General features: G+C 71.7%; 54 protein-coding genes, 1 tRNA gene and 1 pseudogene (2 of these 56 running past the window's edge). 20 read left to right on the top strand and 36 right to left on the bottom strand.

The genetic code is table 11. The features are described from left to right. The 3 genes in view from ODJ79_RS05720 to ODJ79_RS05710 are tightly spaced (at most 53 nt apart) and all read right to left on the bottom strand, a layout consistent with a single transcriptional unit that may run on beyond the window. Positions 1-278, bottom strand: the beginning of a protein-coding gene (locus tag ODJ79_RS05720; protein ID WP_263022259.1) for a LysE family translocator. The gene continues 358 nt to the left of window position 1, outside the view; 278 of the gene's 636 nt are visible here — the first part of the coding sequence; it begins with the start codon at positions 276-278; its stop codon lies off the left edge, out of view. Between the two features lie 9 nt (positions 279-287). Then, positions 288-620: a hypothetical protein gene (locus ODJ79_RS05715; protein ID WP_263022258.1), complete on the bottom strand. Its 333-nt coding sequence runs from the start codon at positions 618-620 to the stop codon at positions 288-290. A 53-nt stretch (positions 621-673) separates the two neighbouring features. Continuing rightward, the gene (locus ODJ79_RS05710) at positions 674-1,168 is read right to left on the bottom strand and encodes a YajQ family cyclic di-GMP-binding protein (protein ID WP_263022257.1); all 495 of its coding nucleotides are present in this window, start codon (positions 1,166-1,168) and stop codon (positions 674-676) included. A gap of 149 nt (positions 1,169-1,317) precedes the next feature. Between ODJ79_RS05710 and ODJ79_RS05705 the strand changes: the two genes are divergently transcribed. Beyond that, positions 1,318-1,401 (top strand) — tRNA-Tyr (locus ODJ79_RS05705). Between the two features lie 229 nt (positions 1,402-1,630). Here ODJ79_RS05705 and ODJ79_RS05700 read toward each other — a convergent pair. After that, positions 1,631-1,936, bottom strand: coding sequence for a hypothetical protein (locus ODJ79_RS05700; protein ID WP_263022256.1), 306 nt, complete (start codon positions 1,934-1,936; stop codon positions 1,631-1,633). Positions 1,937-2,144: 208 nt separating this feature from the next. Beyond that, on the bottom strand, positions 2,145-3,011 hold the full coding sequence (locus ODJ79_RS05695) for a hypothetical protein (RefSeq protein ID WP_263022255.1): 867 nt from the start codon (positions 3,009-3,011) through the stop codon (positions 2,145-2,147). Positions 3,012-3,040: 29 nt separating this feature from the next. On the opposite strand from ODJ79_RS05695, the gene ODJ79_RS05690 reads away from it, so the two are divergent. The 8 genes from ODJ79_RS05690 to ODJ79_RS05655 all read left to right on the top strand — a co-directional run bounded on the left by ODJ79_RS05690 (position 3,041) and on the right by ODJ79_RS05655 (position 10,765). After that, positions 3,041-3,637 carry an HAD family hydrolase gene (locus ODJ79_RS05690; RefSeq protein ID WP_411267264.1) on the top strand — a complete coding sequence of 199 codons (597 nt, stop codon included), beginning with the start codon at positions 3,041-3,043 and terminating at the stop codon, positions 3,635-3,637. Between the two features lie 364 nt (positions 3,638-4,001). Then, positions 4,002-5,237: a hypothetical protein gene (locus tag ODJ79_RS05685; protein WP_263022254.1), complete on the top strand. Its 1,236-nt coding sequence runs from the start codon at positions 4,002-4,004 to the stop codon at positions 5,235-5,237. Positions 5,238-5,565: 328 nt separating this feature from the next. Next, positions 5,566-7,179, top strand: a complete 1,614-nt coding sequence (locus ODJ79_RS05680) for a sensor histidine kinase (RefSeq protein ID WP_263022253.1) — start codon at positions 5,566-5,568, stop codon at positions 7,177-7,179. A 135-nt stretch (positions 7,180-7,314) separates the two neighbouring features. Further along, a complete protein-coding gene (gene htpX / locus ODJ79_RS05675) occupies positions 7,315-8,187 on the top strand; it encodes a zinc metalloprotease HtpX (protein ID WP_263022252.1) in 873 nt (290 codons plus the stop codon). A 104-nt stretch (positions 8,188-8,291) separates the two neighbouring features. Continuing rightward, positions 8,292-8,750: a DUF1707 domain-containing protein gene (locus ODJ79_RS05670; protein WP_263022251.1), complete on the top strand. Its 459-nt coding sequence runs from the start codon at positions 8,292-8,294 to the stop codon at positions 8,748-8,750. Positions 8,751-8,759: 9 nt separating this feature from the next. Next, entirely contained in the window at positions 8,760-9,779 is a 1,020-nt protein-coding gene (locus ODJ79_RS05665) for an LLM class flavin-dependent oxidoreductase (protein ID WP_263022250.1), read from the top strand. Positions 9,780-9,818: 39 nt separating this feature from the next. Beyond that, positions 9,819-10,103 (top strand): GNAT family N-acetyltransferase, encoded by a 285-nt coding sequence (locus ODJ79_RS05660; protein ID WP_263022249.1) that lies wholly within the window; start codon positions 9,819-9,821, stop codon positions 10,101-10,103. Further along, positions 10,100-10,765: an MOSC domain-containing protein gene (locus ODJ79_RS05655; protein ID WP_263022248.1), complete on the top strand. Its 666-nt coding sequence runs from the start codon at positions 10,100-10,102 to the stop codon at positions 10,763-10,765. The genes ODJ79_RS05660 and ODJ79_RS05655 overlap by 4 nt, the downstream gene beginning before the upstream one ends. A gap of 225 nt (positions 10,766-10,990) precedes the next feature. Here ODJ79_RS05655 and ODJ79_RS05645 read toward each other — a convergent pair whose 3' ends face one another. The 6 genes and pseudogenes from ODJ79_RS05645 to ODJ79_RS05620 form a co-directional block, all read right to left on the bottom strand. Next, positions 10,991-12,442 carry an NADH-quinone oxidoreductase subunit N gene (locus ODJ79_RS05645; protein WP_263022247.1) on the bottom strand — a complete coding sequence of 484 codons (1,452 nt, stop codon included), beginning with the start codon at positions 12,440-12,442 and terminating at the stop codon, positions 10,991-10,993. Then, positions 12,439-13,947 carry a NuoM family protein gene (locus ODJ79_RS05640; RefSeq protein ID WP_263022246.1) on the bottom strand — a complete coding sequence of 503 codons (1,509 nt, stop codon included), beginning with the start codon at positions 13,945-13,947 and terminating at the stop codon, positions 12,439-12,441. The genes ODJ79_RS05645 and ODJ79_RS05640 overlap by 4 nt, the downstream gene beginning before the upstream one ends. Before the next feature lie 85 nt (positions 13,948-14,032). After that, positions 14,033-15,952 (bottom strand): NADH-quinone oxidoreductase subunit L, encoded by a 1,920-nt coding sequence (locus ODJ79_RS05635; RefSeq protein ID WP_263022245.1) that lies wholly within the window; start codon positions 15,950-15,952, stop codon positions 14,033-14,035. Then, positions 15,949-16,356, bottom strand: coding sequence for an NADH-quinone oxidoreductase subunit NuoK (locus ODJ79_RS05630; protein WP_263022244.1), 408 nt, complete (start codon positions 16,354-16,356; stop codon positions 15,949-15,951). The genes ODJ79_RS05635 and ODJ79_RS05630 overlap by 4 nt, the downstream gene beginning before the upstream one ends. A 404-nt stretch (positions 16,357-16,760) precedes the next feature. Next, a pseudogene (locus ODJ79_RS05625) lies at positions 16,761-17,261 on the bottom strand (NADH-quinone oxidoreductase subunit J); the annotation flags it as partial. Continuing rightward, on the bottom strand, positions 17,258-17,926 hold the full coding sequence (locus ODJ79_RS05620; protein ID WP_263022243.1) for a 4Fe-4S binding protein: 669 nt from the start codon (positions 17,924-17,926) through the stop codon (positions 17,258-17,260). The gene ODJ79_RS05620 and the pseudogene ODJ79_RS05625, both read right to left, overlap by 4 nt. A 90-nt stretch (positions 17,927-18,016) precedes the next feature. Here ODJ79_RS05620 and ODJ79_RS05615 point away from each other — a divergent pair, with 90 nt between their 5' ends. Further along, a complete protein-coding gene (locus ODJ79_RS05615; protein WP_263022242.1) occupies positions 18,017-18,601 on the top strand; it encodes a Uma2 family endonuclease in 585 nt (194 codons plus the stop codon). Here the strand turns inward: ODJ79_RS05615 and ODJ79_RS05610 are convergent, their stop codons facing one another. From ODJ79_RS05610 to ODJ79_RS05590, 5 genes are read right to left on the bottom strand one after another with little or no spacing between them, the layout of a single operon-like run. After that, complete coding sequence (locus ODJ79_RS05610; RefSeq protein ID WP_263022241.1) at positions 18,602-19,561, bottom strand: complex I subunit 1/NuoH family protein; 960 nt, start codon at positions 19,559-19,561, stop codon at positions 18,602-18,604. Next, positions 19,561-20,160, bottom strand: coding sequence for an NADH-quinone oxidoreductase subunit C (locus ODJ79_RS05605; RefSeq protein ID WP_263022240.1), 600 nt, complete (start codon positions 20,158-20,160; stop codon positions 19,561-19,563). Before ODJ79_RS05605 ends, ODJ79_RS05610 begins: the two co-directional genes overlap by 1 nt. Positions 20,161-20,214: 54 nt before the next feature. Then, positions 20,215-20,784, bottom strand: a complete 570-nt coding sequence (locus ODJ79_RS05600; RefSeq protein WP_317620636.1) for an NADH-quinone oxidoreductase subunit B family protein — start codon at positions 20,782-20,784, stop codon at positions 20,215-20,217. Between the two features lie 9 nt (positions 20,785-20,793). Continuing rightward, on the bottom strand, positions 20,794-22,254 hold the full coding sequence (locus tag ODJ79_RS05595; RefSeq protein ID WP_263022239.1) for a pyridoxal phosphate-dependent decarboxylase family protein: 1,461 nt from the start codon (positions 22,252-22,254) through the stop codon (positions 20,794-20,796). Positions 22,255-22,263: 9 nt separating this feature from the next. Continuing rightward, positions 22,264-23,610 carry an MFS transporter gene (locus tag ODJ79_RS05590; RefSeq protein ID WP_263022238.1) on the bottom strand — a complete coding sequence of 449 codons (1,347 nt, stop codon included), beginning with the start codon at positions 23,608-23,610 and terminating at the stop codon, positions 22,264-22,266. 49 nt (positions 23,611-23,659) lie between these two features. Here ODJ79_RS05590 and ODJ79_RS05585 point away from each other — a divergent pair, with 49 nt between their 5' ends. After that, positions 23,660-25,051, top strand: coding sequence for a gamma-glutamyltransferase family protein (locus ODJ79_RS05585; protein WP_263022237.1), 1,392 nt, complete (start codon positions 23,660-23,662; stop codon positions 25,049-25,051). A gap of 7 nt (positions 25,052-25,058) precedes the next feature. Here ODJ79_RS05585 and ODJ79_RS05580 read toward each other — a convergent pair whose 3' ends face one another. After that, entirely contained in the window at positions 25,059-25,991 is a 933-nt protein-coding gene (locus tag ODJ79_RS05580; protein ID WP_263022236.1) for an NAD-dependent epimerase/dehydratase family protein, read from the bottom strand. A 101-nt stretch (positions 25,992-26,092) separates the two neighbouring features. Between ODJ79_RS05580 and ODJ79_RS05575 the strand changes: the two genes are divergently transcribed. Continuing rightward, entirely contained in the window at positions 26,093-26,785 is a 693-nt protein-coding gene (locus tag ODJ79_RS05575) for a TetR/AcrR family transcriptional regulator (RefSeq protein WP_263022235.1), read from the top strand. Positions 26,786-26,791: 6 nt separating this feature from the next. Here ODJ79_RS05575 and ODJ79_RS05570 read toward each other — a convergent pair whose 3' ends face one another. Both ODJ79_RS05570 and ODJ79_RS05565 read right to left on the bottom strand, forming a co-directional pair. Further along, complete coding sequence (locus ODJ79_RS05570; RefSeq protein ID WP_263022234.1) at positions 26,792-27,601, bottom strand: class I SAM-dependent methyltransferase; 810 nt, start codon at positions 27,599-27,601, stop codon at positions 26,792-26,794. Continuing rightward, positions 27,601-27,903 (bottom strand): MGMT family protein, encoded by a 303-nt coding sequence (locus ODJ79_RS05565; protein WP_263022233.1) that lies wholly within the window; start codon positions 27,901-27,903, stop codon positions 27,601-27,603. The genes ODJ79_RS05570 and ODJ79_RS05565 overlap by 1 nt, the downstream gene beginning before the upstream one ends. A 44-nt stretch (positions 27,904-27,947) precedes the next feature. On the opposite strand from ODJ79_RS05565, the gene proB reads away from it, so the two are divergent. Continuing rightward, positions 27,948-29,105, top strand: coding sequence for a glutamate 5-kinase (gene proB / locus ODJ79_RS05560; RefSeq protein ID WP_263022232.1), 1,158 nt, complete (start codon positions 27,948-27,950; stop codon positions 29,103-29,105). A gap of 16 nt (positions 29,106-29,121) precedes the next feature. Further along, the gene (locus ODJ79_RS05555) at positions 29,122-30,366 is read left to right on the top strand and encodes a glutamate-5-semialdehyde dehydrogenase (protein ID WP_263022231.1); all 1,245 of its coding nucleotides are present in this window, start codon (positions 29,122-29,124) and stop codon (positions 30,364-30,366) included. 262 nt (positions 30,367-30,628) lie between these two features. Here ODJ79_RS05555 and ODJ79_RS05550 read toward each other — a convergent pair whose 3' ends face one another. The 6 genes from ODJ79_RS05550 to ODJ79_RS05525 form a co-directional block, all read right to left on the bottom strand. Then, positions 30,629-31,435, bottom strand: a complete 807-nt coding sequence (locus ODJ79_RS05550) for a prenyltransferase/squalene oxidase repeat-containing protein (protein WP_263022230.1) — start codon at positions 31,433-31,435, stop codon at positions 30,629-30,631. Positions 31,436-31,516: 81 nt separating this feature from the next. Further along, positions 31,517-32,698 carry an adenylyltransferase/sulfurtransferase MoeZ gene (gene moeZ / locus ODJ79_RS05545; RefSeq protein WP_263022229.1) on the bottom strand — a complete coding sequence of 394 codons (1,182 nt, stop codon included), beginning with the start codon at positions 32,696-32,698 and terminating at the stop codon, positions 31,517-31,519. Between the two features lie 110 nt (positions 32,699-32,808). Then, the gene (locus ODJ79_RS05540; RefSeq protein WP_263022228.1) at positions 32,809-33,642 is read right to left on the bottom strand and encodes a DUF3152 domain-containing protein; all 834 of its coding nucleotides are present in this window, start codon (positions 33,640-33,642) and stop codon (positions 32,809-32,811) included. A 156-nt stretch (positions 33,643-33,798) separates the two neighbouring features. Next, complete coding sequence (locus ODJ79_RS05535; RefSeq protein WP_317620635.1) at positions 33,799-34,662, bottom strand: DUF3152 domain-containing protein; 864 nt, start codon at positions 34,660-34,662, stop codon at positions 33,799-33,801. 70 nt (positions 34,663-34,732) lie between these two features. After that, complete coding sequence (locus ODJ79_RS05530; protein WP_263022226.1) at positions 34,733-35,686, bottom strand: alpha/beta fold hydrolase; 954 nt, start codon at positions 35,684-35,686, stop codon at positions 34,733-34,735. Continuing rightward, positions 35,683-37,899, bottom strand: coding sequence for a Daple (locus tag ODJ79_RS05525; protein WP_263022225.1), 2,217 nt, complete (start codon positions 37,897-37,899; stop codon positions 35,683-35,685). Before ODJ79_RS05525 ends, ODJ79_RS05530 begins: the two co-directional genes overlap by 4 nt. A 237-nt stretch (positions 37,900-38,136) precedes the next feature. Here ODJ79_RS05525 and ODJ79_RS05520 point away from each other — a divergent pair, with 237 nt between their 5' ends. The 3 genes from ODJ79_RS05520 to ODJ79_RS05510 all read left to right on the top strand — a co-directional run bounded on the left by ODJ79_RS05520 (position 38,137) and on the right by ODJ79_RS05510 (position 41,274). Further along, a complete protein-coding gene (locus ODJ79_RS05520) occupies positions 38,137-38,796 on the top strand; it encodes a TetR/AcrR family transcriptional regulator (RefSeq protein ID WP_263022224.1) in 660 nt (219 codons plus the stop codon). Positions 38,797-38,834: 38 nt separating this feature from the next. After that, positions 38,835-39,059, top strand: a complete 225-nt coding sequence (locus ODJ79_RS05515; RefSeq protein ID WP_263022223.1) for a DUF3107 domain-containing protein — start codon at positions 38,835-38,837, stop codon at positions 39,057-39,059. 259 nt (positions 39,060-39,318) lie between these two features. Further along, a complete protein-coding gene (locus ODJ79_RS05510) occupies positions 39,319-41,274 on the top strand; it encodes a DEAD/DEAH box helicase (protein WP_263022222.1) in 1,956 nt (651 codons plus the stop codon). A 66-nt stretch (positions 41,275-41,340) separates the two neighbouring features. On the opposite strand, the gene ODJ79_RS05505 is transcribed toward ODJ79_RS05510, so the two are convergent. Further along, on the bottom strand, positions 41,341-41,997 hold the full coding sequence (locus ODJ79_RS05505) for a heme oxygenase (biliverdin-producing) (protein WP_263022221.1): 657 nt from the start codon (positions 41,995-41,997) through the stop codon (positions 41,341-41,343). A 137-nt stretch (positions 41,998-42,134) separates the two neighbouring features. On the opposite strand from ODJ79_RS05505, the gene ODJ79_RS05500 reads away from it, so the two are divergent. Then, on the top strand, positions 42,135-43,301 hold the full coding sequence (locus tag ODJ79_RS05500) for a class I SAM-dependent methyltransferase (RefSeq protein WP_263022220.1): 1,167 nt from the start codon (positions 42,135-42,137) through the stop codon (positions 43,299-43,301). On the opposite strand, the gene ODJ79_RS05495 is transcribed toward ODJ79_RS05500, so the two are convergent. The 3 genes from ODJ79_RS05495 to ODJ79_RS05485 all read right to left on the bottom strand — a co-directional run bounded on the left by ODJ79_RS05495 (position 43,265) and on the right by ODJ79_RS05485 (position 45,069). Continuing rightward, complete coding sequence (locus ODJ79_RS05495; RefSeq protein ID WP_263022219.1) at positions 43,265-44,029, bottom strand: hypothetical protein; 765 nt, start codon at positions 44,027-44,029, stop codon at positions 43,265-43,267. The two genes, ODJ79_RS05500 and ODJ79_RS05495, sit on opposite strands and share 37 nt — an antisense overlap. Before the next feature lie 490 nt (positions 44,030-44,519). Next, positions 44,520-44,732, bottom strand: coding sequence for a heavy-metal-associated domain-containing protein (locus tag ODJ79_RS05490; RefSeq protein WP_263022218.1), 213 nt, complete (start codon positions 44,730-44,732; stop codon positions 44,520-44,522). 28 nt (positions 44,733-44,760) lie between these two features. After that, positions 44,761-45,069 carry a metal-sensitive transcriptional regulator gene (locus ODJ79_RS05485; RefSeq protein ID WP_263022217.1) on the bottom strand — a complete coding sequence of 103 codons (309 nt, stop codon included), beginning with the start codon at positions 45,067-45,069 and terminating at the stop codon, positions 44,761-44,763. Positions 45,070-45,364: 295 nt separating this feature from the next. Between ODJ79_RS05485 and ODJ79_RS05480 the strand changes: the two genes are divergently transcribed. Beyond that, positions 45,365-46,015 (top strand): maleylpyruvate isomerase N-terminal domain-containing protein, encoded by a 651-nt coding sequence (locus tag ODJ79_RS05480; RefSeq protein ID WP_263022216.1) that lies wholly within the window; start codon positions 45,365-45,367, stop codon positions 46,013-46,015. 334 nt (positions 46,016-46,349) lie between these two features. On the opposite strand, the gene ODJ79_RS05475 is transcribed toward ODJ79_RS05480, so the two are convergent. Beyond that, positions 46,350-48,506 carry a RecQ family ATP-dependent DNA helicase gene (locus ODJ79_RS05475; RefSeq protein ID WP_263022215.1) on the bottom strand — a complete coding sequence of 719 codons (2,157 nt, stop codon included), beginning with the start codon at positions 48,504-48,506 and terminating at the stop codon, positions 46,350-46,352. A gap of 116 nt (positions 48,507-48,622) precedes the next feature. On the opposite strand from ODJ79_RS05475, the gene ODJ79_RS05470 reads away from it, so the two are divergent. After that, complete coding sequence (locus ODJ79_RS05470; RefSeq protein WP_263022214.1) at positions 48,623-49,021, top strand: hypothetical protein; 399 nt, start codon at positions 48,623-48,625, stop codon at positions 49,019-49,021. 115 nt (positions 49,022-49,136) lie between these two features. On the opposite strand, the gene ODJ79_RS05465 is transcribed toward ODJ79_RS05470, so the two are convergent. The 6 genes from ODJ79_RS05465 to ODJ79_RS05440 form a co-directional block, all read right to left on the bottom strand. Continuing rightward, complete coding sequence (locus tag ODJ79_RS05465) at positions 49,137-51,023, bottom strand: serine/threonine-protein kinase (RefSeq protein WP_263022213.1); 1,887 nt, start codon at positions 51,021-51,023, stop codon at positions 49,137-49,139. Positions 51,024-51,107: 84 nt separating this feature from the next. Continuing rightward, positions 51,108-52,118 carry a coiled-coil domain-containing protein gene (locus ODJ79_RS05460; protein ID WP_263022212.1) on the bottom strand — a complete coding sequence of 337 codons (1,011 nt, stop codon included), beginning with the start codon at positions 52,116-52,118 and terminating at the stop codon, positions 51,108-51,110. A 62-nt stretch (positions 52,119-52,180) separates the two neighbouring features. Further along, complete coding sequence (locus ODJ79_RS05455) at positions 52,181-52,951, bottom strand: SDR family NAD(P)-dependent oxidoreductase (protein WP_263022211.1); 771 nt, start codon at positions 52,949-52,951, stop codon at positions 52,181-52,183. Between the two features lie 9 nt (positions 52,952-52,960). After that, positions 52,961-53,770, bottom strand: coding sequence for an inositol monophosphatase family protein (locus ODJ79_RS05450; RefSeq protein ID WP_263022210.1), 810 nt, complete (start codon positions 53,768-53,770; stop codon positions 52,961-52,963). Then, positions 53,763-54,218, bottom strand: a complete 456-nt coding sequence (locus tag ODJ79_RS05445) for a response regulator (protein ID WP_263022209.1) — start codon at positions 54,216-54,218, stop codon at positions 53,763-53,765. Before ODJ79_RS05445 ends, ODJ79_RS05450 begins: the two co-directional genes overlap by 8 nt. Next, positions 54,215-55,752, bottom strand: partial view of a sensor histidine kinase gene (locus ODJ79_RS05440; RefSeq protein ID WP_263022208.1) — the 3' portion only. 49 nt of this gene lie beyond the right edge of the window; the window shows 1,538 of its 1,587 coding nt (coding positions 50-1,587); its start codon lies off the right edge, out of view; its stop codon occupies positions 54,215-54,217. The genes ODJ79_RS05445 and ODJ79_RS05440 overlap by 4 nt, the downstream gene beginning before the upstream one ends.

Below are 55,752 nucleotides of genomic sequence, written 5' to 3'. Positions count from 1 at the left end.
CGGACCATCCGCACGCCCAGATAGATCATGTACGCGGCGCCGGCCACCCGCAGCGCCGTGTACGCCACCTCGGAGGCGGTGAGCAGCGCCGAGACGCCGACGGCGGCGGACGCACCCCAGATCAGCGCGCCGGTGCCGACGCCCAGCGCGGTCGCGAAGGCCGGACCGCGGCCCATGCTCACGGCCGACCGCAGGACCAGCGCCGTATCCAGCCCCGGGGTGATCGTCAGCAGGGCGCCGAGCAGGGCGAACGAGAGAACCGCGTGCGTCAGATCCACGCGTCGTTCTTAGCCGCTCCCCCGGTTGCCGTGCCGCCGGTTTCCCATCCAGCGGTCACCGTGCCCGCGCGGCCGGAAACGGACGACCGCCACCGCGACCAGGGCGATCGCCACCAGGGAGATGAGCAGCGTCACCAGGCCGCCGTTCAACGCCGTGCCGAACACGATCAGCGAGAGGCCCACCCCAAACAGCAGGTGATACCAGCCGGCGTCGCGCACGCTGCGGAACGCGCGCTTGGTGGCGTCCGGCGCGCGCCCGGTGACCAGCATGCCCGCTCCGAACACCGCCAGGCCGACCCCCGCCACCCCGCCGACCACCAAGGTCCAGGTACTGGCGTTCATGGCCTCAGTCTGCCGCCGGGGACGCCCCCGGCGGCGGGAAATCACGAGGCCGGTCAGCGATAGTTGGTGAACTGCAGGGCGACGCCGAAGTCCTCGGACTTGAGCAACGTGATGACGGCCTGCAGATCGTCCTTCTTCTTGCCGGTGACCCGCAGCTGGTCGCCCTGGATCTGGGCCTGCACGCCCTTCGGACCCTCGTCGCGGATCTTCTTGCTGATCGCCTTGGCCTTGTCGGTCTCGATCCCCTCGACCACCTTGCAGTCGATCTTGTAGGTCTTCCCCGACTGCCGCGGCTCGCCGGCCTCCAGCGACTTCAGCGAGATGTTGCGCTTGACCAGCTTCTCCTTGAAGACGTCGAGGGCGGCGCTCGCCCGCTCCTCGGTCTCGGAGGTGATGGTCACGCCCTCCTCCCCCGACTTGGCGATGCTGGTGCCGGTACCCCGGAAGTCGAACCGGGTGCCGAGCTCCTTCTCCGCCTGGTGGAACGCGTTGTCGACCTCCTGCCTGTCGACCTTGCTGACGATGTCGAAGGACGGGCTGGCTGCCATGATCAGACTCCTGCGGGCTGGCGTACGTCGATGTATGCGGAGGACCACATCCGGGCCCTCGACATGCCGACCGTACCCGGTTGCAATCCCGGGCGGCGGTACGGCTATCCTGTTGTCCGCTGCTGCGCCAAGGTGCAGGGGCGTTCCCAGGCGGGTTGCCCGAGCGGCCAATGGGAGCGGACTGTAAATCCGTCGCGAAAGCTACGAAGGTTCGAATCCTTCACCCGCCACCACAGGGACAAAGAGGCCCCCTACCTGCTGAAATAGCCGGGTAGGGGGCCTTCTTCGTGGTCTCACTCGGTCTCGCTCGGAACCACTCGATCTCGCTGGTTGTGTCGTATACGTGTCGGCGTTCAGGTCGCAAGATCACCCGGTTCGAGGAACGCTTTGCCCCATCGTCAATCCGGCGCACACCCTTGCCCGACGGTCCAGCCTTGCGTAGATCGCCAACGGGACTGATGACTAGACGTCGGTCCACGCAGTGAAGCCCACCGACATCTGACCCCGACCTTGACGCGGAGGCGCCTTCTTGCTGGAGCGCTCCATGTGCACACCGCCGCACATGCCGTTCGCTCCGGCCAAAAGGGCGATCTGATACTTCGGCGACGTCCAGAGCATGATCCGGGTGTCGTCGGAATACCGCGTAATCTCGTCCGGTTCGCCAAGGGTCGCGATGATCGACGCCATCGTCCGGCCCCGCAGTTCGCCCAGTCCGTCGACGCGAGCCTTCAAGGATTGGCGCGTCGCGGCTCGCACCACGACAAACATGAGTCCAACAAGCAACAGGACAACTAGCAGGTTAAACGGCGTCATCTTACGTACGTCTCCCATTCAGCAAGAGGGCTCGCGACACGGTGCCAGCGTTCTCATCGACAGCTGGCCGAGCGAGGTGAGATTCGCCAACCACCCCCTCTTCGCGGTGTAGGGGTCTCGCACGGAACCGGCTTGAATTCGCCGGCGGCGTCGTTTGGGTGCATCAGGCCGCAAGATCACCCGGTTCGGGGAACGCTTCGTAGCCGTCCTCAATCCGGCGCATCGCCGCTTCCTCCTCGCCGAAGATCCAGCTCGCGTAGATCGCCAACAGGACCTTGATGCTGTGCCCGGCCCACCGGGCAACCAGGGCCGGGGACACGCCACAGGCCAACCAGTAGGAGACGCAGGCGTGTCGCAGGTCGTGAGGCCGGCGAGCCAGCGGCGAGGCGTGCTCGGCCGGGGTGAGCCCGATGGCACGGGCACGCTGCCACGCGGTGCCGATCGCGTTGCGGGTCACCGGCCGGCCGCTGGCCGTTACGTACATCCCGCCGGGGCCGCGCCGGGTGACGAACAGTCGGCCGTTCGGCGCGGGTGGCCACGCCTCGATGTGCCGGTCCAGCAGCGCGCACAGCGGCGGCGCGGCGGGCACGTCCCGCACGGCGGTCCCCGGCCGGTGCTTGAGGCCCCGCTGCTCGATCACGTCTCCGCTGTCGGTCCAGCGCGCCCCGGCCTCGACGACGGCACCGGTCAGGTGCAGCCAGCCCCAGCCACCCTTCCTCTTGGGCCGCTCGTACTCGGAGTCCAGCAGGTTCAGGCTTTCCTCCGGGCGCAGCGCGGCGAGATACATCGTCCCGAACAGCGCTTCCAGCTCGGGAACGGTGTTGCGCACGCCAACCAGCAGCCGGTGTCCCTGTCCCTGGTTGACGACGGCTCGGCGGTCCACCTCGGCGTTGAGCTTCGGGGCCTGCCACCGGACCTTGACGAACGGGTGCGCGTCGAGGTGACCCAGCTCGTTCGTTGAGTCCGCCCGCTTGTGGTTCGACTCGGTGGGGACAGCGTGGCGCGCGAGTACCGCTCGTGAGCGGCCCAACGCAGGCCGCCCTGGTCGGTGCCGGGCCGTTGCTTCTGGACTTCGACGGCCCGGTGTGCGCCATCTTCGCGGGTTACCCTGCGCCGCGCGTCGCGGCCGACCTGGTCGCCTTGCTCGACATCGAGCGGGTGGCAGTGCCGCCGGAAGAGCGCAGCGAGAGTGATCCCCTCGCCGTGCTGCGATGGGTCGGCGAGGCGTGCCCGGCCGACCTGACAGTAATGATCGAGGAAACCCTATGCGCGGCCGAGCTGCACGCCGCTGCCGTAGCGGCGCCAACGCCGTTCGGCCGTGAGGTGATCCTGGGCGCGGTCGCCCGAGGCGTACCGGTCGCCATCGTGAGCAACAACTCAGCGGCGGCGGTCGAGGCGTATCTGACGGCTCACGATCTCGCCGCGTACGTCGCACCGATCATCGGCCGGACATACGGCGATCCGGGGCGGGTGAAGCCGAACCCCGCGCCGGTGCTCGCTGCCGTCCGCGCCCTCGGGGCCGAGGCGAGGTCGTGCGTGCTGGTCGGCGACTCGATCACCGACGTCGAGGCCGCTCGGCCGCCGGGATCGCCGCGATCGGCTACGCCAACAACGCGTGGAAGGTCGACGCCTTCGCGTCGGCCGACATCGTCGTGACCTCGATGGGTGAGATCGCCGAAGCATTGTCCCCTGCGTCCCCCATGTCCCCTCGGTCCCCCGAGGGCCATTGAGCTGCGAAAAAAGAGGGGGACAGCTCGTATCGCGGGTGTCCCGCAGGCGTGCGGTGGGAGTTCGACTCGGAGGGCGAGGCGAGAGAGCCATGATCGAGCGACTGCCCGGGCGCGCCCGGGCCGGGCGAGTGGCGAGCTGGATCCGGCACGCGCGGCCGACGCGCCTCGCGCACTTCCAGGACAAAGTGGCTGGACGTGACCAGGTCACGCGAAACGCGATCGTTTTTGTCGGGGGGTGGGGCTAGCGTTGGTCGCCTCCAAGAGGGTTCTGTCCTGGAAGGGTGCCGGAAGTGTCGACCACGTCGAAGGGTGGCCGGACGGATGCGCAGAGTGGCGCCTCCGCCTTGGCTAAGGAGTTGTGGCAGATACCTTCGACTCAACGTCACGCCTTTGGTATCACCGATGACGCGATCCGGATCTGGGACGCCGGAATATCGTGCATAAGGATCTTGATCGACGACAGCGACCCTCGATCTTGGTTGGACCGGCTCGATGAGTTCGTCCGTGAGAGGTTCGGTGACATAGAGGATTTCGACGAAGCGAATGTGGAGCGGTTCGCGGCCGAGGCGCAGCGGCTGATCGGTGCGGACATTCCCGAGTGGGCGCAGGATATTAAGAAGGAAGGATTCCAGCGTTTCGCCCGGCGAGCAGTTGGCGAGGCTGCATACCACCGACTCGTTGCAGCACTGCAAACCGACGCAGCTGTTCTCACGGTGGCTCTTCGTCGCGCTACCCGTGGACTAATGCCGTACGCCGTGGCGCTGGATGATCTATATTCAGTTCTTCCCGAGAGGGAGAGGATGCCGCTTCCTATGCCGCCCTCGGATGTCTCCTCGGACGTCTCCTCGACCATGCTTTCGCTGATGTGGGTGCTCGATACCTCATTGGAGAAGCTGGTCGAATTCAGCGCGCCGATCGTCGCCGAAGAGTCGTCACCGCCAGAACTCACGTTGCTGACGAAGAATGACCTTCTAAAGCTTGCTGTCGAGCTACGTCGAACCGTCTCTGGACGATCGCGACAGAAGGTCACCGAGCTCAGCTCCTCGTTGGGCCGCAAGGTACAAGGCGCCCGTGACGCACTTCAGTATTCAGCCGACTCTGTCGCCCAGGCGGCGAACTCCCTCATCGAGCTAATTGACCGTCTGCTGCGAGCCGCATTTACCGATGCAGAAGTCCTCTCTTGGATTGAACAGAACTACCCTGAGGCGAAGGATCTTACGTGGATCGACAGAGGACTGGCCAAGCCCACGAAACGAGGTCAGATCCTCTGCTTTGTCCATGCCGGGTTCCCTGTCGACAAGCCTTCGGTGATTCACCAGCTGGCCGCAACAGCGCTCGCGACTGCCCGAACGCAGCTTCAGAAATTGAAGCACGCAGACCAGGGCACCGAGGAGGAACTGGAAGAAGTCCAGCAGCTTCTGGCCGCCGTTGAGGGGTTCTTGCATCTCGCCATAGGCGTGGCATGGGCAGCGGCCTCCGACGAACGGGTGGAGTCGCTGAGGCTGAATCTGGACGCTCGTCGGTAAGCCGAGCCAGCATGTTGCACGCGGACGAACGCGAATGTGACGACTGACCGGCTGACGTGCGGCGCACCAGGCACGGTAGAGGCCACCGGTACCCTCGGGAAAGAAGAGGCCTCTGACCAGGCATGATGCCGGTCAGGGGCCTCTATCGTGGGGTCTCCTCGGCACGGCACCGGCGCGGCGAAAGCCGGCCCAAGAGTCCGACCGATCTCGGCGGGGAGCAGGAATGCCGATCCGGTTTGTCCCCGCGTCGGGTAGGGCACCCTGGTCAGTGTGGTGATCGACGCCCGCGTTGCCGAGCCGCCCCCGCCGAGCACGAGCCGGCGCGGACATGACTGAGACGCGGACTCCGCTGATGTGGTGCGGCGAAGAGGTGCTGCGGCATCCGATGAAGGTGCTGGCCGCGGTGTCCACCGCGTATATCGCCGTGGATACGGACGGGCGGGTGCTGGCGTGGAACCGGGCCGCGGCGGATACGTTCGGTTACCAGTGGCGGGAGGCCTGCGGTCGGCGGGTGCAAGACCTGATCATCGTGGAGCAGTACCGTGCCCGGCTGGAGCTGTTCCTGGCCGGGAGTCCCGCCGAGGCGTTACGGCAGCACGTGACCACCCGGATGAGGCATCGCGACGGCCATGAGTTCCCCGTCGAGATGACGGTGACCGCCACCGATGATCCCGGCGGGCGCATCTATCACGCCTTCCTGAGCGACGTCACCGTCGCGCAGCGGGCCAGCCGGTTCACCGCCGTGGAGGCGGCCGTCTCCCGCGGCCTGGCCGAGGCGGAATCCAGCGCCGCCGCCGCGCAGCGGCTGGTCGAAGCCGTCGGCGTGCAGATGGGCTGGCCGGTGACCGAACTGTGGGTACCCGACGAGGAGCGCCGGGTCCTCACCTGCGCCGCCCGGCACCTCGGCCCGGCCTGGCGGCTGACCCAGTTCGTCGCCGACGAGGTCGAAACCGGCCGATGGCTGCCGGGCCGGGTCTACCAGAGCGGCCGCCCGCAGTGGATCCCCGACCTGGGCGCGGACACCGGCTCGAGCCGCAGCCGGATCGCCGCCGAGGCCGGTCTGCGCGTCGCCGTCGGCGTACCGATCTCCACCGGCGGGCAGATCCTCGGTGCGCTGTGCGTCTACGGCGACTACGCCGAGGATCCGGAAAACACCCTCATCGCCCTGCTCGGCGGTGTCGCCGCACAGCTCGGCCAGTACCTGGAACGGCGCCGCGCCGAGGAGCTCGCCATCGACCTGGCCCGCACCAAGGACGAGTTCCTGGCCCTGGTCACCCACGAACTGCGCAACCCGCTGGCGGTGATCACCAGCACCGCGTCGTTCGTCGACGACGAACTGGACACTCTCACCGAGACCGAGCAACGCAGCTACCTCAGCACCATCGCCGGCAGCGCTCAGCGGCTGTCGGCGATCGCCGACGACCTCCTCGACCTGGCCCGCCTGGAATCCGGCCACCTGACCGTCGAGGCGGTCGACACCGACCTGAGCGCCGTCATCAGGGCCGCCATCGACGCGTTCCGGCCGCAGGCCACCGGCAAGAACCTCACCGTCGACACCGACATGCCCGAGCGCCTCCCGCTGCACGGCGACCCGCACCGGCTGCGCCAAGTCGCCGACAACCTGCTCTCCAACGCGATCAAGTACACCCCGGCCGGCGGCCGCATCACGATCACCGCCACGGTCGACGCGCGCCACATCACCTGGACCGTCGCCGACACCGGCATCGGCATCCCGGAGGCCGACCGGCCCCGCCTGTTCCGCCGCTTCTACCGCGCGTCCTCGGCGCGGGCCCGGCACATTCCTGGCACCGGACTCGGCCTGGTCATCACCCGCGCCATCGTCGAACGCCACGACGGCAGCATCGGCCTCGCGGCACACAGCGGCCCCGGAACCACATTCGTCGTCCGCCTACCGGCAAACGAACAATCAAGATTCCAGTGAATCCGGCGTCCAGGCGCAGGACGGTCTCCGCTGCCGCGTCTTCAGCGAACTCACAGCCCCGTAGGGATGAAAGCGCCGGTCAGGGGCGTTCTGGAGGGTGCGGCTCCGGAGGGACCGCGGACGGGAGTTGTCACTGTGTCCAGCCACCACAACGGCCTCAAGACGGCCGCCCTGCTCGGTCTGCTCACCGCGCTCATCCTGGCGGCCGGCTACTGGCTCGGCGGGAGCGCCGGGCTGGTCTTCGCGGTGCTCATCTCGCTCGGTATGAACGCCTTCAGCTACTTCTACTCGGACAAGATCGCGCTGCGCGCCATGCGGGCCCGGCCGGTGAGCGAGGCGGAGTTCCCGGAGCTGTACCAGATGGTGCGGGAGCTCTCGCAGACCGCGGGACAGCCGATGCCGCGGCTGTACGTGTCGCCCACGAGCCAGCCGAACGCGTTCGCGACCGGGCGTGACCCGCAGCACGCGGCGGTGGCCGTCACCGTCGGCATCACGCAGTTGCTCGACCGGCGTGAGCTGCGCGCGGTGATCGGGCACGAGCTGTCGCACGTCTACAACCGCGACATCCTGATCTCGAGCGTGGCCGCGGCCCTGGCCGGCATCATCACGAGCCTCGCGCAGCTGGCGATCTTCCTGCCGCTGGGCGGCTCGGACGACGACGACCGGCCGAACCCGGCCGCGCTGCTGGCCATGATGATCCTCGGGCCGCTGGCCGCGTCGATCATCCAGATGGCGATCAGCCGGAACCGGGAGTTCCAGGCGGACGCGTCCGGCGCCGAGCTCACCCGGGACCCGCTGGCCCTGGCCAGCGCGCTCGAGAAGATCCAGTACGGCACACAGCGGATGCCGTTGCCGGCCGAGGGGCAGCTGCCCAGCGCCGCCCACCTGATGATCGCCAACCCGTTCCGGACCGGCGGCATGTCGGCGCTGTTCTCCACGCACCCGCCGATGGAGCAGCGGATCGCCCGGCTGCGCGAGCAGGCGGGCGCCGTCCAGCAGTACCGCTGACAGGGTCGGCGAACGGCCGCGATTTCAGGGGTTCTCCCTCTGCCGATCGCCGGTCCGGCTCGGTTAGCCTGGCCTCTCGGCGGGCGGCGTAAAAGGAGTGTCCGATGGGGAACGAGATCCGGGGCGAGGTCGAGAGGCTCCGCGCCGCCGATTCCGATCGGGAGAAGGTGGCCGAGCAGCTCAAGGCCGCGCTCGACGAGGGGCGGCTCTCCCTCCAGGAGTACGACGACCGGGTGCGCGACGCGTACGCCGCGAAGACGTACCAGGAGCTGTTGGTCCTGCTCACCGACCTGCCCAAGCCGGGGTTGAGCACCGCCGAGATCACCGCCCGCCGGCTGGCCGAACAGCGCCGCCAAGCCCGCCGGCTGCCGACCGCGCTGCTCGTGCTGTGGACCATCTGGGCCGCGCTCACGGTGGTCAACCTGGTGGTGTTCGGGCTGGTCGCGGCGACCGCCGACGGTGCGCTCTATCCCTGGCCGATCTGGATGGTGGTGCCGGGCGCGGCGCTCGGGGCGGTCACCGTGGGGGTGCAAGCAATTCGCCATCAGCAGGGGTCGCGTTAAGTTAAGACGGTGACAAGCTCCACCCGTGTTCCGCTCTCCGTGCTCGACCTGGCCACGGTTCGCGCGGGACATACCAGCGCCGACGCGTTGCGCGGCACCCTCGAGATCGCCAAGACCGCCGACGACCTGGGCTATTCGCGCTTCTGGCTGGCCGAGCACCACAACATGCCGGCCGTGGCGTCCACCGCGCCGCCGGTGCTGATCGCCGCGGTGGCGGCGTGCACCCGGCGCATCCACGTCGGCTCGGGCGGGGTCATGCTGCCCAACCATATGCCGTTCGTGGTGGCCGAGCAGTTCGCGATCCTCGAGGCGCTGCACCCGGGACGGATAGATCTGGGCATCGGCCGGGCGCCGGGCACCGACCAGGCGACCGCGGCGGCGTTGCGCGGCGTGTCGCCGTACCTGACGGTCGAGCAGTTCCCCGAGCACCTGCAGGCCCTGCTGGCGCTGCTCGGCGACGAGCGGGTCGACGCCGGGAGCGTGGCCCGGCTGCACGCGACGCCGGTTGCGGAGAGCTACCCCGAGGTGTGGATGCTCGGCTCCTCCACGTACGGGGCGCAGGTCGCCGCGACGCTCGGGCTGCCGTTCTGCTACGCGTACCACTTCGCCATCGGCTCCGATGTGGATTCGGCGCTGCGCCTCTACCGCACCGGGTTCAAGCCGTCGCCGCGCTACGCCGAGCCGCACGTGATGGTCAGCGCGTCGGTGATCGCCGCGGAGACCGCCGAGGAGGCGCGGTTCCTCGCCGGGCCGAGCCGGATCATGGCGTTGAGCCTGCGCACCGGACGGCTCGGGCCGATCGTGTCGCCCGAGGCGGCCGCGGCGGTGGAGCTGTCCGACCTCGATCGCGCGATGCTCGACTCGCTGCCCGGCACCCAGTTCGCGGGGACCGGCGAGGACGTGGTCCGCGGCCTCGACGAGCTGGTGGCGCGCACCGGGGCGAACGAGCTGATCCTGGCCGGCACCGTCTACGACCCGGCGACCCGGCAGGACACGCTGGTCCGGGTCGCGAAGGCGTGGGGGCTTTAATCGGGTGCTTCCGGCCGCTTCAGTCGCGAGGATGGTGGCATGTGGGAGCTGACCGGAGACGTCGAGGCGTTCGCCGGCACGCCGGGTGACTTCCTGAGAGCGTCCCGCTCCCGGCTCGACGCCGGCATGGTGCGCATCGTGATGGTCTGCACGCCGGGCGAGTTCCGCGGGCACCGGTACGCGGCCGCGGTCACCGCCACGGCCGGCCGGGCCGCCCTCGAGCTGGGCGCGGCCGACCTCGCCTACCCGGCCAGCAACGGGGTCTACCAGCGGATCGGCTACCCGCCGGTCCCCGATCGCGTGGTGATGGAGTTTTCGTCATGATCGACGGCAAGGTCCTCCAGGTGAATGTCGGGGTGCCCCGCGCCAACCCGGCGAAGCAGCTGGCGATGACCGGGATAGACAAGCTACCGGTCGACCACCCGGTCTACGTGCGAGCGCCGGGGCCGAAGACGACCGGCCTGCACAGTGGGCTGGTCGGCGACCCGATCGGCGACATCAAGCACCACGGGGGCGACAACCAGGCGGTCTACGCGTACGCGCGGGAGGACTACGACTGGTGGGCGGCGGAACTCGGCCGGGAGCTCGCCGGCGGCACCTTCGGCGAAAACCTGACCACCGCGGGCATCGACGTGAACGCGGCGTTGATCGGTGAGGTCTGGCGGATCGGCGACGAGCTCGAGCTCCAGCCGACGTTCGGGCGCATCCCGTGCGCGACATTCCAGGCCCGGATGGCGGAGCCGCGGTGGCTGAAGCGCTTCACGAAGGCCAACCGCACCGGCGCCTACCTGCGCGTGGTTACACCGGGCCACGTCCGGGCCGGCGACGCGATCTCGGTCATCTACCGGCCGGCCAAGAGCGTGAGCATCGCCGAGGCCTTCGGCATCTACATGCTGGACCCGGCGTCGCTGGGCCGCCTGCTGGACGCCGAGTCCCTCCCCGAAGACCTCCGCAAAGAGGTTGAGGACCGCCTCAACCTCGGGTAACGCGCCCACTCGCCGCCGCGCCTCTTCCGTCGCCGGCCGCCCGTAGGCGCACGTTCTTGGTCACCGCGCCGTCGACGGCGTCTGCGCCTCGCGGACCATGCGTATCTCCCGCACACCGTGCTCCACCTGCGCCGTCCCGTCGGCGACGAAGCCGTGCTTGCGGTAGAACGCTTGCGCACGTGGGTTGGGATCGGCGACCCACAGCGCCGCCGACTGCGAGCCGCCTCAGCTGAGGGCGTCGAAGAGCAGCTGCGGGGCGAAGCCGAGCACCACCGCCACCGCGGCGGCCGCGATCAGGGCGCCCGCGACGGAGCGGGACACCGGCAGGCGGGGATGAGTGGCGCGCTCCAGCAGATCGGGGTCGAGGACCTGGATGCCGGGCTTCAGCGGTCCCGCGTACAGGTTGGCCGTGGCCCGCACATAGTAGGCCAGGCCGATGACCGCGTTGAGGGCCACCAGGCCGGCCAGCCAGCCCCAGCCGCCGTTGATCAGGGCGTCGACGACCGTGACCTTGGCGAACAAGCCGATCAGGCCCGGGGGCAGGCCCGCCAGGCCGGCGAAGGCGAGCACCAGCGCGGCACCCAGCCACGGGGAGCGGCGGCCCGCGCCTCGGTAGGCACGCATGTCGCCGCCGTCGGCCGCTACCGGCCGCAGGGCCACCACGGTGGCGAAGGCGAGGAACTCCAGGATCATGAAGAAGACCGCGTAGACGATCGCCGGCTGCACGCCGGGGCCGCCCAGGGCCAGGGCGGCCAGCACGTAGCCGGCCTGGGCGATCGACGACCAGGCCAGCAGGCGGACCATCCGCTGTTGCCGCAGGGCGACCAGGTTGCCCACGGTCATCGTCAGGACGGCCAGGGCGGCGGTGATCGGGGCCGCCTCCAGCCGGGACACGATCGCGGCCAGGGCCAGCACGCCGCCCAGCTTGGAGGCGGTCGACAGGTACGCGGCGACCGGCAGCGGCGCGCCCTCGTAGGTCGGGGGCGCCCACGCGTGCAGCGGGACCGCGGCGACCTTGAAGGCGAAGCCGATCACCAGGAGCGCCACGCCGACCTGCGCGACCGGCAGCATCGGGCCGAAGCCGCCGATCAGATGGCCGAAGTGGAGCGCGCCGGTGGCGGCGTAGTTGAGCGCGGCGCCCAGCAGCGCCACCGCCGTGGAGATCACGCTGATCAGGAAGAACGTGATGGACGCCGACGCGCCGGCGGTCGAGACGCGTTCCCGGGGGGCGAACCGGCGCAGGCCGACCAGGATGTACAGCGGCAGGGTCAGCGTTTCGAGGCCGACGATCAGCGAGATCAGGTCGCCGGCGTAGGCGACCACCACGCCGCCGGTCATCGAGGAGGCCAGCAGGAAGCAGAACTCGCCGGCCGGCGCGGCACCCAGGCGCAGCGACGGCACCGAGAGCGCGAGCACCCCGACGGTCAGGCCGGCGAAGAGCACGGCGGTCACCACCGCGACCGGGCTGGGCAGCCACGAGCACTCGGTGCCGGCGCAGAACGTCGGCGGGCGCGAGTCGCCGACCACGATCGCGCAGACCGCGGTGGCCAGGCCGCCGAGCGCCAGCGCGCCGTGGGTGGCCGGGCGGCGGGCGACCAGCAGGTCCACCAGCAGGACGAGGATCGCGGTGCCGGACGCGGCGTACAGCGGCAGGATCGTGACTTGGTCGATCGTCATCGGAACGCTCCCGTCAGCGCGAGCACCGGCGCCTCGGTGGCCACCAGCACCAGCGCGGGCACCAGGCCGACCGCGAGGGTGAACGCGACCAGCGGCGCCCACGCGAACCACTCGGCGCCCGCGATCCCCGCCGGCACCGGCGTGCGGGCCGGCCCGTGCGTCACCTTGCGCAGCAACCGCAGGAAGTACGCCGCGGTCAGCGCCCCGCCGATCGCGGCCAGCACGGCGAGCGTCACCCACAGCCCGCCGCCGCGCCGGACGGCGGCCACCACCGCGAACGCCTCCCCCCAGAACCCGGCCAGCCCGGGCAGCCCGAGCGAGGCGATCGCCGCGAAGCCGAGCACGCCGGCCAGCCGGGGCGCGGTCTCCCGCAGGCCGCCGAGGTCGGCGAGGTCGCCGGTGTGCGCCCTGTCCTTGATCGCACCGGCCAGGAAGAAGAGCAGGCCGGTGATGAGCCCGTGCGCCACGTTGCCGATCAGCGCGGCCTGGATGCCGGTGGCGGTGAGCGTGGCGATGCCGAGCAGCACGAACCCCATGTGCCCGACGCTGGAGTAGGCGATCAGCCGTTTCAGCTCGGTCTGTCGCAGGCAGATCAGCGCGCCGGCCAGGATCGCCGCGACGGCCAGCAGGCCGAGCAGCGGGGCGGCCCAGTGCGCGCCGAGCGGGGCGACGCCGACCCCGACCCGGATCAGGCCGTAGGTGCCCATCTTCAGCAGCACCCCGGCCAGGATCACCGAGCCGACCGTGGGCGCCTGGGTGTGCGCGTCGGGGAGCCAGGTGTGCAGCGGCCAGAGCGGGGCCTTCACCGCGAACGCGACGGCGAACAGGGCGAACGCCGCGTACTGCGTGGTGCGGCTCAGGCCGTTGCCGCCGGTGAGCGCGACCAGGTCGCCGGTGCCGGCCTTCGCGGCGACGGTGAAGACGCCGAGCAGCAGCAGGACCGAGCCGAACAGCGTGTACAGCACGAATTTGCGGGCCGCCGCGCGTCGCTGCTCGCCGCCCCAGCCGGCGATCACCGCGTACATCGGGAGCAGCACGACCTCGAAGAACAGGAAGAACAACACCAGGTCGAGGGCGAGGAAGGTGCCCAGGATGCCGGCCTCCAGAACCAGGAGCAGGGCGAGGAGGGTACGCGCGGAGCCGCCGTCGGGGACCTTCCAGATCGTGTACGCGCAGCAGAGCACCGTCAGCAGGCCGGTGAGCGCCACCAGCGGGTAGGACACGCCGTCGACGCCGAGGTGGAAGTCGAGATGCAGGGCGGGCACCCAGGACCAGTCCACCTGGGCCCAGGGCCGGATCGCCGGTCCGCCGCCCGCGGAGTACGCCGTCCAGCTCGCGTCGTGGGCGAAGGCCAGCACCACGATCGGCACCAGGGTGACCGCCGAGACAGCCGTCGCGAGCAGCCGGGCGGGCCGGTCGGCGTGGGCCGGGAGCAGCGCCAACGCGGCGGCGCCGAGGGCCGGGAGGGCCACGGCGGCGACGAGCATCACCTGATAGACGGTCACGCTGTGCCCTCCTTTGGCATGCCCTTCTGGCCCTCGCCTGCGGCCTGGGCGTGCAACTCACGCAAGTGCCGCTCGGTGCAGGCGGTCATGCCGCGGCTCCGAACCAGAGGGTCAGCACCAGGGCGCCGCCCAGCACCAGGACCGCGGCCCAGGGCAGGGCGATCCGGTGTGCGGCGGCGAGCAGCCCACCGAGCCGGGTCGCGGTCGTGCCCGCGCCCTCGACGGTGGCGTCGACGATCCGCTCGTCGGCGGTCTTGACCAGGTCGGCCAGCGCGCGAACCGGGCGGACGACCAGCCGGTCCTGCACCTCGTCGAGGCGGAAACCGGCGGCCAGGAAGGGCCGGGCCGGCCCGAGCGCCTCGGCCGGGTCGGCGGCGGGCGCCTCGCGCCACAGCCACCAGGCGCTGCCCGCGCCGAGCGCGAGCAGCACGAGGGGCAGCACGATCGCGACGCTCAGGTGCGGCTCCTCCAGCTCCAGTGCGGTGCGGAAGCCGGGAGCGTACGCCGCGAGACCGAGCAACGCGGCCGGGATGGCGAGCAGGACGATCGGCCAGCGCATGGCGGCCGGCGGGTCGTGCGGGGTGCGCGGGCGGGAGTAGCGGGCGTCGTCGAAGCCGACCTCCCAGTCCGGGCCGTCGGGCCCGTGCTCACGGGAGACGCCGAAGAACGCGCGGAGCAGCAGGCGCGTCGAGTACCACGCGGTGACCGCCACGGCGAACAGCGCGGCGATCCAAACCACCCAGGCCACCCAGATCGGGGTCGGGCCGCCGCCGTCGGTGGCGTGCGCGGCCGCGGTCAGGATGTTCTCCTTCGACCAGAACCCCGCCAGCGGGGGCAGGCCGGCCAGCGCGCCCAGGCCGATCACGAACGACCAGAAGGTCACCGGCATGGGCCGGCGCAGCCCGCCCATCCGGGACAGGTAGTTGGTGCCCACCGCGTGGATCACCGCACCCGCGGCGAGGAACAGCAACGCCTTGAACGCGGCATGGGTGAGCAGGTGGAACAGCGCGGCGGCGGGCGAGCCGACGGCCAGCGCCCCGGTCATGTAGCCGATCTGACTCACCGTCGACCAGGCCAGCACCCGCTTCATGTCGTCCTGCGCGGTGGCGCTCAGCGCGCCCAGCAGGATCGTGATCGCGGCGACCACGCCGAGCACCGCCAGCGCGGCCGGCGACTGCTCGTACAGCGGGTACAGGCGGAACACCACGTACACGCCCGCGGCGACCATGGTGGCCGCGTGGATCAGCGCGGAGATCGGCGTGGGGCCGGCCATCGCGTCGGGGAGCCAGGTGTGCAGCGGGAACTGCGCGCTCTTGCCGGCCACCCCGGCGAGCAACAGCAGCAGGGCCGCGGTGAGCGTGGTGGTCGAGTAGTGGTGGGTCAGCACCACGCTGATCCGGGACGTGCCGGCGCTCACCACCAGCAGCGCGATGCCGAGCAGGAAGCCGACGTCGCCGACCCGGGTGACCAGGAACGCCTTGACCGCGGCGGCGGGCGCCTCGGGCAGCCGCCGGTCGTGGCCGATCAGCAGGTACGAGCAGGCGCCCATCACCTCCCAGCCGACCAGCAGGCCGATCAGGTCGCCGGACGTGACGACCAGCAGCATGGCGCCGGTGAACAGGCTCACCTGCGCCGCGTACGGCGGGTAGCGGGGGTCGTCGTGCAGGTAGGCGACCGAGTAGATCTGCACGAACAGCGCGACCACGCCGACCGCGACCGCGATGTAGAGGGCCGCCGGGCCGGCCGAGAAGCCGAGCGTGACATCGATGCCGCCGAGGCTCACCCAGCGGTGGTTCGCCTCGATCGTCTCGCCCTGTTTCCCGGCGAAGATCAACAGGCCCAGCGTGACGGCGAGCGAGACGGCCGTGCCGACGATGCCGATCGCCGCGGCGGACCGGCGCGGCGTGAGGTCACCGTCGTCGTCCCCGGCATGCAGGGTGAGACCGACCAGGCCCAGCAGCAGTGGCACGCCCGGAACGAGCGCCCCGATCGTCCCCGCGGTCACCCGGCCACCTGCTCGGTCTCGGACTCGAGGTGCTCGATCTCGTGGTCGTGCTCCTGCAGGGACACCTCGTCGAGCACGACGGCCCGGCGGAGGCGGTAGAACTGCAGGACGATCGCGAGGCCAACGCCCACCTCGGCGGCGGCCAGCACGATCACGAACAGCGCGAAGATCGCCCCGGCGCGCGGCTCGGGCACCGGATGGGCCCAGGCCTCGGGCTGCATGCCGACCAGCGTGCTCGTCGCCGCGGATCGGGCGGAGTCGGCGGCGACCAGGATCAGGTTGACCGCGTTGAGCATGAGCTCGACGGCCATCAGCACCAGGATCGCGTTGCGCCGGCGGAGCACGCCGTAGACGCCCAGACCGAAGAGCAGGGCGGCAATGACGTACGGGATGACCGCGTGCATCACTCCTCCTCTTCCTTCTTCTCGGGCCCCGGCAGCATCCGGCTGTCGTCGACCAGGTAGCTCTCACCCTCGATGACGTCCTGATCACGCGACGGCGTTGCCTCGGATTCCGGGCCCATTTCGCCGACCCTGGGGCGTGCCTGGTGGGCGCCGAAGATGATGTCGTGGGCCCGTTGACGGTGTGGGTCGACCCTGTCCCCCTCCTCCGGCTCCGGCTCCGGTTGGGGCTCGGCGGCCACGGCGGCGGCCTCCTCGGCGGCCACCTTCTCGGCGTGCGCCTGGCGGACCCGGGCCTGCGCGGCGGCCTGACGCGCGGCGATCCGCTCGAGGCGGGCCACCACCTCGGCGGACTCGTCGGTCGGGTCGTGCGGCGGCTCGGCCGCGACGGCGGCCGCCTCCGGGTCGGGGCGGGCGCCGAGGTCGGGGCGGGACAGCACGATCGCGCCGACCAGGGCGGCCAGGAGCAGGATCGAGAGCACCTCGAAGGGCAGCACCCAGGCGCCGAAGACCTGGGCGCCGACCCGCTGGGCGGTGCCCGCCGGGGGCAGCTCGAACTTCGTCCAGCGGAACGCGTCGGCCAGCAGCGCGGTCAGTCCGAAGCCGACACCGGCGCCGATGAGCACGGCGGGCAGGGCCGGCCGGTCCAGGTCGCGGGACGGGCCGATCGGGGCGCGGGTCAGCATCACGGCGAAGAGCAGGAGCACGACGACCGCTCCGACGTAGACCAGCACCTGCACCCAGGCGACCAACTCGGCGCCCATCACGAGGTACAGACCCGCGATCGCGCCCAGGCTCGCCACCAGGTAGAAGCCGGCCCGGACCAGGTGGGCGCTGGTGACCACGAGCGCGCCGAAGCCGACCGCGATCGCACCGAGAGCCAGCAGGAGAGCGTCCGCGACGGTCACTTCGGAGGCTCCGGGGACGCGGTATCCGAGTCGCTCCCCGCCGGGGGCGGCTCCCCGGGATTTCGAGCGGGCCGGGACGGCCGCTCCGCGGTCGTGGCAGGCGGACGGCGTACGTTGGCACGGGCTTGGGTTGCCGCCCCCGGACCCGCAGCCTTCCGGGTGGCGGCCGCCTCTTCCTTCGAGGGCTCGCCGAGCACGTCGTGAGCCGGCGGCGGAGGCACCGTTCGCATCCACTCGCCCAGCCGGTCCTTGTCGTGCAGGAGGTCGAGGACGTCGGTCTCCGCGTACTCGAACTCGGGGGTCCAGTGCAGCGCGTCGAACGGGCAGACCTCGATGCAGATCCCGCAGTACATGCAGAGAGAGAAGTCGATGTCGAAGCGGTCGAGCACGTTGCGCTGACGCGCCCGAGCGGCGCCCGGGACGACGACCTCCTCCTTGTGCGAGTCGATGTAGATGCACCAGTCGGGGCACTCGCGGGCGCACAGCATGCAGACCGTGCAGTTCTCCTCGAGCAGCGCGATCACGCCCCGGCTGCGCGGCGGGAGCTCGGGCTCGACGTCCGGATACTGCCGGGTCGTCGACCGCCTGGTCATCGTCCGGAGCGTGACCGCAAGCCCCTGCACCAGCCCTTTGCCAGGCGCGCCACGCTCCCCGTCGTCACTCACAAGCACACATCCTGCCCCGTGATCGGTTCGGACGCGAGCACACCCCCATTCGGATCTTCCGGTACGGTGAGTCGTGGGAGAACCGCCCGCTTGCTGGAGGCGCAGTTGACCGCCCTGATGAGCGACCTGCCACCAGTAGGCGGCTGGACCGTAGATGATTTGGGCGCGCTGCCGGAGGACGGCGTGCGCCGTGAGTTGCTCGATGGAGTGCTCCTCGTGTCCCCCTCCCCCACAGATTTCCACCAAATAGTCGCTGCGCGCCTGATGGTCGCTCTTGAGGCATCCTGCCCGCCGGAGCTTCACGTTACGCAGGGCGTCGAGGTCCGGATCAGCCCACGGCGCGCCTTCACCCCCGATGTGCTGGTCACAACTGACGCTGCTGCGCAACGCCGTCCACGACATTACCTACCGCACGAGGTCATGCTCGCTGTCGAGATCGTCTCTTCCCTGTCGCTGATCATGGATCGCATTACAAAGCCCGCGCTCTATGCCGCCGCCGGCATCCCCTTCTACTGGCGGATCGAGACGGGCGACGGCCTCACCGTGCACACCCACAAGATCGACCCGGAGCACGAGGTGTACCGATCGTCCGGCACCTTCCAGGAGCAGATCGTCACGGCGGAGCCCTGGGAGATCGACCTGCCGATCAGCAGGATCACGCCGCGCTATCTCTGATCACATCGCGAGCTTTACCGCGGCGGTGAGGATCAGCTGGGCGAGCGCGAGCGGGACCAGGACCAGCCAGCAGAGGCGCTGGAGTTGGTCCTCGCGCAGGCGGGGGTAGGCGACCCGGAACCAGATGATCACGAAGGACAGCGCGAAGATCTTGACGAGGGTCCACAGCCAGCCCAGGTGACTCGCGAACGGGCCGTGCCAGCCGCCCAGGAACAGGACGGTGGTGAGGGCCGCGATCACGATGATGCCGACGTACTCGGCGAGCAGGAAGAACGCGAAGCGCAGGCCGGTGTACTCGGTCAGGTAGCCGAAGACCAGCTCGGAGTCGGCGATCGGCATGTCGAACGGCGGGCGGCGGATCTCGGCCAGGCCGGCCACGAAGAAGATGACCGCGGCGGGCGCCTGCCAGAGCAGCCACCAGGGCCGCCACGCCTCGACGATGCCGGGCAGGCTGAGCGTGCCGGCGGCCATCGCGACGCTCGCCGCCGCCAGCACCAGCGGCAGCTCGTAGCCGAGCAGCTGAGCGGCGCCCCGCAGGCCGCCGAGCAGGCTGTACTTGTTGCCACTCGCCCACGCCGACATCAGCACGGCCAGCACGCCCACGCCGAGAACGGCGAGGACGAAGAACAGACCGATGTCCAACGGCTGGGCGACCAGGCTGCCGGGTCCGATCGGGATGCCCAGCAGGATCAGCAGGTACGGGAAGAGGGCCACGATCGGCGCCAGCCGGAACACTCCGCGGTCGGCGTCCCGCGGGGTGATGTCCTCCTTCTGCACGAACTTCACGCCGTCGGCCACCAGCTGCGCCCAGCCGTGGTAGGCGCCCGCGTACATCGGGCCGAGGCGGCCCTGCATGTGCGCCATGACCTTGTGCTCGGCCTGGCCGACCAGCAGCGGGAGCACCAGGAAGCCGACGACGACCGCGACGACCCGGATGAGGAGCTCGAGCCAGACCGGCATCATCTCTCCGGTCCCCACTCGCCGGGGGCGGGGACGCCGGGCGGGCGCATCGGGGCGCGCTTGGCGGCGCCCGACTCGGACTCGCCCGGCTCCTTGGCGCCCGGCCACGGCTTGGCGACCCGGGCGGCGAGCACGAACTCCTTGCGCAGCGGGTGGCCCTCGAAGCCGGGCGGCAGCAGCAACGGCTTCAGGTCGGGGTGGCGGGCGAACGTGATGCCGAACATCTCGTGCGTCTCCCGCTCGTGCCAGGCAGCGCCGGGGAACAGCTCCACCACGGACTCGACGTCCGGATTTTCCCGCGGGACCCGGGTGCGGAGCAGCAGGGAATGCTTGCGGCGGGTCGAATAGAGATGGCAGAGCACGGAGAAGCCCTCGTCGAGCTCGTCGACCGCGGACAGCCAGTCGAAGAAGTCGCAGCCGAGGACGCCGTTGTGCTTCGCGGTGCCGATCGCCTCCCACCAGCGGGCGACCGGCACGTCGACGACCGCGCGCTCGTGACCGGGGCCGCCGGCGGACACGCCGGCGGTCACCGGGGCGGCGTCCTCCGCCTCGCTCGCCAGCAGGGCCACCATGCGCTCGCCGACCTCTTCGGGAGTCATGGCAGCCATCCTATGGTCATGACGTCGTGCCGCAGGCCCGGGAGCGGTCGACCGTCAGTCGACGGTCGCCCGCGGCGCGGCGATGATCGGGGCGGTCAGGGAGACGGCGTCCCGGGAGTGGGCGGTGCCGGTGGTCAGCGGGTCGGGGCGGGGCACGCCGCCCGGGCCGGACTGCTCGGCGGCGATCTTCTCCTGCAGGCGGAGGATGCCGTGCAGCAGCGCCTCGGGCCGGGGCGGGCAGCCGGGCACGTAGACGTCGACCGGGATGATCTGGTCGACGCCCTTGGTGACCGAATAGGAGTCCCAGTACGGGCCGCCGCAGTTCGAGCAGGAGCCGAACGAGATCACGTATTTCGGCTCGGGCATCTGGTCGTACAGCCGCTTGATGGCCGGGGCCATCTTGTCGGTGACCGTGCCGGAGACGACCATCAGATCGGCCTGGCGCGGACCGTGCGCGAACGGGATCACGCCGAGCCGCATGAAGTCGTGCCGGCTCATGCTCGACGCGATGAACTCGATCGCGCAGCAGGCGAGCCCGAAGTTGAAGACCCAGAGCGAATAGCGCCTCCCCCAGTTCAGCACGAACCGGATGGGCTCCCCGAGCACTCCTGGCAGACCGGCCACGACGTCAACCTACTCCGTGGCCGTGGCGGGACGCTGCAGCAGGCTGAGGAACCCGGTCAGCAGCGCCTCCCGCAGGGCGGGCGGGGTGACGTTGAGCAGGGAGTTGACCGCGGCCATCCGGGTGAAGTCGCCTCCGCCCAGCCCCAGTCCCTCGGCCAGGCCGGCGACCAGGTCGGGGGTGACCATCTCGGGGGTGAGCGCGCCGGCCGCCTCGATCAGCGGCTCGGGGAGCCGGACCGGACCGCGGGCTCGGGCGGCGGCCACCGCGCCGGCCAGGTCGGCGGCGAACTCGTGGACGGTGGCGCTCACCGCGGCGGTCACGGTGAGGTGGACGGTGGCCGGCAGCGCGCCGAACGCCATCTGGGGCTGGGTGTGCCAGCCGCGGGCGGCCAACTCGTCGGCCAGCACGAACAGGTCGACGCCGCCATCGACACCGCCATCGTCGGCGGTCAGGCAGACGACGGTCGTCTCGGGCGGGGCGAACAGCCGGACGCCGTCGGTGGCGGCCACGGCTTCGGCGAGGACGGCGACCGCGCGCCGGGTGCGCTCGGCCAGCTCGAGATAGCCGGCGTCGCCGATGGTGCGCAGGGTGGCCACGGCCGCGGCGATCGGGCCGCCGGAGCGGGTGGAGGAGATGACCGGGTTGATCATCGTGTAGCCGGGCCAGTCGGCATACGCGAAGTACTGCGGCAGACGCAGCGTCTCGTCCCGGTGCAGCAGGAGCGAAACACCCTTCGGCGCGTACGCGTACTTGTGCAGGTCGACCGAGATGCTGGTGACGCCGGGCACGGCCAGGTCGAACTCGGGCAGGTCGGCGCCGAGCCGCGACAGGTACGGCAGCACCCAGCCGCCGAAGCACGCGTCCACGTGGAAGCGCACGCCCCGAGCGGCCGCCGCCGCGGCGATCTCGGGGATCGGATCGACCACGCCGTGCGCGTACGACGGCGCCGAGGCGGCGACCAGCACGGTGTCGGGGGTGATGGCGGCGGCCATCGCGGCCGGGTCGGCCCGCAGGTCGTCGCCGACCGGCACCACGTCGAGCGCGACCCGCAGGTAGTGCGCCGCCTTCGCGAACGCGGCATGCCCAGTCGACGGGATGACCAGTCGCGGGGTGGTCAGGCCGGGACGGCTGTCGCGGGCCGCCTTGACCGCGAGGATCAGCGACTCGGTGCCGCCGCTGGTGACGCTGCCGACCGCCTCGGGGCCGCCGCGCAGCAGCTTGACCGCGGCGCCGACCAACGCGTTCTCCATCGCCAGCAGGGAGGGGAACGCCGTCGGGTCGAGCCCGTTGACGTGTGCGGAGATCGCGTGCGCCGCCCGGGCCAGGTCGTCGAGCCCGTCGAGCGCGGGGTCGTAGACGTAGGCGAAGAGGCGGCCGCCGTGCGTCGGCAGATCGGCCCGGCGCAGCTCGCGGAGCTCGCCGAGGATCTGGTCGCCGGGAACTCCCTTGTCGGGCAGCGCTTCGAACATGGCCCGACGCTATCGGACGACGCCGGTCGCCCGGGACATGTCGCGGTAGGCGCGAAGCAGCAGCACACCGCCGCCGACCAGGGCCGCCGGCACCAGCGTGAAGCCGAGCAGGACGCCCAGGCGAGCCGTCGCGTCCTGCGGCGCGGCCTCGCCGGTGGAGGACGAGACGTAGCCGAAGACCTGCAGGACCAGCGCGTAGATTCCCGGGCCGAGGGCCAGGCCGAGGGTCTCCCCCGCGGTCCACACCCCGGTGAAGACGCCGGCCTGCCGCCGGCCGGTCCGCTCGGTGTCGTGGGCGATGCAGTCCGGCAGCATCGCCATCGCGAAGACCTGCTGGCCGGCGTAGCCGCAGCCGATGAGCGCGACGACCAGGTAGATCGGCACCGCGGCGAGGACCGGCGCGGCGAGCAGGGCCAGCGCGCCAGCGGCGAACAGAAGCGACGCCGCCGCCAGGGCGCGGGGCTTGCCGAAGCGGGCGCCGATCCGGGTCCAGAGCGGCATGACCAGCAGGGCCGGGCCGACGAACGCGGCGAACAGGAACGTCGCGCCCGAGTCGGCGCGGACCACCTGATCGGCGAAGTACTGGACGCCGGCGAGCATCGTGCCGATGCCGACCGCCTGGATCACCCAGCAGAGCAGGAGGGCGCGGAAGGGCCGGTTGGCGGCGATGACCCGGAACTGTGCCCGCAGGTCGGGCTCGGACTCGCCGGCGGCATGGATTTCGGCCTTCCGGGTACCGAAGTAGACGCCGAGCGTGCCCACCATGATGAGCCCGCCGACGAAGACACCGGACCACCGGTGACCGGTGATGCCGCCGCCGGTCTGGTCGACCACCAGCGGGGCGAGCGCCCCGGAGATGAGGATCGCCAGCGCGAGCACGGCGACCCGCCAGGTCATCAGCCGGGTGCGCTCGTCGTATCCGTCGGTGAGCTCGGCCGGCATGGCGACATAGGGCACCTGGAAGAAGGCGTACGCCGTGGCGGCCGTGAGGAAGGCGATCGCCACGTAGGCCCCGGCGCCCGCGCCGCTGCGGATCGGGCCCGCGAAGATGGCGGCGAACAGGACACCCAGGGTGAGCCCCGCGACGAGCAGGAAGCGCCGCCGGTCGCCGCGACGGTCGGAGACCCGGCCGGCGAAGGGATTGACCACGACGTCCCAGGCTTTCGGCAACAGAACCAGCAATCCGGCCACACCCGCCGCAACGCCCAACGTGTCGGTCAGATAGGGCAACAGCAGCAAACCGGGCACGGTGCCGAACGCGCCCGTGACCAGCGAACCCAGCGAATAGCCGGCAAGTACCCGGCGCGGCAACACGCCGATCGGCCGTACGTCCGGAGAGGGACCGGTGGTCGTCATGGACGCGCATGCTAACCACGATCAAGCCCGTACGCCTACGCTTCGCGGCATGAAAAGGGTTGCGGCCGGGGTCGCCGCCAGCCACCCGGCGACCGCGCGGGCCGGCTTGCAGGTGCTGCGGGACGGCGGCACGGCGGCGGATGCGGCGGTGGCGGCGGTGCTCGCCTGTTGCGTCGCCGAGACGATCTTCACGGGGCTGGGCGGTGGCGGCTTCGCCACGTACTTCGAGGCGGCCACCGGCACGGTCACCTGTCTCGACTTCTTCGTGGCGGTGCCGGGGACGGACGGGGACCGCGAGCCGGGGCCGATGATGTCGGTGGACGTGTTCTTCGGCGGGCTGCCGCAGGTCTATTCGATCGGCGGGGCGAGCGTGGCGGTGCCCGGGGTGCCGGCCGGCTGCGGCGAGGTGCACCGGCGGTGGGGCCGGCTGCCGTGGGCCGAGGTGGTGGCGCCGGCGTCGGCGCTGGCCAAGACCGGGGTGCCGATCCCGGACGCGCACGCCCGGACGCTCGATTCGTGCGCGCCGGCGCTGGCCTGGGGCGAGGGTGCGGCGGTCTACACCCCGAAGGGGCGCAACCTGGTCGACGGGGAGTTGCTCTTCCACCCCGGCCTGGCGACCGCGCTGGACGCGCTGGCCGTGGTCGGGCCGTCGATCTTCTACACCGGCGATTTCGCCCCGATCCTGGTCGACGCGGTGCGGGACGCGGGTGGGGCGCTCGGGCCGCGCGACCTGGCCGACTACCGCGTGCTGGAGACGCCGGTCGACCGGGCGATGCTCGGCGGTTACGAGGTGCGGGCCCGGCACGACCTGAACCGGGTGGTGGACACGATCGCCGGGCTGCCCGCCGACCTGTCCCGGCCGCGGCGGGCGATCGGGCTGGCCGACGCGCTGCGCGATCAGGGCCGGCAGAAGATCGGCGACACCACGAACGTGTCGGTGGTGGACCCCGAGGGCAACGCCTGCGTGATCACGACGACGCTCGGGCTCGGGTCCGGCGTCTGGCTGCCCGGGCTGGGCATCAACCTCAACTCGATGCTCGGCGAGGGCGAGCTGATCACCGATGACCTGGCGCCCGGCCGGCGGATGTCGTCGAACATGTGCCCGCTCGTGGTGATCGACGGCGACGGGCGGCTCGCGGTGGCGGCGGGCTCGGCGGGGGCCTCGCGGATCCGTACCGCGCTGATCGACACGCTGCTGGGCGTGCTGGTCGACGGGGTCGACATGGCCACCGCGCTGGCCCGGCCGCGCTTCCACGTCGTGGACGACACGGTGCACGTCGAGCCAGGCTATCCGCGGGACGAGCTCACGCTGCTGGCCGGGGCCGGCTACAAGATCAAGCAGTGGTCGGGCCTCAATCACTACTTCGGGGGCGCGAACGCGGTCGGCCAGGCCGGGGCGGCAGGCGACCCTCGCCGCGGGGGCGTGGGCCTGCTGCTCTGACCGCCACTCAGTTCATCCGGCGGGCGAGGGTGGCGTCCACCGAGGTGGCGATCTCGCGCAGGGGTACCTCCAGGTCGGTGGGCTTCAGGCCGAAGGTGTCCTCGGTCAGGGTGCTGTCCAGGTGGAACGGCGCGTAGAACTGGTAGTCCATCTCGGCCATCTCGCGGGCCATCGGGACGACCAGGCCGGCCGTGCGCATCACGAAGCGGGGCAGCGCGCGCAGCTTGACCCGCGGCTGGCCGGTCAGGTCGGTGTACCGGTCGGCCAGGTCACGGATGGTGATGGCGGGCCCGGTCGGCGCGTGCCAGGCCCGGCCGTACGCGCGCTCGTCCGCGGCCAGGGCGACCATCGTGCTGGCCATGTCGCCGGTGTAGGTGAAGCTGTGCGGCAGGTCCGGGTTGCCCGGCGCGTACGCGGTGCGACCCTTCGCGATGGCCGGCAGCAGCACCGAGGAGAAGACGCCGACCGCACCGGCACCGATGTAGTCCGAGCCTCGGACCTCGATCGCGCGGACGCCGCTGTTCAGGGCGTCGTGCCACATCTTGATGCGGACCTTGCCCTTGCGGCCGGTCGCGGCGAGCGGGGTGCTCTCGGTCATCCGGCCGCCCGGCTGCGGGCCGTAGCCGTACAGGGTTCCGGTCATCACGTAGACCGCGCCGGCCGACTTCGCCGCGGCGATCATCGCGTCGTTCATCGGGTACCAGCGGTTCTCCCACTCGGTGTACTTCGGGTTCGCGCAGTTGTAGAGCGTCGCGGCCCCCTCGGTCAGCGACGACAGTCGCAGCGCGTCGGAGGCGTCGGCCGCGACCAGCCTGATCTGCGGGTGGGCCGGGCCGCGCCCGCTGCGGGTCACCATCGTGACCGTGTCGCCCCGGTCGACCAGGAGCTGGGCGATGGCGCTGCCGATCGGGCCGGACCCGACGATGACGTTGTTCGACATTGCTGTTCTCCTCCGTGAGCACTGCTCTCTGTTGAGAACGATGATTACACGCATCGCGCAAGCATGCAAGAGCGGTGCTCTCGTTATGGCACACTGGTCGCATGAAGGCCGAAGGAGTACGTGCCCGGGTCCGGGCCGAGATGACCGAAGAGATCAAGGCGGTGGCCCGCCGGCACCTCGCCTCCGACGGGGCCAACCTGTCGCTGCGGGCGGTGGCGCGGGACATGGGGATGGCCTCGTCCGCGGTGTATCGCTACTTCGCGAGCCGGGACGACCTGCTCACCGCGCTGATCATCGAGGCGTACGACGCGGTGGGCGAGGCCGCCGAACGGGCCGCCGCCACGGCAGCGGCCGCGGGCGCGGACTTCACCGACCGGCTGGTCGCGGTGGGGCACGCCGTCCGCGAATGGGCCCTCGCCGAGCCGCACCAGTGGGCGCTGATCTACGGCAGCCCGGTGCCCGGCTATCGGGCGCCGGAGGACACCATCGGGCCGGCCACGCGGGTCGTTCTGCAGATCGCCGCGATCGTCCGGGACGCGTTCGCGGCCGGCCGGTTCGGGCCGCAGCCGGAGATCACCGGCCGGTACGCCGAGGAGCTCGCGGCGGTCGCCGATCAGTTCGGCCCGGGCATCCCGCCCCGGCTGATCGGCGCCGGGATGGCGGCCTTCATCCAGCTCTGCGGCGCGGTCAGCGCGGAGCTCTTCGGCCAGCTCAACAACTCGGTCGACGAGGACCGCCGCGGCTTCCTGGAGTTCCAGATGCGCGGCGCCGCGGCGTTCATCGGCCTGATCTGAGCACCGCTAGCCCGGCAGAGCCGCTCGCAGGACGTGGCCGCCAGGCGTATCCGCCGGGACGTCGGGGCGGTTGAAGAAGCGGGCGGCCAACTGCGCCGGCCCGAGGTCCTCGATCTCGGTGAAGCCCAGCCCGCGCAGCTCCGCGTCGATCTCGTCCGGCTCGAAGAAGGTGAGCCACGGCTCGCCGATCCCGGCCACCCGGGCGGCCCTCGCCTCGAGGGCGGCCCGCCGCTCGGCCGGCATCCTCTCCGGGGACTGGGCGTAGTCGAAGACCACCTCGCTGCCGGGAACCGCGGCAATGTACGAGATGGTGGCGTCGAAACCCGCCCCGGTCAGGTAGGGCACCACGCCGAGCCAGAGGAAGAACGCCGGCCCGTCCAGGACCAGCCGGTCGGCCAGCGACTCGCTCTCGAAGTCGACCCCGGTGTAGGACACCGACGGGGGAATCTCCATGCCGGTCGCGCCGAGCCGCTCCCGCTTCCACTCCTGCGTCGCCGGGTGGTCGACCTCGATGACCCGCACCCCGTCGAACCGGTTGCGGTAGGCGAAAGTGTCCAGCCCCGCCCCCAGCACCACCACCTGCCGCACGCCCCGGCGCACGGCCGCGGCCAGCGCGTCCTCGGCGAACCGATGGCGGGCGGCGATGAACATCCGCATGGCCCGCCGCGGCGCGTCGGCGAGCAGCTCCTCCTCAGCGACGCCCAGGATGCGTACCGCGAAGGGGTCTTGAAAGATCGAGCCCCGCTCCAGGAGCTGATGGGCTGCCCGATAACGCGCCGCGCTGTGGGCCGTCTTGCTGGGCTGTCCCACTTCCATTAAGGCATCCATCCTGCTCGCGCCATGTCTACGTGATCACCCTTCAGCGGGGCGCCCTCGCTCAGCAACCGCTGGCGGGCCTCCTGCTCGTGCCCCGGCGGCATGCGCCCGGAACTGGTCACCACCCGGTGCCAGGGCACTCCGCCGCCGTGCCGCGCCATGATCGTGCCGACCTGCCGGGCCGAGTTTCGCCCGGATTTGTCGGCGAGCGCGTCGGCGATCGCCCCATACGACATGACCTTGCCCTCGGGGATGCGCTCGACGAGCGAGAGCACCTCTTCGACGTACTCCTGGGGTGTCACGGAAGCCACCTTAGAGGTGACCCCCGACAAAAGCGGGCCACGATATGGGATCTCGGCACGGGTCGGCCCCGGCACTCGCGCAAAATGGCCAGGTGCGCGAAGTGGTGACCGCCGCCCGCCGCGTCGTGGTCAAGGTGGGCTCGTCCTCCCTGACCACCGCGGCCGGTGGCATCGACGAGCAGCGCGTCGACGCCCTCGTCGACGCGCTCGGCGGCCTGGCCACGAGCGGGCGTGAGGTGGTCCTGGTCTCCAGCGGCGCGATCGCCGCCGGCCTCGCACCGCTGCAGCTGCGCCGCCGCCCGCGTGACCTGGCGACCCAGCAGGCGGCCGCGTCGGTGGGCCAGGGCCTGCTGATCGGGCGGTACGCGACCGGTTTCGCGCGCCACGGCCGCACCGTCGGGCAGGTGCTGCTGACCGTCGACGACGTGACCCGCCGGGCGCACTACCGCAACGCCTACCGCACCCTGCGCAAGCTGCTCGATCTCGGCGCGTTGCCGATCGTCAACGAGAACGACACGGTCGCCACCGAGGAGATCCGTTTCGGCGACAACGATCGGCTGGCCGCGCTGGTGGCCGCCCTGGTACACGCCGATCTGCTGGTGCTGCTCTCCGATGTGGACGCGCTCTACACCGGCAGCCCGTCCGACCCGGCGTCGGAACGGATCGCCGAGGTGGCCGACGAGTCAGATCTGGCCGGCATCAAGATCTCCTCCCCGGGCAGGTCCGGCGTCGGCACCGGCGGCATGGTCACCAAGGTGGAAGCGGCCCGGATCGCCACCGGCTTCGGCATCCCGGTCGTGCTCACCAGCGCGCCCCTGGCCGAGGCCGCGCTCGCCGGCGAAGAGGTGGGGACGCTGTTCCACGCCGCCACGAGCCGACCGGCGGCGCGGCTCTTCTGGCTCGCCCACGCCACCGCACCGCGCGGCCGCCTGCACCTCGACGCGGGCGCCGTCACCGCCGTCGTGGCCCGGCGCAAGTCGCTGCTGCCGGCCGGCATCGTCGCCGTGGACGGATCGTTCGCCGCCGGCGACCCGGTCGACCTGGTCGACACCGAGGGCGCCCCGGTGGCCCGCGGCCTGGTCAACTACGACGCCGTCGAGCTGCCGGCGCTCCTCGGCCGGTCTACCCCCGAGTTGGCCGCGGAGCTCGGACCAGGATATGAACGAGAGGTCGTCCACCGGGACGACTTGGTTCTTCTGTAGGGAACAGGAGTAGGCGATGACGTCCGTGCTGCAGCAGGCCGCCGACGCGCGCGGGGCCTCGATCGACCTGGCCGCCGCGACCCGCGCCGAGAAGGACCGCGCGCTCCTGCTGATGGCCGATCGGCTGGTCGAGCGGGCCGAGGACATCGTCGCCGCGAACGCGGTGGACGTGAACAACGCGCGCGACGCCGGGTCGTCCGAGGCGATGATCGACCGCCTCACGCTGACCCCGTCCCGGATCGAGGCGATGGCCGACGGCCTGCGCCAGCTCGCCGCCCTGCCCGACCCGGTCGGCGACGTGGTGCGCGGCTCCACCCTGGCCAACGGGCTCGAGCTGCGGCAGGTCCGGGTGCCGTTCGGGGTGGTCGGCATCATCTACGAGGGCCGCCCGAACGTAACCGCGGACGCGGCCGGCATCTGCCTGAAATCCGGCAACGCGGCGCTGCTGCGCGGCTCCGGCTCGGCGTTCAGCTCGAACGCGGCGATCGTCTCGGTGCTGCGCAAGGCGGTGGCCGACGCGGGTCTGCCGGCCGACACGATCCAGCTGCTCGACGCCACCACCCGTGACTCGGTCAAGGAGCTGATGCGCGCCCGCGGCCTGGTCGACGTGCTGATCCCGCGCGGCGGCGCCGATCTGATCAGGACGGTCGTCGAGCAGTCCACGGTTCCGGTGATCGAGACCGGCGTCGGCAACTGCCACGTGTACGTGGACCAGTCCGCCGACCTGGAGAAGGCGCTCGCCGTCACGATCAACTCGAAGACCCAGCGACCGTCCACCTGCAACACCGCCGAGTCGCTGCTGGTGCACATCGACATCGCCGACTCGTTCCTGCCGCTGGCGATCGAGGAACTGGTCTCGGCCGGGGTGACCGTGCACGGCGACCCGCGGGTGGCCGGCTACAGCGCCGACGTCGTCCCCGCCACCAGCGAGGACTGGGCCAAGGAATACCTGTCCGCCGACATCGCGGTGGCGATAGTCGACTCGATGGACGACGCCCTCGACCACATCCGCCGCTACGGCACCGGCCACACCGAGGCGATCGTGAGCGAGTCGGTGACCGCGACCCGGCGCTTCGCGGCCCGGGTGGACGCCGCCGCCGTCATGATCAACGCATCGACCCGCTTCACCGACGGCGGCGAGTTCGGCTTCGGCGCCGAGATCGGCATCAGCACGCAAAAGCTGCACGCCCGCGGCCCGATGGGCCTGCCCGAGCTGACCTCGACGAAGTACATAGTCACCGGCAACGGCCACACCCGCTAAAACCAGATCAAATTCCCTTTCCGGTACGAGGCTCCGCCGAGTCCCCGCCTACCAAGGCGAGCTCGCTGCCGTCCCGGCCCTTTGCCGCCACCATCCGGGCGGAGCTGCAACTCGGGCAGGCCGGCCCAGCGGCCGGTCACCCACCTGCCGCCGCTAACGGCAGGCGCGCAGGCCGCCCCAGCGGCCGGTCACCCCGCCCCCCGCCGCTGACGGCAGGCGCGCAGGCCGACCCAGGCGGCCGCGATCACCCCACCTGCCGCCGCTAACGGCAGGCGCGCAGGACGGTCAGGGTGGTGTTCACGTCGAAGACCGGGCCCTCGGCGCTGTCCCAGCCGCCGTCGGTGCGCTGGGTGGCGGCCAGGCGCTTGCGGGCCGCCTGCAGCAGCCAGTCGTCGCCGAGGTGCACGCGGCGCAGGGCGGCCGCCATCGAGGCCACGTCGGCCGGGGCCATGTCGTGCAGCCGGTCGCCGAGGACGAGCTGCACCCGGGCCGACTCGTAGAAGTACTGCTGGGCGTGCAGCAGGCCGGCCGCGTGCCAGCCGGTCGCCAGGAAGGACGGCCAGGTGCCGTCGGGGCGCAGCTGGGAGTTGACGAAACCGGCCGCGGCCGCGAGCGTCGGGGCGTGCCGGGCCGGCAGGTCGAGGTGCGGGTGCAGCTCCACCTCGGCGACGGTGAACCAGAAGCCGGCCAGCGCGGTCAGGTAGAGCGTGGCCTCGGGGTCGCCGGGCATCGCCCAGGCCGGCGCCACGGCGGCCAGGGACTCGTTCTCCTGCCAGGTGCCGTCGGGACGCTGCACCGTGGCGAGCCAGCCGAGCGCCCGGTCGACCACGGCGCCGTGCAGGCCGCCGAGGTCGTCGAGCTCGTTGAGGCGGAAGCAGGTGGCGTCCACCGACGGGATCACCCCGTCGGTGGAGGCGGGCCAGCCGCCGGCCGCGGTCTGCCCGGCCGCGATCCGCTCGACGATCTCGGGCGCCGGGGATTGGCCGGTGCGCAGGTACGAGAGCCGAGCCCGCTCCACCGGATCGCCGTGCGCGACGACGTACCCGATCGCTGCGTCAATGTCGACCACGGGGTGACGCTACAACCTGCGGTGCCAAACCGCTCCGTGTCTCGACGCCGGGGAGCCATATCGGCTCCCCGGCGCGAAAACTCAGTAGGACGGAAGCGACGGATCGACCGTGTTGACCCAGGAGACGATGCCGCCCTGGACGTGCACGGCGTCCTTGAAGCCGGCCGCCTTGAGGGCCGCCAGCGCCTCGGCCGAGCGCACGCCCGACTTGCAGTGCAGCACGATCTGCCGGTCCTGCGGGAAGCGGGACAGCGCCTCGCCGGAGAGGATCTCGCCCTTGGGGATCAGCGTCGCGCCCGGGATGCGGTTGATCTCCCACTCGGCGGGCTCGCGCACGTCGACGAGGAAGACGTCCTTGCCGGAGTCCTGCCAGTCCTTGAGCTCACGGGCGGTGATCGTCGCGTCGACGGTCGCCTCCTCGGCCTCCGCGGAGATCGCACCGCAGAAGTCCTCGTAGTCCTCCATGAGCTCGGTCAGGGTCGGGTTCTCCCCGCAGAGCACGCAGTTCGGGTCCTTGCGGACCTTGATCTTGCGATACTCCATCTCCAGGGCGTCGTAGACCATCAGTCGGCCGACGAGCGGCTCGCCGATCCCGGTGATCAGCTTGATCGCCTCGTTGACCTGGATCGAGCCGATCGACGCGCAGAGCACGCCGAGGACGCCGCCCTCGGCGCAGCTCGGGACCATGCCGGGCGGCGGGGGCTCCGGGTAGAGGCAGCGGTAGCAGGGGCCGTGCTCCTCCCAGAACACGGACGCCTGGCCGTCGAAGCGATAGATCGAACCCCAGACGTACGGCTTGCCGAGCAGCACGGCGGCGTCGTTCACCATGTACCGCGTCGCGAAGTTGTCGGTGCCGTCGACGATCAGGTCGTACTGGCTGAAGATCTCCAGGACGTTGTCGCGGTCCAGCGCGGTGTTGTGGATGACCACGTTCACCAGCGGGTTGATCTCGCGGATGCTGTCCGCGGCGGACTCGGCCTTGGGCCGGCCGACGTCGGAGACGCCGTGGATGACCTGGCGCTGGAGGTTGGACTCGTCGACCGTGTCGAAGTCGATGATGCCGAGCGTGCCCACCCCGGCGGCGGCCAGGTAGAGCAGCGCCGGTGAGCCCAGGCCACCCGCGCCGACCGCGAGCACCTTGGCGTTCTTCAGCCGCTTCTGGCCGTCCATCCCGACGTCCGGGATGATCAGATGGCGCGAGTAGCGGCGGATCTCGTCGATGGTCAGCTCGGCGGCCGGCTCGACGAGCGGGGGCAATGCCACGGTTCACTCCCCGGGGTTGACGGTAAGGATCGCTAGCCATTGTTGCTCGTTCGCCCTCGTCGTAGCCATGACGTTCCCCACCGGCCCGATATGCGAGACGAGGGAATTTCTCAGCGCATCGCCGGACCCGCATAGCGTCTGCCGTGCGGGTACGGCCACGAGTTGGCCAGGCACCCCTTGAGGCCGAACGTCTGCTGCATCATCACCGGCGCGAGCCGGCCCGGGCCCGGGCACGCCTCGTGCCCGTGTCCGAGCTGGTGACCCACCTCGTGGTTGATCGCGTAGGCGCGGTAGGTGGCCAGCGGCGCCCCGTAGCCGCGGACCGCCCCCTCCCACCGGTCGTCGTTGACGATCACCTTGCCGGGCAGGCGGCAGGACGTGTACGCCCCGGTCTCCAGCCCGCCGATCCGGCACATCCGCTCGGAGGTGCGCGCCGAGGCCAGGTAGACGGTGAACTCGGCGGGCACGTCCAGCGGAACCCGCTGGAATCGCACGCCACGGGACGCGATCCAGCCGCGGCGGTCGCCGAGCGCGCGGTCGACCTCGCCGGCGAACCCGATGGCCGCGCCGGGGGCGTCCGGCTTCTCGACCCCCAGGTGGAAACGGTGGATCGGGCCGGCCAGCCCGAGCACGGGGCCGTAGCCGCCGGCGTAGTCGAAGACGCCGCTGGTGCCGGCCGCGCGGACCCTGGTCACCGCGGGCGCCGCGGATTGCCCGATCGCTGCCGACGGCGCGGCGGCCACCGGCCTCGGGATCACGATTCGGTCGGCATCGCGGGCCCGCAGGTAGCGCCCGAGGAAGATCACGGCGACCGCGAGCAGCACGTGGGTGGAGACGGTCAGGATGCGCCGGCGCCGCCGCGCGGGCCGCAGCTCCTCCACGAAGTCGCGGAACGGAACCGGCGCCGGCGGGGGCGCCGGCCGGATGAGTGGGGTCCGGCGCATCGCCGGCGGGTTCCGGAGGGGATTCCAGACCGGCGTATGGGTCAGGGCCGAGCGGCCGGGCGCGGCGGTCCCGGCGGTCCGGCGCCTGCCACCCGTCGTTGTCATGACACAGCCGAGATTGCCACGCGCCGCCGCGCGTTTCCGGTGTTTTGCCAGCTACAGGGGGCGGCCGGTGAGGAATCGGGTGCCTTGCCGTGGCCACGGGTAGGGCCGGCACCCACGGGCGGTGAGGGTCTGCTGCACCATCACCGGGGCCGGGCCCCCGGCCGCCGGGCAGTCCTCGTGGTGGTGGCCGAGCTCGTGCCCGACCTCATGGTTGATCACGTACTGCCGGTAGGTGGCCAGTGGGATCTTGGCGTAGAAGTACGGCTTCGCCGAGAGCCGCCAGCGGTCCAGGTTGATGATCGCCTTGCCGGTCGTCCGGCACGACGTGTACGGGACACCGTTGATCCGGATGTTCGTCCCGCCCTGCTCGCACAGCAGCCCGGCGGTGTCCCGGGTGGCGAGCAGGACGGTGAAGTCGGCCGGGTCGCTGCCGGCCACCATCTGCAGGCGCAACCCGCCGTCGCCGGTCCAGCTGCGCGGGTCGCCGAGCGTCGCCACCACCTGCTCGGCGAACGCGGTCACGTCCTCGTTGCTGCCCTGCTCGACGGCCACCCGGAAGCGGCGCAGCGGTCCGCCGGCGCCGAGGACGGGGCTGCGGGTCATCGCGTACGCGAACCTGCCGGAGCCATGCGACGGAACCGCACCCGCCAGACGCAGCTGATCCGCCGCCAGGCTGGGCGTTGGGGACGGGGTCTCCGCAACGGTCGCCGACGGCGCCGGCAGCGTCGCGTCCTCCAGCACCGGCGGGGCGGCCGACGCGGACGGCGCCACGGCCGAGGACTGGGCTTCTGCCGAGCGCAGCCCGTGACCCGCGAACAGGCCCGCGGCCGCCACGATGGTCAGCGCGAGCAGCATCAGCCACCACCGGCGCCAGCGATCCGGCGGCGCGGGCGGTTCGGCGGGTGGCACGGACACTTGCGCGATCATCGATCGCCAGCGTCTCACACAAGCCGATCTCGGGCGCACGGGCGGATCTTGGATTGGCTTAGGGGCGCGGGGCTTCCTCGAGCATGCCGACGATGGCGCGGGCCACCAGCCGGGGCGCCTCCATCTGCGCGACGTGCCCGACGCCGGGCAGGATCAGCAGCCGGCTGTCCGGGATCACCCTGGCCACCTGGGACGGCACCCGCGGATCGACGAGTTTGTCGGCGAGGCCGCCGATGACCAGCGTCGGCGCGGTGATCTCGGTCGCCAGCCGCCACAGCGAGTTGCGCCCGGGCAGATACGCGCGCAGGAAGCTGGAGACCAGCCCACGCAGCGTACGCAGGTAGGCGTTCGGGTAATGGGCGACCGTGTAGCGCAGCTTGATCTCCTCGATCGCCTCGGCCCGGCGCTGCGCGCTCGCCTTGCGGGTGTCGCCGAAGCACGCCTCGAGGACCTGCTCGGCCATCTCGTCGACGGTCAGGCGGGTCATCCCCCAGGCGAAGATCCGATCGGCCCGGGGCAGCGCGAGCAGCGGCAGGTAGGGGCCGTGCGCCGTCCGGCGCGGATCGAGGAAGGGCATCGCCGGGGAGATCAGGGTGAGCGTGCGGACCAGGTCGGGGCGCAGCGCGGCCACCCGGACGAGGATGGAGCCGCCCAGCGAGTTGCCCACCAGATGCACCGGGCCCCGGCCGGCGTGCTCCAGGTAGCCGATCAGCGTCGCCGCGAAGGCCGGGATCGAATAGCGCGGGCTGGGGTCGCTGTAGCCGAAGCCGGGCAGGTCGACGGCCTGCGCATCGAACCGGTCGGCGAGCAGGCCGGCCAGGTCGGTGAAGTTCTGCGACGAGCCGCCCAGACCGTGCAGGTACACCGCCGGCTCGGCGCCCGGGTGGGTGGCCGGGGTGTCCCGGACGTGCAGCATCGCCCCGCCGATCACGACCCGGCGCGCGGGCCAGGGTGGTGGTGCGTCGCCGTCCGGCAGCAGCACGCCGTCGTCGGCCAGGATGGCGCCCTTCATCGGGACAAGAGTGCCTCGAGCCGCCGGTTCACCGCGGCCAGCGTGGCGCGGACCATGGCGTGCCGGTCGTCACCGGCCACCACCGCCGACCCGGCGAGCTGCTCCACCCAGCCGTTGCAGGACAGCAACAGCACGACGACCGCCACCTGGGAGTTGCCGAACGGGACCGCGGCCGCGTGCTCGACGAAGCAGCGGGCCGGGCCGTCCGGGTGCTCGGAGGAGGCCAGCAGTTCGTCGACCGCGCCGGCGGTGGCCGTGGCGCACAGCCGCAGCAGGTAGCCGTCGACGGCCGGGCCGCTGGCCGAACCGGACGTCGCGCGGCCGCCCACGGCCAGGCGCACCTCGACCGTGGCGTCCGTGCCGAACGTGTTGACGTGCACGTTCTCGATGACGATGCGGGGGCCGGGGTGTTCGCCGGGGTAGAGCGGGCGGGTCGGGCGGTGGTCGTCGGCGGGGACGACCTCGGCCTCCTCCTCGGGCTGAGCCCGCTGGCTCTCCACCGGCCTGCTCTCCACCAACCGGCTCTCCACCGGCCTGCTTTCGACCGGCCGGCTCTCGACCGGCCTGCTTTCGACCGGCCTGAGCGGCTCGGGCTCGGGGCGGGCGTGCTCGGCCGGTCGAACGCGCTCGGCCAGCGGCACGGGCGGCGCGGACACCTGGGCGGCCGGGGCCGGGGGCAGGAGCGGTGACGAGACGGGCGCCTGAGGCGGCGACGAGACGGGCGCTTGGGCCGCCGCGACCGGCGCCGGGGGCGCGCTGCGGGGCCGGGTCGGCGCGGGTGGCGACACCGGGGCGGCCGCCGGCGGGACCGGCAGCGGCGCCACCGCGTCGCCCTTCATCGCGGCGTCCAGGCCCATCCGCTCCTGGAGCAGACGGGCCACGCGGCGGCTCACCTCGGCCGGGTCGGCGCCCTCGGCGAGATCCAGGCGCAGGCTGTGCGCGCCCGACGGGGTCGCGCGCAGGGACGCGTCGCGCACGCCGTCGACGCCGCGCACCGCGGCGAGGATCGCCTGCACGTCGAAGCCCTCCTCCCGGTCGCGCGGCTGCACGTCGCCACGGCGCAGGTGGGTGGCGATCCGAGCCAGCGCCGGCGTCTCGGCCGTCGGCTCCGTCAACGGCGGCTCCGGAACTCTCGGCACGTCCGGTTGGGCCGGTACGCGCTGCGGCAGTACCCGTGGGCTGGGGTCGGCCAAACCGCTCGCCCGTCGGCCGGGGTCGGCCGGTGGGCTGATCCGCGTGCCGGGATCGGCCGGTCCGCTCCCCCCGCCGGCGGCCGGTGTCGGGCTGCCGAAGGCCGCGTACGCCGTGCCCGACTGGTAGCCGGGCGGCTCCGCGGCCGGACCGGGCTCGTAGGAGACCCGGCGCGGGAAACTCGGATCGTACGACGGCGGTGCCACCGCCTGGGCACCCGCTCCCGGTGGCGCGGGCGGCGGCTCCGGCGGGGCCCAATCGGCGCGGCGGGCGGCCGGGGCGGCCGGGCGCACCAGGGGGACCGCGGCGCGCTGCTGAATCGGGGGCGCCGGGGTGTCCTCGAGGTCACCCTCGTACGGGTACGGCGGGGCGCTGTTGGGCGTGGGCGGGTCGTACGGGCTGATCGGGGTGGCCGACTCGTACGGGCTGATCGGCTCGACCGAGCGCAGGCTGGTCGGCCGTCCGATCCGCGAGGTGGGCCCGATCGAGCCGGTCGTCTCCCCCAGGCCACGTGGCGGCTGCGGCAGGGGCGGCGCCGAAAGTTGCGGAAGCGGGCCGGGCTCGATGCGCGGGGCCGGGGGGCGGGCCTGTTCGGCGCCCGGCGGGGTCAGGTGGGCCAGCAGGTCGGAGTAGCGCGGGCGGGTGTCCGCCCAGCGGGAGGCGGCCTGATCGGCCGGCGAGGACCCCCCGGACGGGGGAATTTCGCCGGACGGCCGCGCGTCGACGAAGCCCGGCGGCGCGGGCGCGGGAACCGGCGCTGTGCCGCTGCCGGCGCCTGGTCCTGCGGACGGCGCGGAGAACCCGGGCCCAGCGGGGGCCGAGGTGGGCTGGGGCGGCGTGGGCTGCGGTGGCGTGGGCTGCGGTGGCGTGGGCTGGGCCGAGCCGTATGATCGGTCGATGGGAGGAAATGCCTGATTTCGCGGAAAGGGCGTAGGCCGACGCCACGCCGGTACGTCGTTTTCCGTGTCGAGTGCGGCGCCGGGGTTCGACCAGGGACTATCCTGCGTCGCCCAGCCGTTCACTCGAGCACGCTCGCGCGAATCGGCACTGTCGCCACCCTCCGGGGCTCCAGTGTCTCCGGAATGCCCTGTTTCATCCACCGCGTGCTCCTCGCTCGCCCGTGCTGAGGCTACCGTGTGGGTGCGGTGGCGATAAGTTGCAGCGTCGCGACAATTGACCGGGTGGCAGCAACCTGCGCCGATCCGGGCAAACCGCGCCGACCAAACCGCGGGGACCGACCCCCTGGAAGGTAGAGAGACATGACCGCTGCGTCCGGCGGGGCACAGACCGCCCGGCCCACCCGCCTGCCCCGCTCCGCGCGCCGCAAGCAGTTGCTGGCCGCGGCCCAGCAGATCTTCGTGGCGCACGGCTATCACGCCGCCGCGATGGACGACATCGCGGAGCGGGCCGGCGTCTCCAAGCCGGTGCTGTACCAGCACTTCCCCGGCAAGCTCGAGCTGTACCTGGCGCTGCTGGACACGCACTGCGACGCGATAATCGCCAAGGTGCGCGAGGCCATGCTGGCCACCCACGACAACAAGGAGCGGGTGAAGGGCGCGGTCCGGGCGTACTTCGACTTCATGGACCACGAGAGCGAGGCGTTCCGCCTGGTCTTCGAGTCCGACCTGCGCAACGACCCGCAGGTGCGGCAGCGGGTCGAGCGGGTCGAGCAGGGCTGCATCGCGGCGGTGACCGACACGATCATCTCGGACACCGCCCTCGCCGGGGACGCCGCCGAGCTGCTCGCCTCGGGCCTGGTCGGGGCGGCCGGCCAGTCCGCACAGTTCTGGCTGGCGAACGGCCGGCGTACGCCGAAAGCGGAAGCCGAATCGCTCGTAGCTGCGCTGATCTGGCGCGGGATCGCCAGCTTCCCCCTGCAGGACGGCACAACCAGCGGTTCGACGGCCGAAATCGGATAACCTTCACAGCGGTAAGACCCGTACAGAGGGAGGACCCCGTGGAGGTCAAGATCGGCGTGCAGCACACGCCGCGCGAGCTGGTGCTCGAGAGCGCTCAGACCCCGGCGGAGGTCGAGCAGGCAGTGACCGAGGCGATGGCCAAGGACAGCGTGCTGTCGCTCCAGGACGAGAAGGGCCGCAAGGTGATCATTCCGGTCAACAAGGTGGCCTACGTCGAGATCGCCGAGTCGTCCAACCGGCCGTTCGGCTTCACCACTCGCTGAGGTTCCGGCGGGCACCCCTGTCACCAGGGGTGCCTCCCGTAACTCCGCTCTGAGGTGCACGATCTCTCAGTCGGGTAGACTGGGGTTTGTCGCCCGTCGACGTCGATCCGGTTCGCTGTTTTTCACCCCGCGAATCCCGTTTCGCCGCGGGCGACCCGCGCGCGTGCGGCCCGCTTTTTCAGCGTGTGGCCCGCGCCCTACCCACAGCGCGCCCCAAGCATTCCGACGGGCGCACCACGAGAGGCACCCGTAAAACTTCATGACAGACATCGAAAACTCCGAACCCGCGCTGGTCCCCGTCGTCAATCGGGCCCCCGTTCGCCCGGACAGTCCGACCTTCGCCGAGCTGGGCGTCCGCGCCGAGACCGTCGAGGCACTGGCGAAGGCCGGCATCACCCGAGCCTTCGCGATCCAGGAGTACGCGCTGCCCATCGCGCTGCGCGGCACCGACCTCATCGGCCAGGCCCCGACCGGCACCGGCAAGACCCTCGGCTTCGGCCTGCCGCTGCTCGAGCGGGTCATCTCCCCCGCCGAGGGCGCCGACGGCAAGCCGCAGGCGCTGATCGTCGTCCCCACCCGTGAGCTGGGTCTGCAGGTGGCCCGCGACCTGGCCGCCGCGGGCAGCACGCGCGGCGTCCGGGTGTTGCCGATCTACGGCGGGGTGGCGTACGAGCCGCAGGTCGACGCGCTCAAGAAGGGGGTCGAGATCCTTGTCGGCACCCCCGGGCGGCTGCTCGACCTGGCCAAGCAGAAGACCCTCAAGCTCAACTCGATCAAGGCGCTCGTGCTGGACGAGGCCGACCGGATGCTCGACCTGGGCTTCCTGGACGACGTCGAGAAGATCCTCGCGATGCTCCCCGAGCAGCGGCAGACCATGCTGTTCTCGGCGACCATGCCGGACCCGATCGTGGCCCTGTCCCGCCGGTTCCTGAGCCACCCGGTCACCATCCACGCCGGGCACACCTCCGAGAGCGGCCCGTCGCCGCTGACCAAGCAGGTCGTCTACCGCACCCACCCGCTGAACAAGCTGGAGATGGTGGCCCGCATCCTGCAGGCCCGCGAACGCGGTCTCACCATGATCTTCTGCCGCACCAAGCGGGCCGCCGACCGGGTCGCCGAGGACCTCGACTTCCGCGGCTTCGCGGTCGCCGCGGTGCACGGCGACCTGGGCCAGGGCGCCCGCGAGCGGGCGCTGCGAGCGTTCCGCAGCGGCAAGATCGACGTGCTGGTCGCTACCGACGTCGCCGCCCGCGGCCTGGACGTCTCCGGCGTGACCCACGTGATCAACTACGACTGCCCCGAGGACCCGGACACCTACACGCATCGCATCGGCCGCACCGGCCGGGCGGGCGCGACCGGCGTCGCGGTGACCTTCGTCGACTGGGAGGACATGCCGCGCTGGGTGCTCATCGACAAGTCGATGGGCCTGGGCATGCCGCAGCCGCCGGAGACGTACCACACGAGCGCCGCGCTCTACTCCGACCTGGACATTCCCGCCGACGTATCGGGCACGCTGCCGACCGCCGAGCGCAACCGGGCCGGCCTCTCGGCCGAGGTCGAGGAAGATCTGGGCGGCGGGCGCCGGCGCCGGGAACCGACGCGGGGTCGTGGGCGACGCCCGCGCGCCGGCGGCTCCGGTCCCGACGCGGGGGCGGCTCCGGCCGAGGATGCCGAGCGGCCCAAGCGCCAGCGACGCCGCCGCCGGGTGGGCGACGATTCCGATCTTTCCGGTACGCCCGAGGCCGGCGCGCCCGGGGAGGCCGGGTCGGTCGACACGGCCGAGCGGGGCGGCGCGGTGGCCAGGCGGTCCCGCGCGGCGGCCAAGCCGGCCGGCGCGGTGGCCGAGCCGGCCGGAGCAGTAGCCGAGCCGGCCGGGCCGGTGGCCGAGCCGGCTGGAGCGGTGGCCGAGCCGGTCGCCGGGGAGGCCGAGGCGGCGCCGAAGCGGGCTCGCACGCGGCGCCGGGCGCCGGCCACGACGCTGCTCTTCTCGGGCGGCAGCGACGAGGTGCCGGCCGGCGAGGCAACCGCCGCGCCGTCCGCGGGCGCGCTTTCCACAGACACGTCCTCCGCGGACGAGGACGGCCCGGACTCGGATGACGACGCCGACCGTCCGCGCCGTCGCCGTCGCCGAGGTGGCCGGGGCAGCCGCGGTTCCGGCAACGGCTCGGCCGCGAACGCCGCCGAGTCGTCCGGTGGCTCCGAAGCCGACGCGTAACCCTCTTCGGGCCCGGCCTCGGCCGGGCCACGCAGAGCTAGCGGCCGGGGTTACGCTTCGTGCCGTTCAGATCCAGCGTCGTGCCAGCTCGTCGAGGACCGCGAGGTGCAGACGGTGCGCCTCCACGGCCTCGGCGACCAGCTCGTCCCGCTCCTCGGACGACCCGGGAAGGGCGTCCAGGAGCCGGCCGTAATAGGTCTGAAACGCCTCGAGATCGATGCCGGGGAAAACGTAGAAACGGTGGCCGGCGCCGTTGAGGCCATAGACGCGGGCAATCGCCTGGCCCAGGTATTGGCCGCCGGCGAGATCGCCGAGGAAACGCGTGTAATGGTGCGCGATGAAGCCGACCGGGTGCGAGTTGGCGGCATAGCGCAGGCGCGTGCAGTAGGTCGTGGTGGCGGGCAGGGCGGCCATCCGGTCCGCCCAGCGCGGGCCGTGCAGGAAACGCAGATCCGCCTCGATCGGCGCCAGCCGCTCCAACTCGGGAAAGACGAACGCCCGGGCGATCGGGTCGTCGGCCATCGTGTGCCCGGCCAGCTCCAGCGCCTCGTAGAGAAACCAATACTGGGCGACCATGTCGGCATAGGCGACCCAGGAGACGCGGCCGGCGGCGAGGGCGTCCAGAAAGCTGTGCGTCTGGGTGATTTCGAGTGCTCTGCCGGTCTCGCGGCGCAGCCGTGCGGACAGCCGGTCGGCCCCCGGCGGGTCGGCCATGAAGGACATCGGCGGCGCACCTCGCTTCTCGCGCGAACAGCGTATCTATAGATCGACTTCGCGGCCCAGTAGGTGCCGGACGTGTGTTCGGCCACCGGCCGGTTCGGTGCGCCGGCCGGTCGCCGTGACGCGGGCAGAATGGAGAGATGCCAGAACCGCTCGCGGACGTCCTCGCCGAGGTACGCACCCTGCTGCTCGCTCCCGGCCTCACCCGGGCCGTCGCCGCCGGCCGTCGCCGGGGGAAGACACCGTCGGTGACGCGGGCGGAGTTGCGACCGGTGACGTTGAAGGGTGGCCCGCACCTACAGATCGTCACCGATGACGGCTCTCGGCCGTTCACCCGGAACGCCGCGCCCGGCGCCGAGGCGGAGTCGGCCGTCGATGCCCTACTCGCCGAGCCGTTCGGGAACTGGCACGTGGAGACTACGACGGCCACCGTGCAGGTGCGAATCACCAAGAAGGGTGACGCCCAGGTGCACCGCGGCGCGGCGCCCGCGTCGGCGCCGGACGCCGGGCACGACCGGGCCAAGCAGTGGCTGCTCGACCCGGGCGACCCGCTGTTCGAGGTGGTCGGCGGCACGGCGGCCAAGCGGCGGCAGGTCGACGCGTTCCTGCGGGCGCTGGCCGCGACGCTGCCCGCCGAGCTGCCGTCGCCGCTGCGCGTGGTCGACCTGGGCTGCGGAAACGCCTACCTGACCTTCGCCGCGTACCGCTATCTGTCCGCCCGCGGCGTACGCGTCCAGGTGGTCGGGGTCGACGTCCGCGAGGATCAGCGGATCCGGAACACGGCGGTCGCCGAGGCGCTCGGCTGCTCGGCGGACGTGACGTTCGTCGCCGGGACGATCTCCGACGCGTCGCTGCCCCTCACCCCCGACCTGGTGCTGGCGCTGCACGCCTGCGACACGGCCACCGACGAGGCGCTGGCCCGCGCGGTGCAGTGGTCGGCGCGCTGGGTGCTGGCCGCGCCGTGCTGCCACCACGACATCGCCGCCCAACTCAAGGGCGTCACGGCGCCGACGCCGTTCGGCGAGCTCACCCGGCACGCGATCATGCGCGAGCGATTCGCCGACGTGCTGACCGACACGCTGCGAGCGTCGCTGCTGCGGTTGCACGGCTACCGGGTCGAGGTGGTCGAGTTCATCGACTCCGCGCACACCCCGCGCAACCTGCTGTTGCGGGCGCGGCGCACGGACGCGCCACCGACCCCGGCGCAGCTTTCGGAGTACGAGTCGCTGACCGCGCAGTGGTCGGTGACGCCGGCGCTGGCGAAACTGCTTCAGACCACCACGGTCCACGCTGCGGTGTGCACCTGACCACCGACCTGGAAGTCGAAGAACATCCGGTAGGTGCCGCTGCTCGGCACCGACAGCCAAAACTTGACCTTGCCGTCGACCAGCGAGGCCTCCGGATGGACATGCACGTAGGCAAGGTCGCCCTGGCGAAGCACGACCAGATGACCGTACGCGCCGAGATAGGGCTCGACGACCGCCGGAGTGTGGTCGGGCCCGGCCACACTCATCAGGATCGGCTGGGTCGACCCGGTGCTCGGGGTGCCCTCGTAGCCGACGGCCAGCCCGTCCACGGCGACGGCGCGCGTGGGCGCCGGCAGCGGGACGGGCACGTAGTCGCCGGCGACGGTGAGGTCGGTGCCCAGCGTGGTCGCCACCGGCCGGCCGCCGACCAGCGCGGTGAAGTCCGCGATCATCCGATAGATGCCCGGCTGCGCGATAGTGAGGTCGATCCCCCAGGTGCCGTCGGCGGTCATCGACGGGTGCAGGTGCTGATAGCCGCTGAGATCGCGGCGGATCACGATGAGGTGCAGGAGCTTGTCGTGTACGACCGCGTACGAGGTGATCGGCGCCCCGCCCGGCCCGGTGATCCGGAAGCTGAGTCGCTGGGGCTGGCCGGCGACGAAGGTCGTGCGGGCCGGGACCAGGGTGAGCCCGCCCGAGCTGAGTGAGAGGCCGCCGACCGCAGCGCCCATGGTCATGGTCCCGCCGCCGGCGTTGTGGGTGTGCGGCTGGTTCTCGTCCACGACCATGCCCGGCATCGAGCCGCCGTTCGGCGCGCTGATTGGCGGGGCGGAGGCGGAGGTGCCGCCGTTGCTGAGGCGGCCCACCCCGTAGCCGGCGAACAGCGCGACGACGAGCAGCGCCCCGAAGGCCGCAAGCCGAAACCCGGCCCGATCCCCGATCGGCGCGGTCGCGGCCGTGCGGAACTCGTCCTCCCGCCCCTCGGCTGCAGGCTGCCCTTCTTTGACGGCCGCCCCGGCGGCAGACCGCCCCTCGACACCCGACCCGGCCGCAGACCGCCCCTCGACACCCGACCCGGCCGCAGACCGCCCCTCAACACCCGACCCAGCGGCAGACTGCCCGTCGACGGCCGACCCGGCGACAGGCCGCCCTGCGGCGGGCGGGCCGGCGGCGGGCGGCTCCTCGACAGCCGGCTCGGCGGCGGGTCGGTTTCCGATGCGGTTTAGGTCTGTGGTGGGGTCATCGGAGGCGGCGGGCTGGCCGCCGATTGGCGGGCCGTCAGGCATGCGCGAGCTCGTAGCCGGCCTCGTCGACCGCGGCACGCACGTCGTCCTCGGCGAGGGGTGCCTCGCTGGTCACCGTAACCTCGCCCGACGCGAGGTCGACCCGCACCTCCGCCACGCCCGGCAGCGTGGAGAGCTCGCCGGTCACGGCCTGGACGCAGTGCGAGCAGGTCATCCCGGTCACGGTGTAGGTGCTGGTCACAGCCATGAAAACGCCTTTCGGGGAACGGTGGCCGTCAAGATTTGACAAGCCGGGCGATCGCGTCGGAAGCCTCTTTGACCTTGGCAGTCGGATCCCCGGCCCGCGCCGCGTCGACCACGCAGTGCGCCAGGTGATCCTCGAGCAGGCCGACCGCGACCGCCTGCAGCGCGCTCTTGGCGGCCGAGATCTGGGTCAGCACGTCGATGCAGTACGTGTCCTCGTCGACCATCCGCTGCAGTCCACGGATCTGCCCTTCGATCCGGCGCAGCCGCCCGAGCAGAGCGGCCTTGTCACCGGAGTAACCATGCGGACCGTGCTGCTGCGGAGTCGCCTCGTCGGACATGCAGGCCAGCATACCCCCTCCCGGTATTCCTCCTCACCCGACCTCCCCCTCATCCTGTCCACTACCTGCCGTTTTGTCACCACGGGCCACCCGCCCGCGGGACACCCATCGCGCCCACGTGCACGTCACCTGGCCGGCCGCCCCGCCGCCGCCCCCACCCTGCGCGCCGACGCGACAACTACGACGCACAGGACACCTCCCCTACGACACACGAGAAGCCCCACGACGCACGGGACCCCTCCCCCCCCCACGACGCACGGACCTCTCCCCCGCAACGCCCGTTACATTGATGACCATGACAGCCGCCACCCCGCTCGCAGCCCTGGTCATCGAGACGGCCGCGCTGACCCAGGCGCTCGCCTCCCTCCCCGACTCGGCCTGGACCAGCCCGACCCGCTGCCGCCCGTGGGACGCACGCGCCCTGCTGGCCCACGTCCGCGTGGCCGTTGCCCGAGTCCCGCAGGCGCTCGCCGAGCCCGCCCCGCCGGCCGCGGACGTGTCGGCCTTGGCGTACTACCGCCCCGACGAGCGCTTCTCCCCCGCCACGAACACCGACCGCATCGTCACCGCTCAGGCGCAGGCATCCGACCTCCCCGCCCCGGCGATCCTGGCCGAGCTCGACGACCTACGCAGCGCGATCGTCGGCATGTGCACGCCCGAGCCACCCGACCGAGTGATCCGCACCCGCCACGGCGACGCCATGCTGCTGACCGAGTTCCTGAAGACCCGAGTCATCGAGGTAGCGGTACACGGCTTCGACCTGGCCGACGCGCTAGCCCAGCCGTCCTGGCTAACCCCGGCCGCCGCCGACCTCCTCCAGGACCTGCTGCTCGGCCCGTCCCGCACCGCCCCCGACCCGGAACGCTTCCTCCGCGCAGCCACCGGCCGAGCCACCGACCCGGACCTGCTGGCCCGCCTACAGTCCCGCCCTCTCACCCTGGGCTGACGGTCCCCGCCGATCAGACCGCTCGGCCACGGCGAGGTCTGGGTCACCCAGGCCAGCTCCGACGACCGACGCACCCGACGAGAGCAAGCGGGCTCGCCCCCGGCCCGAGTGGTCGCCCAGCAGCGCCGGCCAAGTGCGGCCGCATGCCCATGCGGTCAGGCAAGCGCCGCCGCACGAGAGCAGGCAGCAACCACCGCGGGCGGGCGCCGCGTGCGGGCGGGCGCCGCGTGCGGGCGGGCGCCGCGTGCGGGCGGGCGCCGCGTGCGGGCGGGCGCCGCGTGCGGGCGGGCGCCGCGTGCGGGCGGGCACCACGTGCGGGCCGGGCACCACGTGGTCAGGCCGAGACTGCCAATGCCAACGGCAGCACCCCCTCGGCGCCGGCGCGGCGGAGGGCTCGGCCGGCCAGCGACATCGTCCAGCCGGAGTCGACCAGGTCGTCTACCAGCAGGACGGGGGCGTTCAGGCCGGACAGCACGGTGGCCACCTCGGGCGGGACGGCGAAGGCGTCGTGGAGGGCGCGGACTCGCTGGGCGCTGTTTCCCCGCGAGGCGGTGACGGTCGGCGCGGAGGAGGTGACCGCGCCCAGCAGGGGCAGGCGGCCGACGCGGGCGATGTGCTCGGCCAGGGTGTGGATGAGCTGTGGATGACGGTGGGAGCCGACCTCGACGACCGCGGCCGGGCGCTGTCGCCAGGCGTCGTCGCCGTGGGCCCAGGCTTTCAGGATCTCGACGACCGCGGTGGCCAGTTCGTCGGGGATCGGACCGTCCGGGGAGTCGGGGGTGACCACCGTGCGCAGGCGGCTGCCCCAGCCGAGGTCCGAGAGACGGCCGACCGCTCGGCCCGGCTCGATCTGCTCGGCCGGGCCGATTTTGCCCTTGAGGGAGATGCCGACGGCGGCAAGACCGGTGGGCCACAGCTTCTTGGGGGCGATCTCGACGCCGGGGCGGCCCAGGAACGCGGCGGCGGCGAGGGACGCGGTCGACGCATCGGTGTCGAACAGTGGACCGGCACAGTTGTCGCAGCGGCCGCACGCCGTGGCCTCGGGGTCGTCCAGGCAACGCCGTAGGTATTCCATGCGGCAGGAGTCGGTCTCGGCGTACTCAATCATGGTCTTTTGCTCCGCCGAACGAGCCTCGGCGACCCGGCGCAGGCGGGCAGTGTCATAGGTCCACGGCTCGCCGGTGGCCAGCCAGCCACCGCGGGTGCGCCGGACCGCGCCGTCCACATCGAGGACCTTGAGCATCAGCTCGAGGCGGGTGCGGCGCAGGTCGACCAGCGGCTCGAGCGCCTGGGTCGACATCGGACGGTCGGTGGCGAGGTTGGCCAGCACCAGGCGCACCTGGTCTTCCGGCGGGAAGGCCAGCGACGCGAAGTATCGCCAGATGGCGGCATCTTCCCGGCCGGGGAGCAGGACCACCTCGGCGTGCTCGACGGCGCGACCGGCGCGGCCGACCTGCTGGTAATACGCGATCGGGGACGGGGGCGCGCCCAGGTGAACGACGAAGCCGAGATCGGGCTTGTCGAAACCCATGCCGAGCGCGGAGGTCGCGACGAGCGCCTTGATCTTGTTGTCTAGCAGGGCCTGCTCGGCGGCGCGGCGGTCGGCATCCTCGACCTGCCCGGTGTACGACGCGACCTGGTAGCCCCGCGAACGCAGGAAATCGGCGGTCTCGGTGGCCGCGGCGACGGTGAGCGTGTAGACGATGCCCGAGCCGGGGAGCTGATCGAGATGGTCGGCGAGCCAGGCCAGGCGATGCGCCGGGTCGGGCAGATCGAGGACGGCCAGGCGCAGCGAGTCGCGGTCGAGCGGGCCGCGCAGCACCAGCGCGTCGCCGAGCTGATCGGCGACGTCGGCGGTCACCCGGGCATTGGCCGTCGCGGTGGTGGCCAGCACCGGGGTATGCCCCGGGAGACCGGCCAGGAAGGTGCGGAGCCGGCGATAGTCGGGGCGGAAGTCGTGCCCCCAGTCGGAGACGCAGTGCGCCTCGTCGACGACCAGCAGACCGGTGCTCGCGGCCAGGCCGGGCAGCACGTTGTCACGGAAGTCGGGATTGTTTAGCCGCTCGGGGCTGATCAGCAGCACGTCGACCGCGCCGGACCTGATCTCGGACTCGATCTCGGACCACTCGTCGAGATTGGCCGAATTGATGGTGCGCGCGGTGATGCCGGCCCGCGCGGCGGCGTCGACCTGGTTGCGCATCAACGCGAGCAACGGGGACACGATGACGGTCGGGCCGGCCGGCGGATCACCGGCCGCGACGCCCTCGCGGAGCAGGGCGGTGGCCACGAAGTAGACCGCCGACTTGCCCCACCCGGTGCGTTGCACGCAGAGCACCCGCCGCCGGTCGACGGTGAGCGCCTCGATGGCGCGCCACTGATCCTCGCGCAGGCGCGCTTGGTCGCCGGCGAGCCGGCGCAGCACCCCCTCGGCCCGCTCGCGCACGGCAGCTCGCTCGGCCTCGTCGGCCCTGATCCGCGTCGTCTCGGTCATGCGGCATGTCTATCAGCCCGCTCCGACAAAACTTCGAGTTGTCCACAGGGCAGCCGTTGTCCACAGGCCGCCGGAACGTCCTTGACAACTTTATTTGTCGGTGCCAGGCTCGGGTCATGGCCAAGACGATTGCCGAGAAGCTACTGATCAAGCCGAATTCGACCCTGTGGCTGTCCGATCCGGCCCGGTTGCCGCTGCTCACGCCCATGCCCGACGGAGTGCGCGAGGTCGAGACGCTCGCCACCGCCAGCACCGCGGTGCTGTTCGCGGAGGATGGCGCGAGCGCGCGCAAGCTGCTCGAGGAGCACAGCGCCGACCTCGCCAAACCGGGGGTGTTCTGGGTGGCCTATCCGAAGGGAAACAAGGCCGACATCAACCGGGACACGCTGTGGCCGATCGTCGCCGACTTCGACATGCGCCCTTGCGGGCAGGTCGCGATCGATGACCGCTGGTCGGGCTTGCGCTTCCGGGCCAACCGCGAGGGCGAGGGCCGATTCACGGGCGGCGCGGCATAGCGAGGCCCGCGACCGGACGCACGGCGAGCCGGCGAGGGCGAATCAGAGGACGACTGCGAATCAGAGGACGACCGCGAATCAGAGCACGACCGCGAATCAGAGGAGGTGACCGGGATCAGAGGGTGACTGAGTAATCAGTGCCGGTGTGCGGCTTCGGCGAGAGGGAGGGCGGCGGGGTGACGGGCTTCGAAGGGTAGGACTGCTTCCGCGGTGGGGACGGGCGGTCGCGCTTGGCGTCCGGAGTTCGCCTCTCGCCGGCGGCCTCGCTGATCGTTCCGGCGGCCGGTTCGGTCACGGTGCTGCCCAGCACCTCGGCTCGGCACCTGCGCCCGTCGAGGGTGAAGGCCAGCGGCAGCGGGTTGTCGCCGCGGTAGGCGCCGCGCAAGGTGAAGGCCTTACGGGAGCCGTGGCCCTTCACGATGACCTTGCGGCCGGTCTGGGTCACCGCCGCCGGTGCGCCGGTCAGGCGCTGGGAGCCGGGGTAGGCGAACACCACCCGCCACGACGAGCGCCCCACCTCGTCGGAGGTCGCCACGGTCAGAACGGCCTCGTAGTCTCGGCCGGAGTCGTGCCGGAGCTGGTAGCGAACCACGCACGAGGTCTCCGGGGGCCCGACTGCGTCCGGTCCGGCGCCGGCTGCCTGGGCTCGCTCCGGCTCCTGGGTTTCCCGGGTCGTCGCCCAGCCCACGCCGGCGACGGCCAGGAGGCCGGCGGTCAACAGAGCCGCCTGCACCCGATGCCGGCCCGTCAGCACCTCGCGGGCCAGTCCGCCACCGGCGAAGAGGCCGCCGCCGAGCGGGCGTACCTGGCCGAGCCGCAGCCAGCCGGCGAGCCTCAGCCCGGCCCGCAAGCGGAACGAAGCCGCCCCGGCCAGCTCGCGCCACCGACGAGAAACACCGCCCGGCACAAGCCGCCCGGATGAGACTGCACCCGGCACAAGCCGCCCGGATGAGACAGCACCCGGCACAAGCCGCCCGGATGAGGCAGCACCCGGCACAAACCACCCAGACAGATCGACACCCGGCGTAAACCAACCGGACGAAGCGACACCCGGCGACGGCTGCCAACGGGAAACCGTGGGCAGCGGAACGACCGCCCGAGCCGGCGGCGGCGCATCCGCAGCCTGTGCACGCGCGGGCGGAAGGACCGGCTGGATTCCGGCCGTGTCGGCGAGGGCTCGGGCCACCGCGGCGGCGTCCGGGCGGTCCGCCGGCGACTTGGCCAGGCACCGAAGACACAGCTCGCCGACCGATCCGGGCATCCCGGGCAGCGACGGAAGCGGGTCGGGGTCGGCGTACAGGTGGGCGCGCAACGCCTCGGCCGTCGTCCCCGCCGGCCAGGGGAGCCGCCCGGTCAGCAGCCGATACAGCAGGAGCCCCAGCGCGTACACGTCGGTGGCCGCCGAGACCTGGGCGCCGGCCAGGCGTTCCGGGGCCAGGTAGGCCGGGGTGCCGAGGAGGCTGCCGTCCGGCGCCGCGTCCCGCTCCCCGACGATCGCCGAGATGCCGAAGTCGACGACCTTGGCGCCGGTCACCGTCAGCATCACGTTGGCCGGGGTCACGTCCCGGTGCACCAGCCCGCGCGCGTGGGCCGTGGCCAGCGCCGACGCCACCTCCACGGCGACCGTGACCGCCTCCCGCCAGGGCAGCGGGCCCTGCCGGCCGAGCCGCGCCGCCACCGACTCGCCGTCGTTGAGTTCCATCACCACGTACGGCACCGTCAGGCGCGCGTCCGAAAAAGTATCCGGAAGCGAATCAAGCGGCGACTCACCGAAGTCGAAGATCCCGGTGATGTGCGGATGGCAGAGCCGGGCCGCGGCCAGCGCCTCCTGCCGCAACCGGTCACGAAAGCCCTGGTCGTCGGCGAGTCGCGGGGACAGCACCTTGACCGCTACCGACCGGCCCAGCGTCTCGTCGTACCCGCGCCAGACGACGGACATGCCGCCGGTGCCGAGCTTCTCCACGAGCCGGTACCGGCCCCCGATGAGAGGCGGAGGCCCCATGTGCCGATTGTGGCCCCGGCGGCGACCCGCCCGACCGCGCACGGAGAAACCGAGGCGATATGTCCGGTTTCCGGAAACGGGGTCTCAGAGCATGGAGAGGTGCACGTGGTTCGTATGCACCACCGACGGCCCACCCTGCGGGCTGTACGCCTTCCACCCGCTACCGGGCATCCAGATCTGCCGATACCAGATCACGTACATGACGCCGAGCCGGTCCGCGTTCTTGATGAAGTACGCCGCCAGGTTGTTCCCGTACGTCTTGTCCGCCCCGGTCGCCGCCACATCCAGGAAGCCGGTCGAGTGCGCCGCGAAGTCGCAGGCCCGCCCCTTGGGATGCTCGCCGCTGTCCTGATGCCGGAAACAGGCCACGTAGTGCGTGAAGCCGTCCGCCTTGGCCTGCTGCATCGCATGCAGCGTGCGCGGCGTGATGCAGCCGGTGCTGGTCGGGTCGTCGACCGTGCAGGACTCCTTGGGCCACGAGCCGTCCGAGTTGCGCGGCGCCGGCTGGGCCAGCGGCGAGTTCACGCTGACGAAGCCGCCGGCCGCGCCACCGCCGACGCTGCCCAGGGCGAGCTCTGCTTCCCTCTTCTTCTTGGTCAGCGCCACGACCTGCTTCTGCTGCTCGACGACCTCCCGGTCGGCGGCGGCCTTGGCGGCCTTCGCGTCGCTCAGGTCGGTCCGGTACTGCTGCAGGATCTTGCCGTCCATCTGGGCGAGCATGTCGATCTGCTGGGCCCGCTCGAGGAAGGCATCCGGCGAGGTCGAGTTGAGCAGCAGGGACATCGTGCTGGTGCGGCCCAGCCGGTAGGTCCGGTTGACGATCACGCCGACCTGACTCTCCAGCTGCTTGGCCGAGGCCTGCGACGTCTTGACCGTGTTTTGCAGCTGGGCCTGCCGCTTCTTGGAGGCGTTGAGTTTCTGGATCGCGTCGGCCTGACCCTTCGCCGCCGACTCGAGCGCGTCGGCCAGGGTCTTGCTTCCGCCCTCGTCGGGGTCGGCCATCGCGGGGGACGACACACCGCCCACCCAGAGCACCGATGCGGCGATCACCAGCGCAATGACAGCGCTGAGTCGCCGCAGGATTACCGCCGCCACGGATACCTCCCAAGAGTCAGCGCGGAGACTTTACCGCGCCGTCAAGGGAATCTGCAGATCGCTCAGGTGGCCGAGTAACCGCCGTCGACGAAGAGTGTCTGCCCGGTTACCGCAACGGCAGCATTGCTGGCCAGAAAGATCGCACAAGCACCAAAATCTTGCGGTACGCCGTTTCTGCCGATCATCGTGCGGGCGGCGTGCCGAGCCACCGTGGCCGGATCGGCGAACACGGGTTCGGTCAGTGGCGTGTGCACGACCCCGGGCGCGATCGCGTTGCAGCAGACACCGTGCCGCGACCACGCCTCGGCCTGTGACCGGGTCAGCCCGACCAGGCCGGCCTTCGCCGCGCCGTAGGCCCCGCTGTTCCCGTACGCTCGGAACGCCTGCTGGGAGACCACGTTGATGATCCGTCCCCAGCCGCGGGCCGCCATCCGCGGGCCGAACGCCTGCCCGAGCAGGAACGGCGCGGTGAGGTTTGCGGCGAGCGTCACATCCCAGTCGTCCTCGGTGAGCTCGTCCAGCGGCGGGCGCCGGTTCACGCCGGCCGAGTTGATCAGCACGTCGGGCTCGCCGTACCCGCAAATGATCTTGTCAATGACGGCCGCGACGGCCGCCCGGTCGGCGAGGTCCGCGGAGATCGCGTGCCCCACCGCGCCGTAGCCGCGCAGCTCGGCGACCACCTCGGCCATCGGCGCCTCGCGCCGGGCCACCACCAGGACGCGAGCGCCGGCCCGGCCGAGCGCGACCGCCATCGCGCGCCCGATGCCCGAGCTCCCGCCGGTCACGACGGCCGTGCGACCGCGCAGACCGAAAACCTCGTTGAGGTACGACACGGGGCGAACTTACAAGACCGACGTGTCCGGGAAGAGTGTGCCGCGCACGGTGTGCCACACCTCATCGTTGGGCGCCACGAGCAGGCCGTGTTCGCTGTTGGCCGGGCGATAGGGCGCGCCGTCGAGGTGCCGGACGGTGCCGCCGGCCTCCCGGATGATCAGCGCACCGGGCACGTGATCCCACGGCAGGACCCGCCAGAACAGCGCGAACTGCTGCTCGTCGGTCGCGACGGCCGGGTATTCGTACCCCGCGCAGTGATGCCCGGCGGTGACCTCGCCGAGCCGGGACGCGTTCGCGCCGGCGATCTCCCGCAGGTGCGGCGGCAGGTACTTGCGGGCCACCACGCCGCGAAGTTCGCCGGCGCCGGGATCGTCCGTCCGGGTTTTCACGCGTACGCCGTCGCGATAGGCCCCCGCACCCGCCTCGGCGATCGTCAGGTGATCGCCGGGAACGTCGAGGATCCACGACGCGGCCGGCTCACCGTCCTGGATCAGCGCGACCATCACGGCGAACGGCGTCTTGCCGGCGGCGAAGTTGTTGGTGCCGTCGACCGGGTCGACGATCCACACCGCGCCCGGGTCGCGCACCCGGTCGAGCACCCGCGGATCGGCGGCCACCGCCTCCTCGCCGACCACCACCGAACCGGGCAGCAGCGCGGTGAGCCCGCGGGCCAGCGCCTTCTCCGACTCCTGGTCGGCGATGGTGACGACGTCACCCGGTGACTTCTGCTGGATCTCGCCCGCAGCGAGGCGGCGGAAACGCGGCAGCACCACCGTGGCCGCGACCTCCCGGATGAGCTCGGCGACCTGATCAAGCACGCGGCGGCAACTTCACGACGCTGACGAAGAACTCGTCGATCTGCCGGATCACCGCGATGAAGCGCTCGAAGTCGACCGGCTTGGTCACGTACGCGTTCGCGTGCAGCTGGTAGCTGCGCAGGATGTCCTCGTCGGCGGCCGAGGTGGTGAGCACGACGACCGGGATGCGGCCCAGGTCGCCGTCATTCTTGATCTCCTCGAGCACCTCGCGTCCGTCCCGGCGCGGGAGGTTGAGGTCGAGCAGGATGAGGTCGGGGCGCACGGCGTCCGCGTACTCGCCCTCGCGGCGCAGGTAGGCCAGCGCCTCGGCGCCGTCGGAGACGACGGTGAGCCGGTTGCGGACCTTGTGCTCCTCGAACGCCTCCTGCGTCATCAGCACGTCGCCCGGGTCGTCCTCGACCAGCAGGACCTCGATCGGCGTGCCGTCGGCACGCGTCGGACCAGTCACGCGTTGACCTCCGTCTTCTCTGTCGTGAGGGCGGGATCGGGCGCGCCCGGCAACACCGGAAGCGTGAAGTTGATCGACGTGCCCTCCTCGACGTCGAGGTCGAGCCAGATCCGTCCGCCGTGGTATTCAACGATCTTCTTGACGATAGCGAGCCCGATCCCGGTGCCCTCGTAGGCGTCGCGCGCGTGCAGCCGCTGGAAGATCACGAAGACCTTGTCGGCGAACTCGGCCTCGATGCCGATGCCGTTGTCCCGGACGGTGATCACCCACTCGTCGTCCGCGCGGCGGGCGCTCACCCGCACCATCGGCGGCACGTCCGGTCGGCGGAACTTCAGCGAGTTGCCGATCAGGTTGACGAACAGGGTGGTGAGCAGCGGCTCCTCGCCCTCCACCGTGGGCAGGTCGGACCAGCTGATCTCGGCGTCCTCGTCGACCCGGCTCTCCAGCTGAGAGCTCACGTCGGTGAGCACCCGCTCGAGATCGACCTCGGTGAACCCGGCGGTGATCCGCCCGATCCGGGAGAACGCCAGCAGGTCGTTGATCAACCGCTGCATCCGCTGGGCGCCGTCCACCGCGAACGCGATGTACTGGTCGGCGCGCTCGTCCAGCTGGCCGGCGTAGCGCCGCTGCAGCAACTGGCAGAAGCTGGCCACCTTGCGCAGCGGCTCCTGCAGGTCGTGCGAGGCGACGTAGGCGAACTGCTCGAGGTCGCGATTGGACCGGGTCAGCTCCTCGGCCTGCTGCTTGAGCTGATCGTTGACCCATTCGATCTGGCTGCGCGCCTCGCGCACCTCGGCCAGCTCCGCGGAGATCTTCCGCCGCATGCCGTCCACGTCGCGGGCGAGCATGGCCAGCTCGGGCGAGCCGGTGCTCTCGATGTGCTTGTCGTACTGGCCGGCCGCGACCTCGCGCACCTGCTCGGCGAGCTCGACGACCGGGCGGTTGACCAGGCGGTCGAGCAGCAGGAGCAGGGCCGCCCCGGCAAGGACGACGATGGCGGCGGCGGCGATCTGGATCGCCACCATGGTCGAGCTCGAGTCCCGCGCCGCGGTGGCCGCCTTGGCCCGCAGCACCACGATGTCGGCCTGCATGTCGGTGATGGCGGCGCGCAGCGCGTCGAAATCGGTGGTCGAGCCCGCGGCGATCAGCGCCCGGCCCTGCTCGGGCCCCTGGCTGCGAACCGCGGTGATCACCGGGTCGGCGACCTTGCGATGCCAGATGTCGGCCCGCTGCTTCACCACTTCGAGCGACTCGCGGATCGCCGTGTCGCCGGGGCGCAGGAGGCGCTCGATCCGGGCGATCGTCGCATTCTCGTCGGCGATTCCCTGGTTGTACGGGTCGAGCGAACTCAGCTCACCGGTGATCGCGTATCCCCGGATGCCGGTCTCCTGATCGACGTACGCCGTGTTCAGCGTCTCGCCCGCGGCCCGCATCGGGGTGGCCCGGTTGAGCACCTCGTCGAGGTGCCGGTTGTTCTGCGCGGCGGTGAACGCGGCGAACGCGGCCAGCGCGCTCAGCACGATCCCGGTGGCGA

The organism is Actinoplanes sp. KI2, assembly GCF_025630775.1.
Classification (GTDB): domain Bacteria; phylum Actinomycetota; class Actinomycetes; order Mycobacteriales; family Micromonosporaceae; genus Actinoplanes.
The sequence above is the reverse complement of the archived record's forward strand: the minus strand, read 5'-3'. Positions and strand labels throughout refer to the sequence as shown.

What these genes read in the sequence shown, in the direction of transcription:
- ODJ79_RS05715 (WP_263022258.1), bottom strand. Translation starts at nt 620, where the DNA reads ATGAACGCCAGTACCTGGACCTTGGTGGTCGGCGGGGTGGCGGGGGTC.
- ODJ79_RS05710 (WP_263022257.1), bottom strand. Translation starts at nt 1,168, where the DNA reads ATGGCAGCCAGCCCGTCCTTCGACATCGTCAGCAAGGTCGACAGGCAG.
- ODJ79_RS05700 (WP_263022256.1), bottom strand. Translation starts at nt 1,936, where the DNA reads ATGTTTGTCGTGGTGCGAGCCGCGACGCGCCAATCCTTGAAGGCTCGC.
- ODJ79_RS05680 (WP_263022253.1), top strand. Translation starts at nt 5,566, where the DNA reads ATGACTGAGACGCGGACTCCGCTGATGTGGTGCGGCGAAGAGGTGCTG.
- ODJ79_RS05670 (WP_263022251.1), top strand. Translation starts at nt 8,292, where the DNA reads ATGGGGAACGAGATCCGGGGCGAGGTCGAGAGGCTCCGCGCCGCCGAT.
- ODJ79_RS05660 (WP_263022249.1), top strand. Translation starts at nt 9,819, where the DNA reads ATGTGGGAGCTGACCGGAGACGTCGAGGCGTTCGCCGGCACGCCGGGT.
- ODJ79_RS05655 (WP_263022248.1), top strand. Translation starts at nt 10,100, where the DNA reads ATGATCGACGGCAAGGTCCTCCAGGTGAATGTCGGGGTGCCCCGCGCC.
- ODJ79_RS05645 (WP_263022247.1), bottom strand. Translation starts at nt 12,442, where the DNA reads ATGACGATCGACCAAGTCACGATCCTGCCGCTGTACGCCGCGTCCGGC.
- ODJ79_RS05630 (WP_263022244.1), bottom strand. Translation starts at nt 16,356, where the DNA reads ATGCACGCGGTCATCCCGTACGTCATTGCCGCCCTGCTCTTCGGTCTG.
- ODJ79_RS05610 (WP_263022241.1), bottom strand. Translation starts at nt 19,561, where the DNA reads ATGCCGGTCTGGCTCGAGCTCCTCATCCGGGTCGTCGCGGTCGTCGTC.
- ODJ79_RS05605 (WP_263022240.1), bottom strand. Translation starts at nt 20,160, where the DNA reads ATGACTCCCGAAGAGGTCGGCGAGCGCATGGTGGCCCTGCTGGCGAGC.
- ODJ79_RS05595 (WP_263022239.1), bottom strand. Translation starts at nt 22,254, where the DNA reads ATGTTCGAAGCGCTGCCCGACAAGGGAGTTCCCGGCGACCAGATCCTC.
- ODJ79_RS05590 (WP_263022238.1), bottom strand. Translation starts at nt 23,610, where the DNA reads ATGACGACCACCGGTCCCTCTCCGGACGTACGGCCGATCGGCGTGTTG.
- ODJ79_RS05585 (WP_263022237.1), top strand. Translation starts at nt 23,660, where the DNA reads ATGAAAAGGGTTGCGGCCGGGGTCGCCGCCAGCCACCCGGCGACCGCG.
- ODJ79_RS05580 (WP_263022236.1), bottom strand. Translation starts at nt 25,991, where the DNA reads ATGTCGAACAACGTCATCGTCGGGTCCGGCCCGATCGGCAGCGCCATC.
- ODJ79_RS05575 (WP_263022235.1), top strand. Translation starts at nt 26,093, where the DNA reads ATGAAGGCCGAAGGAGTACGTGCCCGGGTCCGGGCCGAGATGACCGAA.
- ODJ79_RS05570 (WP_263022234.1), bottom strand. Translation starts at nt 27,601, where the DNA reads ATGGAAGTGGGACAGCCCAGCAAGACGGCCCACAGCGCGGCGCGTTAT.
- proB (WP_263022232.1), top strand. Translation starts at nt 27,948, where the DNA reads ATGGGATCTCGGCACGGGTCGGCCCCGGCACTCGCGCAAAATGGCCAG.
- ODJ79_RS05555 (WP_263022231.1), top strand. Translation starts at nt 29,122, where the DNA reads ATGACGTCCGTGCTGCAGCAGGCCGCCGACGCGCGCGGGGCCTCGATC.
- ODJ79_RS05540 (WP_263022228.1), bottom strand. Translation starts at nt 33,642, where the DNA reads ATGCGCCGGACCCCACTCATCCGGCCGGCGCCCCCGCCGGCGCCGGTT.
- ODJ79_RS05530 (WP_263022226.1), bottom strand. Translation starts at nt 35,686, where the DNA reads ATGAAGGGCGCCATCCTGGCCGACGACGGCGTGCTGCTGCCGGACGGC.
- ODJ79_RS05520 (WP_263022224.1), top strand. Translation starts at nt 38,137, where the DNA reads ATGACCGCTGCGTCCGGCGGGGCACAGACCGCCCGGCCCACCCGCCTG.
- ODJ79_RS05510 (WP_263022222.1), top strand. Translation starts at nt 39,319, where the DNA reads ATGACAGACATCGAAAACTCCGAACCCGCGCTGGTCCCCGTCGTCAAT.
- ODJ79_RS05505 (WP_263022221.1), bottom strand. Translation starts at nt 41,997, where the DNA reads ATGTCCTTCATGGCCGACCCGCCGGGGGCCGACCGGCTGTCCGCACGG.
- ODJ79_RS05500 (WP_263022220.1), top strand. Translation starts at nt 42,135, where the DNA reads ATGCCAGAACCGCTCGCGGACGTCCTCGCCGAGGTACGCACCCTGCTG.
- ODJ79_RS05495 (WP_263022219.1), bottom strand. Translation starts at nt 44,029, where the DNA reads ATGGTCGTGGACGAGAACCAGCCGCACACCCACAACGCCGGCGGCGGG.
- ODJ79_RS05490 (WP_263022218.1), bottom strand. Translation starts at nt 44,732, where the DNA reads ATGGCTGTGACCAGCACCTACACCGTGACCGGGATGACCTGCTCGCAC.
- ODJ79_RS05485 (WP_263022217.1), bottom strand. Translation starts at nt 45,069, where the DNA reads ATGTCCGACGAGGCGACTCCGCAGCAGCACGGTCCGCATGGTTACTCC.
- ODJ79_RS05480 (WP_263022216.1), top strand. Translation starts at nt 45,365, where the DNA reads ATGACAGCCGCCACCCCGCTCGCAGCCCTGGTCATCGAGACGGCCGCG.
- ODJ79_RS05475 (WP_263022215.1), bottom strand. Translation starts at nt 48,506, where the DNA reads ATGACCGAGACGACGCGGATCAGGGCCGACGAGGCCGAGCGAGCTGCC.
- ODJ79_RS05470 (WP_263022214.1), top strand. Translation starts at nt 48,623, where the DNA reads ATGGCCAAGACGATTGCCGAGAAGCTACTGATCAAGCCGAATTCGACC.
- ODJ79_RS05465 (WP_263022213.1), bottom strand. Translation starts at nt 51,023, where the DNA reads ATGGGGCCTCCGCCTCTCATCGGGGGCCGGTACCGGCTCGTGGAGAAG.